Annotated in this window: 61 protein-coding genes (2 of these 61 cut by a window edge); 35 read left to right on the top strand and 26 right to left on the bottom strand. The window is 45.2% G+C overall.

Translation table 11 applies throughout. The annotated features are described in order from the left end of the window. The 4 genes in view from KO531_RS05960 to KO531_RS05945 are tightly spaced (at most 52 nt apart) and all read right to left on the bottom strand, a layout consistent with a single transcriptional unit that may run on beyond the window. A protein-coding gene (locus tag KO531_RS05960; RefSeq protein ID WP_219250612.1) for a beta-ribofuranosylaminobenzene 5'-phosphate synthase family protein crosses the window boundary here: on the bottom strand, positions 1 to 218 show its 5' end (the start). It extends 742 nt beyond the left edge of the window; only the first 218 of its 960 coding nucleotides appear in the window; it begins with the start codon at positions 216 to 218; its stop codon lies off the left edge, out of view. Further along, a complete protein-coding gene (locus KO531_RS05955; RefSeq protein WP_219250611.1) occupies positions 215 to 916 on the bottom strand; it encodes a phospholipase D family protein in 702 nt (233 codons plus the stop codon). The genes KO531_RS05960 and KO531_RS05955 overlap by 4 nt, the downstream gene beginning before the upstream one ends. Before the next feature lie 52 nt (positions 917 to 968). Beyond that, positions 969 to 1775, bottom strand: coding sequence for an NYN domain-containing protein (locus KO531_RS05950; RefSeq protein WP_063883613.1), 807 nt, complete (start codon positions 1773 to 1775; stop codon positions 969 to 971). Between the two features lie 20 nt (positions 1776 to 1795). Next, positions 1796 to 2173: a molecular chaperone DnaJ gene (locus tag KO531_RS05945; protein WP_113939999.1), complete on the bottom strand. Its 378-nt coding sequence runs from the start codon at positions 2171 to 2173 to the stop codon at positions 1796 to 1798. A 1133-nt stretch (positions 2174 to 3306) separates the two neighbouring features. Between KO531_RS05945 and KO531_RS05940 the strand changes: the two genes are divergently transcribed. Beyond that, positions 3307 to 3882, top strand: coding sequence for a hypothetical protein (locus KO531_RS05940; protein ID WP_107946513.1), 576 nt, complete (start codon positions 3307 to 3309; stop codon positions 3880 to 3882). Between the two features lie 117 nt (positions 3883 to 3999). After that, the gene (locus KO531_RS05935) at positions 4000 to 4386 is read left to right on the top strand and encodes a carboxymuconolactone decarboxylase family protein (protein ID WP_219250610.1); all 387 of its coding nucleotides are present in this window, start codon (positions 4000 to 4002) and stop codon (positions 4384 to 4386) included. Positions 4387 to 4545: 159 nt separating this feature from the next. On the opposite strand, the gene KO531_RS05930 is transcribed toward KO531_RS05935, so the two are convergent. Further along, a complete protein-coding gene (locus KO531_RS05930) occupies positions 4546 to 4797 on the bottom strand; it encodes a DUF2999 family protein (RefSeq protein ID WP_006083102.1) in 252 nt (83 codons plus the stop codon). A gap of 357 nt (positions 4798 to 5154) precedes the next feature. Between KO531_RS05930 and KO531_RS05925 the strand changes: the two genes are divergently transcribed. The 3 genes from KO531_RS05925 to KO531_RS05915 all read left to right on the top strand — a co-directional run bounded on the left by KO531_RS05925 (position 5155) and on the right by KO531_RS05915 (position 8008). Beyond that, positions 5155 to 6669 carry an ATP-binding cassette domain-containing protein gene (locus KO531_RS05925; protein WP_219250609.1) on the top strand — a complete coding sequence of 505 codons (1515 nt, stop codon included), beginning with the start codon at positions 5155 to 5157 and terminating at the stop codon, positions 6667 to 6669. Positions 6670 to 7199: 530 nt separating this feature from the next. Then, complete coding sequence (locus KO531_RS05920) at positions 7200 to 7496, top strand: DUF134 domain-containing protein (RefSeq protein ID WP_012088215.1); 297 nt, start codon at positions 7200 to 7202, stop codon at positions 7494 to 7496. Then, the gene (locus tag KO531_RS05915) at positions 7493 to 8008 is read left to right on the top strand and encodes a NifB/NifX family molybdenum-iron cluster-binding protein (protein WP_219250608.1); all 516 of its coding nucleotides are present in this window, start codon (positions 7493 to 7495) and stop codon (positions 8006 to 8008) included. Before KO531_RS05920 ends, KO531_RS05915 begins: the two co-directional genes overlap by 4 nt. Before the next feature lie 19 nt (positions 8009 to 8027). Here the strand turns inward: KO531_RS05915 and KO531_RS05910 are convergent, their stop codons facing one another. Together KO531_RS05910 and KO531_RS05905 are read right to left on the bottom strand one after the other, a co-directional pair. Continuing rightward, on the bottom strand, positions 8028 to 8375 hold the full coding sequence (locus tag KO531_RS05910; RefSeq protein WP_219250607.1) for a thioredoxin family protein: 348 nt from the start codon (positions 8373 to 8375) through the stop codon (positions 8028 to 8030). Between the two features lie 295 nt (positions 8376 to 8670). Beyond that, complete coding sequence (locus KO531_RS05905; RefSeq protein WP_219250606.1) at positions 8671 to 9303, bottom strand: excalibur calcium-binding domain-containing protein; 633 nt, start codon at positions 9301 to 9303, stop codon at positions 8671 to 8673. Positions 9304 to 9713: 410 nt separating this feature from the next. Here KO531_RS05905 and KO531_RS05900 point away from each other — a divergent pair, with 410 nt between their 5' ends. Both KO531_RS05900 and KO531_RS05895 read left to right on the top strand, forming a co-directional pair. Beyond that, the gene (locus KO531_RS05900) at positions 9714 to 10100 is read left to right on the top strand and encodes a PadR family transcriptional regulator (protein WP_105251375.1); all 387 of its coding nucleotides are present in this window, start codon (positions 9714 to 9716) and stop codon (positions 10098 to 10100) included. Position 10101: 1 nt separating this feature from the next. Then, entirely contained in the window at positions 10102 to 11052 is a 951-nt protein-coding gene (locus tag KO531_RS05895; protein WP_219250605.1) for a hypothetical protein, read from the top strand. A gap of 147 nt (positions 11053 to 11199) precedes the next feature. On the opposite strand, the gene KO531_RS05890 is transcribed toward KO531_RS05895, so the two are convergent. Further along, positions 11200 to 12015, bottom strand: coding sequence for a hypothetical protein (locus tag KO531_RS05890; protein WP_219250604.1), 816 nt, complete (start codon positions 12013 to 12015; stop codon positions 11200 to 11202). A gap of 299 nt (positions 12016 to 12314) precedes the next feature. Here KO531_RS05890 and KO531_RS05885 point away from each other — a divergent pair, with 299 nt between their 5' ends. The 4 genes from KO531_RS05885 to KO531_RS05870 all read left to right on the top strand — a co-directional run bounded on the left by KO531_RS05885 (position 12315) and on the right by KO531_RS05870 (position 17293). Continuing rightward, on the top strand, positions 12315 to 14399 hold the full coding sequence (locus KO531_RS05885; protein WP_219250603.1) for a TonB-dependent receptor: 2085 nt from the start codon (positions 12315 to 12317) through the stop codon (positions 14397 to 14399). A 274-nt stretch (positions 14400 to 14673) separates the two neighbouring features. Further along, positions 14674 to 15516 (top strand): AraC family transcriptional regulator, encoded by an 843-nt coding sequence (locus KO531_RS05880; RefSeq protein ID WP_113939990.1) that lies wholly within the window; start codon positions 14674 to 14676, stop codon positions 15514 to 15516. A gap of 135 nt (positions 15517 to 15651) precedes the next feature. Then, entirely contained in the window at positions 15652 to 16365 is a 714-nt protein-coding gene (locus KO531_RS05875; RefSeq protein WP_219250602.1) for a LysE family transporter, read from the top strand. 97 nt (positions 16366 to 16462) lie between these two features. After that, positions 16463 to 17293 carry a hypothetical protein gene (locus KO531_RS05870; protein WP_219250601.1) on the top strand — a complete coding sequence of 277 codons (831 nt, stop codon included), beginning with the start codon at positions 16463 to 16465 and terminating at the stop codon, positions 17291 to 17293. Between the two features lie 470 nt (positions 17294 to 17763). Here the strand turns inward: KO531_RS05870 and KO531_RS05865 are convergent, their stop codons facing one another. Beyond that, entirely contained in the window at positions 17764 to 18780 is a 1017-nt protein-coding gene (locus KO531_RS05865; protein ID WP_219250600.1) for an IS110 family transposase, read from the bottom strand. A gap of 691 nt (positions 18781 to 19471) precedes the next feature. On the opposite strand from KO531_RS05865, the gene KO531_RS05860 reads away from it, so the two are divergent. The 4 genes from KO531_RS05860 (at position 19472) to KO531_RS05845 (ending at position 21841) form a co-directional block, all read left to right on the top strand. Then, the gene (locus KO531_RS05860) at positions 19472 to 20413 is read left to right on the top strand and encodes a leucine-rich repeat domain-containing protein (RefSeq protein WP_168825520.1); all 942 of its coding nucleotides are present in this window, start codon (positions 19472 to 19474) and stop codon (positions 20411 to 20413) included. 52 nt (positions 20414 to 20465) lie between these two features. Further along, positions 20466 to 20849 (top strand): hypothetical protein, encoded by a 384-nt coding sequence (locus KO531_RS05855; RefSeq protein ID WP_219250599.1) that lies wholly within the window; start codon positions 20466 to 20468, stop codon positions 20847 to 20849. 101 nt (positions 20850 to 20950) lie between these two features. Next, positions 20951 to 21364 (top strand): hypothetical protein, encoded by a 414-nt coding sequence (locus KO531_RS05850; protein ID WP_168825515.1) that lies wholly within the window; start codon positions 20951 to 20953, stop codon positions 21362 to 21364. A gap of 81 nt (positions 21365 to 21445) precedes the next feature. After that, positions 21446 to 21841: a hypothetical protein gene (locus KO531_RS05845; RefSeq protein ID WP_219250598.1), complete on the top strand. Its 396-nt coding sequence runs from the start codon at positions 21446 to 21448 to the stop codon at positions 21839 to 21841. A 186-nt stretch (positions 21842 to 22027) separates the two neighbouring features. Here the strand turns inward: KO531_RS05845 and KO531_RS05840 are convergent, their stop codons facing one another. Beyond that, positions 22028 to 23968: a GGDEF domain-containing protein gene (locus KO531_RS05840; RefSeq protein ID WP_168825511.1), complete on the bottom strand. Its 1941-nt coding sequence runs from the start codon at positions 23966 to 23968 to the stop codon at positions 22028 to 22030. 224 nt (positions 23969 to 24192) lie between these two features. Between KO531_RS05840 and KO531_RS05835 the strand changes: the two genes are divergently transcribed. Next, on the top strand, positions 24193 to 24951 hold the full coding sequence (locus tag KO531_RS05835) for a phosphatase PAP2 family protein (protein ID WP_168825790.1): 759 nt from the start codon (positions 24193 to 24195) through the stop codon (positions 24949 to 24951). Between the two features lie 55 nt (positions 24952 to 25006). Here KO531_RS05835 and KO531_RS05830 read toward each other — a convergent pair whose 3' ends face one another. Further along, positions 25007 to 25555: a DUF2799 domain-containing protein gene (locus KO531_RS05830; RefSeq protein WP_131524134.1), complete on the bottom strand. Its 549-nt coding sequence runs from the start codon at positions 25553 to 25555 to the stop codon at positions 25007 to 25009. A 180-nt stretch (positions 25556 to 25735) separates the two neighbouring features. Here KO531_RS05830 and KO531_RS05825 point away from each other — a divergent pair, with 180 nt between their 5' ends. Both KO531_RS05825 and KO531_RS05820 read left to right on the top strand, forming a co-directional pair. Then, a complete protein-coding gene (locus KO531_RS05825; RefSeq protein WP_219250597.1) occupies positions 25736 to 26050 on the top strand; it encodes a hypothetical protein in 315 nt (104 codons plus the stop codon). A 335-nt stretch (positions 26051 to 26385) separates the two neighbouring features. Further along, complete coding sequence (locus KO531_RS05820; RefSeq protein ID WP_028759534.1) at positions 26386 to 27246, top strand: PA4780 family RIO1-like protein kinase; 861 nt, start codon at positions 26386 to 26388, stop codon at positions 27244 to 27246. Between the two features lie 717 nt (positions 27247 to 27963). On the opposite strand, the gene KO531_RS05815 is transcribed toward KO531_RS05820, so the two are convergent. After that, positions 27964 to 28197: a transposase gene (locus KO531_RS05815; RefSeq protein ID WP_219250596.1), complete on the bottom strand. Its 234-nt coding sequence runs from the start codon at positions 28195 to 28197 to the stop codon at positions 27964 to 27966. A gap of 672 nt (positions 28198 to 28869) precedes the next feature. Here KO531_RS05815 and KO531_RS05810 point away from each other — a divergent pair. Both KO531_RS05810 and KO531_RS05805 read left to right on the top strand, forming a co-directional pair. Continuing rightward, on the top strand, positions 28870 to 29559 hold the full coding sequence (locus KO531_RS05810; protein WP_212600161.1) for an OmpA family protein: 690 nt from the start codon (positions 28870 to 28872) through the stop codon (positions 29557 to 29559). A gap of 265 nt (positions 29560 to 29824) precedes the next feature. After that, positions 29825 to 30661 (top strand): molybdate ABC transporter substrate-binding protein, encoded by an 837-nt coding sequence (locus KO531_RS05805; protein WP_219250595.1) that lies wholly within the window; start codon positions 29825 to 29827, stop codon positions 30659 to 30661. Positions 30662 to 30739: 78 nt separating this feature from the next. Here KO531_RS05805 and mgtE read toward each other — a convergent pair whose 3' ends face one another. The 11 genes from mgtE to KO531_RS05750 form a co-directional block, all read right to left on the bottom strand. After that, the gene (mgtE, locus tag KO531_RS05800; protein ID WP_219250594.1) at positions 30740 to 32104 is read right to left on the bottom strand and encodes a magnesium transporter; all 1365 of its coding nucleotides are present in this window, start codon (positions 32102 to 32104) and stop codon (positions 30740 to 30742) included. A 244-nt stretch (positions 32105 to 32348) separates the two neighbouring features. Then, positions 32349 to 32624, bottom strand: a complete 276-nt coding sequence (locus KO531_RS05795; protein WP_006083073.1) for an HPr family phosphocarrier protein — start codon at positions 32622 to 32624, stop codon at positions 32349 to 32351. After that, on the bottom strand, positions 32611 to 33465 hold the full coding sequence (rapZ, locus tag KO531_RS05790; protein ID WP_105251390.1) for an RNase adapter RapZ: 855 nt from the start codon (positions 33463 to 33465) through the stop codon (positions 32611 to 32613). Before rapZ ends, KO531_RS05795 begins: the two co-directional genes overlap by 14 nt. Continuing rightward, positions 33462 to 33905: a PTS IIA-like nitrogen regulatory protein PtsN gene (gene ptsN / locus KO531_RS05785; protein WP_006083071.1), complete on the bottom strand. Its 444-nt coding sequence runs from the start codon at positions 33903 to 33905 to the stop codon at positions 33462 to 33464. The genes rapZ and ptsN overlap by 4 nt, the downstream gene beginning before the upstream one ends. Before the next feature lie 2 nt (positions 33906 to 33907). Further along, a complete protein-coding gene (hpf, locus tag KO531_RS05780) occupies positions 33908 to 34195 on the bottom strand; it encodes a ribosome hibernation promoting factor (RefSeq protein WP_028759468.1) in 288 nt (95 codons plus the stop codon). Between the two features lie 28 nt (positions 34196 to 34223). After that, positions 34224 to 35702, bottom strand: a complete 1479-nt coding sequence (locus tag KO531_RS05775; protein WP_105251391.1) for an RNA polymerase factor sigma-54 — start codon at positions 35700 to 35702, stop codon at positions 34224 to 34226. Positions 35703 to 35809: 107 nt separating this feature from the next. Then, positions 35810 to 36541: an LPS export ABC transporter ATP-binding protein gene (gene lptB / locus KO531_RS05770; RefSeq protein ID WP_105251392.1), complete on the bottom strand. Its 732-nt coding sequence runs from the start codon at positions 36539 to 36541 to the stop codon at positions 35810 to 35812. Beyond that, positions 36538 to 37092 carry a lipopolysaccharide transport periplasmic protein LptA gene (gene lptA / locus KO531_RS05765; protein ID WP_105251393.1) on the bottom strand — a complete coding sequence of 185 codons (555 nt, stop codon included), beginning with the start codon at positions 37090 to 37092 and terminating at the stop codon, positions 36538 to 36540. The genes lptB and lptA overlap by 4 nt, the downstream gene beginning before the upstream one ends. After that, on the bottom strand, positions 37079 to 37639 hold the full coding sequence (lptC, locus tag KO531_RS05760) for an LPS export ABC transporter periplasmic protein LptC (protein ID WP_105251394.1): 561 nt from the start codon (positions 37637 to 37639) through the stop codon (positions 37079 to 37081). Before lptC ends, lptA begins: the two co-directional genes overlap by 14 nt. Continuing rightward, complete coding sequence (kdsC, locus tag KO531_RS05755; RefSeq protein WP_028759542.1) at positions 37636 to 38187, bottom strand: 3-deoxy-manno-octulosonate-8-phosphatase KdsC; 552 nt, start codon at positions 38185 to 38187, stop codon at positions 37636 to 37638. Before kdsC ends, lptC begins: the two co-directional genes overlap by 4 nt. After that, positions 38187 to 39164 carry a KpsF/GutQ family sugar-phosphate isomerase gene (locus tag KO531_RS05750; RefSeq protein WP_219250593.1) on the bottom strand — a complete coding sequence of 326 codons (978 nt, stop codon included), beginning with the start codon at positions 39162 to 39164 and terminating at the stop codon, positions 38187 to 38189. The genes kdsC and KO531_RS05750 overlap by 1 nt, the downstream gene beginning before the upstream one ends. 643 nt (positions 39165 to 39807) lie before the next feature. Between KO531_RS05750 and mlaF the strand changes: the two genes are divergently transcribed. From mlaF to murA, 7 genes are read left to right on the top strand one after another with little or no spacing between them, the layout of a single operon-like run. Then, positions 39808 to 40626, top strand: a complete 819-nt coding sequence (gene mlaF, locus KO531_RS05745; protein WP_063882287.1) for a phospholipid ABC transporter ATP-binding protein MlaF — start codon at positions 39808 to 39810, stop codon at positions 40624 to 40626. Continuing rightward, positions 40623 to 41408, top strand: a complete 786-nt coding sequence (mlaE, locus tag KO531_RS05740; protein WP_105251396.1) for a lipid asymmetry maintenance ABC transporter permease subunit MlaE — start codon at positions 40623 to 40625, stop codon at positions 41406 to 41408. Before mlaF ends, mlaE begins: the two co-directional genes overlap by 4 nt. Before the next feature lie 56 nt (positions 41409 to 41464). Continuing rightward, positions 41465 to 41938, top strand: a complete 474-nt coding sequence (gene mlaD, locus KO531_RS05735) for an outer membrane lipid asymmetry maintenance protein MlaD (protein WP_028759401.1) — start codon at positions 41465 to 41467, stop codon at positions 41936 to 41938. A gap of 11 nt (positions 41939 to 41949) precedes the next feature. Continuing rightward, complete coding sequence (locus tag KO531_RS05730) at positions 41950 to 42612, top strand: ABC transporter substrate-binding protein (RefSeq protein WP_105251397.1); 663 nt, start codon at positions 41950 to 41952, stop codon at positions 42610 to 42612. After that, positions 42609 to 42893, top strand: a complete 285-nt coding sequence (locus tag KO531_RS05725; protein WP_105251398.1) for an STAS domain-containing protein — start codon at positions 42609 to 42611, stop codon at positions 42891 to 42893. The genes KO531_RS05730 and KO531_RS05725 overlap by 4 nt, the downstream gene beginning before the upstream one ends. Positions 42894 to 42912: 19 nt before the next feature. After that, positions 42913 to 43170, top strand: coding sequence for a BolA family protein (locus KO531_RS05720; protein ID WP_006086065.1), 258 nt, complete (start codon positions 42913 to 42915; stop codon positions 43168 to 43170). Positions 43171 to 43179: 9 nt separating this feature from the next. Beyond that, positions 43180 to 44439, top strand: a complete 1260-nt coding sequence (gene murA, locus KO531_RS05715) for a UDP-N-acetylglucosamine 1-carboxyvinyltransferase (RefSeq protein WP_105251399.1) — start codon at positions 43180 to 43182, stop codon at positions 44437 to 44439. A gap of 98 nt (positions 44440 to 44537) precedes the next feature. Here murA and degS read toward each other — a convergent pair whose 3' ends face one another. Together degS and degQ are read right to left on the bottom strand one after the other, a co-directional pair. After that, positions 44538 to 45620 (bottom strand): outer membrane-stress sensor serine endopeptidase DegS, encoded by a 1083-nt coding sequence (degS, locus tag KO531_RS05710; RefSeq protein ID WP_105251400.1) that lies wholly within the window; start codon positions 45618 to 45620, stop codon positions 44538 to 44540. A gap of 115 nt (positions 45621 to 45735) precedes the next feature. Further along, positions 45736 to 47088 carry a Do family serine endopeptidase DegQ gene (degQ, locus tag KO531_RS05705; protein ID WP_105251401.1) on the bottom strand — a complete coding sequence of 451 codons (1353 nt, stop codon included), beginning with the start codon at positions 47086 to 47088 and terminating at the stop codon, positions 45736 to 45738. A 412-nt stretch (positions 47089 to 47500) separates the two neighbouring features. On the opposite strand from degQ, the gene zapE reads away from it, so the two are divergent. The 8 genes from zapE (at position 47501) to rlmB (ending at position 55407) form a co-directional block, all read left to right on the top strand. Continuing rightward, a complete protein-coding gene (gene zapE, locus KO531_RS05700) occupies positions 47501 to 48613 on the top strand; it encodes a cell division protein ZapE (protein ID WP_105251402.1) in 1113 nt (370 codons plus the stop codon). Positions 48614 to 48903: 290 nt separating this feature from the next. Continuing rightward, the gene (gene rplM / locus KO531_RS05695) at positions 48904 to 49332 is read left to right on the top strand and encodes a 50S ribosomal protein L13 (protein WP_105251403.1); all 429 of its coding nucleotides are present in this window, start codon (positions 48904 to 48906) and stop codon (positions 49330 to 49332) included. Between the two features lie 14 nt (positions 49333 to 49346). Beyond that, positions 49347 to 49739, top strand: coding sequence for a 30S ribosomal protein S9 (rpsI, locus tag KO531_RS05690; RefSeq protein ID WP_006083052.1), 393 nt, complete (start codon positions 49347 to 49349; stop codon positions 49737 to 49739). A gap of 138 nt (positions 49740 to 49877) precedes the next feature. After that, the gene (locus tag KO531_RS05685; protein WP_105251404.1) at positions 49878 to 50066 is read left to right on the top strand and encodes a DUF2065 domain-containing protein; all 189 of its coding nucleotides are present in this window, start codon (positions 49878 to 49880) and stop codon (positions 50064 to 50066) included. Between the two features lie 72 nt (positions 50067 to 50138). Then, a complete protein-coding gene (locus KO531_RS05680; protein ID WP_028759421.1) occupies positions 50139 to 51434 on the top strand; it encodes an adenylosuccinate synthase in 1296 nt (431 codons plus the stop codon). A 112-nt stretch (positions 51435 to 51546) separates the two neighbouring features. Next, positions 51547 to 52203: a flagellar protein MotX gene (motX, locus tag KO531_RS05675; protein ID WP_113939975.1), complete on the top strand. Its 657-nt coding sequence runs from the start codon at positions 51547 to 51549 to the stop codon at positions 52201 to 52203. Positions 52204 to 52242: 39 nt separating this feature from the next. Further along, the gene (gene rnr, locus KO531_RS05670; RefSeq protein ID WP_219250592.1) at positions 52243 to 54666 is read left to right on the top strand and encodes a ribonuclease R; all 2424 of its coding nucleotides are present in this window, start codon (positions 52243 to 52245) and stop codon (positions 54664 to 54666) included. Further along, positions 54667 to 55407, top strand: a complete 741-nt coding sequence (gene rlmB, locus KO531_RS05665; protein ID WP_105251407.1) for a 23S rRNA (guanosine(2251)-2'-O)-methyltransferase RlmB — start codon at positions 54667 to 54669, stop codon at positions 55405 to 55407. 126 nt (positions 55408 to 55533) lie between these two features. Here the strand turns inward: rlmB and KO531_RS05660 are convergent, their stop codons facing one another. After that, positions 55534 to 56462, bottom strand: the 3' portion of a protein-coding gene (locus tag KO531_RS05660) for an MFS transporter (protein ID WP_198573779.1). It continues 514 nt past the right edge of the window; only the last 929 of its 1443 coding nucleotides appear in the window; the start codon falls outside the window, past its right edge; it ends in the stop codon at positions 55534 to 55536.

The following is a 56462-nucleotide window of genomic DNA, read 5'->3' as shown; positions in this document are numbered from 1 at the left end:
TCTTTAATGTCATTAAGGATATTTTCTATTTTATGTATTCTTAAGCTATTGTTACACTCTCCTTTAATTATTATTTTATTGTCTACATCTCCTTCTGCTACGAGATAATTGCCATTGTTTAGGATTGAAAAACCTAATCCACCATACTTTCTGTATTTACATGAGTGCATGGCTAATAAGTTTAAATGTAGTCTAAATGGTATTGTGATTTTTATCATGTACATTCTTCCCATTCAGTCTCGAAGAAATTTATAAAATCAGTTACGTATGGTGAATTTGACTTGAAATGAATTGAATTGCTGTATTTGCTTTTCTTTTTATGGAAATAAGGTCCAATTATTGCTGAACTTTCATTCATGAAAATGTTGTGAGTTTGAATGTGTTTGTAGTATCTATAGTCAAAGTTATCTTTGTATTTACTCTTTATTTTTTTGAAGTTGTTCTCTGCGATTCTAAAATTGTCTTTTTCATCATCTGGTAAAAGTGATTCGTCTATTAATAATAACCTTATTTTAACTCCTCTTTTTAGAGCTTCTATAATTGCATTGTCACCATCGAAATCTTGACAGAAGTCTTCAGAAAAACGTTTTCCTGTATAAAATAATAGATTTAGTTTCTCTTTTGTTGTTTTAATTATCTTTTCATAATAATCTTTGTCATCTCTTCTTTCTAAAAAGTTAACAACGCCACTCTTGGTTAGTTTTTCATTGTTTTTAAAATCTTGATACTGCATAATAAATTGAATAAAAACAGCAATTAAACTAACAAGACCACCTCCTATTAGCGGTTCGATTTTAGGTGATTTTATTATGTCAAGGAAATATAGTATGGAAAAAATAATAATTGCTATTATATAAAGTGCTAACATAATTGAGCTAAGAGTAAGCTCAAGTTTAGTTTTGAATAATTTCATCATTTTTTCTCTTTGGTTAATATGTTAGTTTTTATTGTGTTGTAAATTAATATAGTTACTTCCCATTCTTCTTTGCTCTTTTTATATATCTTACCCATAGCACTGAGCCGTGGGTTTTACGCATTTCGAAGAGATCTATTGCGGCAAATAGGTCGCTGAGTTTTTTAAATCCGTAGTTTCGCTGATCGAAAGAGCTGTGATTTGAGATATGTGATCCTATTGGGCCAAGTTGAGCCCAGCCATCTTCCTCTTCGGTTGCTTCTATGGCTTGACGCAACATATTGAGCAGTTTGGAGTCACTTTTTAAATTACATTTCTGCGGTGTGGCGGTTTTAGGCTGAACTTGCTTGGTTTTACTAATTGAGTCAGGTGTCGTTGGTGGAAGCTGGGTTAATTCTGATATCACCTCTATTTCTTCTGCGACAACAACAGGTTCTGCGTCGAGGTAGAGGAAGCGAGAGCAACTATTCACAAAAGCGGCTGGTGCTTTACGTTCTCCGAAACCAAAAACGGTTTTGCCATCAGCTAAGGCTCTCGTCACTAAGGGAGTAAAGTCGCAATCCGAAGATATTAAACAAATAATGTCTATATCTTTAGTGTAAAGAATGTCCATAGCATCAATAACTAAAGCAATATCGCTGGCATTTTTACCTTTGGTAAGATCGAATTGTTGGATGGGCTGAATGGCATATTCATGCAGGATATCTTCCCATGGCTTTAGGTTCGGGCTTTTCCAGTTACCGTAAGCTTTTCGAATACTGATGAGACCGTGTTTTGCAAGCTCAGCAAGTACAACATCAAACTTCTTGGCTGGCGCGTTATCTGCATCAATGAACACCGCAATTTTTTCTTTATTCTGCATTTTAACTCCAACGAATGTGGTTATGCTTTACCCGTTTTTAAGGATGAGAAGTAGTACCCGCAGATGGAGCCAATTATTGCACTTGAAAAAGCAAGAAGTTCGGTGAAGTACTTGTTTTCAAAAAGGGCGGCTAGGCTGATGATTGTGAGTAAGACCATCACTAGCATGATTGCTAAGATGGGCGCAGTCCTCTTATTAATTCGTTCAGTTAGAGGTTCGGCTTTTCCAATTCCACCGCAAGAACCACATATTAGTCCAAATTGATTTCTTCTTCGCCAAATAGGTAATTCGTTTAGTTTTGCGCAGCGTTCACATGAACTGTTATTAAGTCCATTGGAACAAGTTCCTGTTCCTGAACAATGTTTACAATCATAAAGATTGACCATGACATCTTGCATTTATGTTCCTTCATAAATTTGGGGATATTAGGGACAGGTCTGTGATGGTGGCTTTATCTTAGGATTGAAGCACGCTACCGCCCATGGCTCTTGCTACCAGACCGCAAATACAGACAATAAATTTTAATAAAAACAATAATAAAGCTATCAGTCTGTGGTTTGTAAAACCTTAAACTGAATCACAATTAGTTCAGAGGGGGAGTATCTTTAAGGAGAGGTATAGAAAGCTTTTCCTTGCCTTGTTCGCTTTTCTAGAGCGGATCTTCCCTGACTCATTTGTATATCGCCATATTTTATTAGCGAGATTTTCGCTAACACCAAACTAGCGATGATTGATTAAGTAATTGCTTAAGTGTTGTTTATCAATCAAAAATTTAAACTAGCGTACAGCATATGGTGAATAGCGACAATAGTGAGTTGTTGCCCAGTAAACCAAAGACGGAATATGCATCTTTTTATCAAATAGCACGCAACACCAAAGCGATAGACGTTAATTTAACGAGCCACCTATTGTTAAATTTGCAGAGTGTATGTTTGTAAAAAGGCATACCGATAACTGGATAGTTGGTTGGATTAAGCATTGGCATGTAAGTGACCGTTGACGGCATGGCCGCTCTTTCACATCTGACCCATAGGGATATGGGAAATGTCACTATGATGTCTGGAACATCATTGACCATGTGATCGCGGCATTTGCACTTCCGTATGCAGCAGATGCCGTCGTCGAGCCCTCATGGATACTTCTTGTGAAATAAAAGGGGTGGCGTGTCACTGGAATGACAGTGCTTAATCATCAGCTTCCGCTGTTAAGCCGCAAATGAGCTGCAAAATAGTCTGCACACCTTTGATAAGATCGAAAGCGAGGACTGACACATTTCTTTCTGAGTTATTTACAAGAAAAATATAGGTGTCTTTGAGTATTCCAAGCTTCTATCACTTGGCCGTAGGGTTATATAAAAATGGCAGTCTTACGTGTGATAGATTGGAGACTATCTCGATGATAAATTGGTTGAATACTCACATATTGGCAGACATTTAAGCTGAACAAAAATAGTGGGTTAAGCTCTTATTCTCAATTACAATGCACTATTTTCATTCGCTAAATGCGGCATTAAACGAGCAGGAAACCCAGTATGAATATCCCAATGATTACCGCGCTTCAGAGTGCTATTACCGAAGCGCTCGCGAGTATACCAACCGCTGAGGCGGAGCAGATCTATGCATTGTCTTTCTATATCAACAACGAATATGACGATCCCCGTCTACCTACGCTGACAGTCGGCTATAACACAGTCGATGAGTGGCATGCCTCGATTCCAAAGGCTTCTAGCTCTGACGAAGCAAAATGGAACTATGCCTTCTGGCTTCAAAACGAACTCCTCGTCTTTGGGGATTCTGACTCTCAGACTGCGGATATCTTAGCTCGCTGGGTGGCCGATCTCGGTCTCGGGTACAGTGATGCGGAGGAAGATGTCGATTTTGATCGCTGCCTTGAGCTCGGTCAGGAGATAACCGAGCAATTTGTTGCCGCAGTATGCGTTGTCGCTTCTACACTCCATTCCAACTTAACCGTTAGTCGCGTTTTCGGTCGTTCGGTACCCATCATAGTTCACGAGCTCGAGTACTATAACGAGATCGCAGATCAGACTGAGGCCTGTAACCCTCCTAGACTCGCCGAAGAGTTCGTTTCTTGGGTGCGCTCAATCTAACGTTAGTTATCAGTTATAGGTGGTAAGGATATAGGGCAGATTGGTTGGCGGCGGTTCAATAATTCTAATCACAGAGCTTACTCACATAGCTAATCACATAACAAAAAGGATGCATCGATGAACGATGGGCAATACAAAAAGGGGCTTGAGGTGCGTCGTGCTGTGATGGGCGATAGCTATGTGGATAAGGCGCTCAATAGTGCGACAGATTTTACCCAGCCTCTGCAAGATTTAGTTACGGCCAATTGCTGGGGTGAGGTTTGGGTGCGTGATGCCATCTCAAGGCAAACGCGCAGTTTGATTACTATTGCGACGCTGGCGGCATTAAAGGCGCCGACTGAGTTAAAGGGCCATGTGCGGGGCGCGCTAAACAATGGCTGCTCGGTTGAAGAGATCCAAGAAGTCTTACTGCATTGCACCGTTTACTGCGGTATGCCTGCGGGGATTGAGGCTTTTCGAGCGGCGAAAGAGGCGATTGAGGAGTGGCAGGCGCAAAACAGTTAGCTCACTTGGTATTAATCATTTTGAGCGTCAATGGCTGTGAGGTTTAGTTGCTGTGAGATTTAGTTACTTTGCGGTTTAGTGGTTTTAACATTCGCTAGGGGAGCTGAGTTACGCGGATTCCCCTAGCGCATGATGGCTACAAACTTGAACAGTCTGCGCTTATTTTTGCAGTTGGGCTTTTGCGGCTTCTACTTTTGAGAAATCCAAACCGAGTTCGAGCACGGCTTCTTTGATCAAAGCCGGTTTCTGCATCACTAGCCCCAGCAGTTGTTGTAGTTTTTCGGCTGGGATGCCTAATTGACCGAGCGTACCCATCGCCATTAATGGATTTTCGGTTAATGTTTGAAACAGTTCTTGGATTTTAGCGTCACTGACGTTGTGTTCTTTTAAGATGGCAATAATGGGATTCATTGCATTACCTTGTTGATATGAAAGTTAAACAGGTGCCGATTTTATCACAGTTCTGCCAGAGTGGTTGCCTCACACATGCGTACCCATTGGATGTTGCCACGCTTTGCCTATGCCATTAAGCGCATTAGATTTTATTCCCAATAAGCTTTACTCTGGTGACGTATTCCCCAAAATCTGCCGATAAAACCTGAGCGACTGTCGGGCATCGTGAGCCGTTGCATTGGATATTATGGCTCTAGATATCATGACTCTAGGATATTGTGGATCTAGATATGATTGCCTTAGATATCATGGAGCAATGCGATTGGGTAATCGCTGGCTTTTATCATCCCTTAAAAATAGAAAGGAACTGTGGTTATGCTTGATGTTGTCGCGAACCAAGACAAAAGTATTGTGGTTAAACAGTTGCGATACGGGCGTGATAATGAGGTGTTAGTCGTCGATGAGTGGCAACTGAATCCTGCTGAACACTGGGCGATCTTCGCGACCGACAGTTATTGTGGTTCCTTGCTCGGGCGAATATTAAAGGGTGATATTCTGCCCGATGAAGGGACGATTGCTGGCTTGCCGCAACGTATCGGCTGGGTGTCACTTGGACTGCAGCAAGCGTTGCTGGAGCGCGAATTAGAAAAAGACGAGTTGGATTACGGTTCGAGTGTCGAATCCTTAGTATTGGAATGCTGCCAAGATGCCAAGCAACTCCCAGCATTATTACAAAAGGTTGGGCTTGAGCCGCTGCGTCGGCGCGGTTTTCGGCAATTATCCACGGGCGAAACGCGCAGAGTCATGCTGGCACGTGCACTGGCAATGTTACCGCAATTGCTGATTTTAGATGACCCTTACGCTGGGCTCGATGCTGAACATCAGGCGAGTTTATCTGAGCTGCTGAGTGAAGTGGCCGAGCATAGCCAGTTGCTGATCATTACCTCACGCCAAGAAGAATTGCCGCCGTGCATCAGCCATGTAGCGCTGTTTAATGGCGAGATGCTCAAATCGGGGCAGAGTGTGCACAAACTCAGCCCGTCGATGTCGATTGAGCAATGGCACAATCATCCTGTGATGGCGCAGCTGAATGCGTTATCGGCGCAACGTAGCGATGAACTCTTGGCCTTGATGGAGCGGCAAAGGCACAACGCCGAGGCGTTTGATCCTCTGGTCGAGATTAAAAATGGCAGAGTGGAATATGTCAGTGGGCTGATTTTCAGCGGCGTGAATTGGCGCATCGAGGCGGGGCAACATTGGCAAGTTCGCGGCCCAAATGGCTGCGGTAAAAGCACTTTGCTGGGGCTGATTTTAGGCGACCATCCCCAATGCTATAGCAATGACATCACGCTCTTTGGCCGACCTCGCGGAAGCGGCGAGAGTATTTGGCAGATTAAACAACGGATTGGCATAGTGTCGTCGGCGCTGCACTTGCAATATCGCGTCAGTTGCTCGGCATTAGATGTGCTGCTTTCGGGCTTTTTTGACTCTATTGGCCTGTACCATAAACCCACTAAACCTCAGCTAGATTTGGCGAAGGAATGGTTGGCGATTCTGCACATGACAGGGTTGGCGAGCACCAGCTTTAAGAAGCTCGATTATGGTCAGCAGCGGTTACTGCTGATAGGTCGCGCCTTGATTAAACAGCCACTGTTGCTGATTTTAGATGAGCCGTATCAGGGCTTAGATTTTATCAATCGCACCTTAGTGATGCGGGCGCTGGAGATGATAGCCGAGCATCATCTGAGCCAATTGCTGTATGTGTCGCACCATAGGGAAGATGCCTTACCTGCGATTAAAAACTTTGTCGATTTTATCAAGCAAGATGACGGCTATTCGGTACAGGTGAACTACTGTGAGTCTGAGGATTTCACCCGTTTAAATCAGTAAATGCCACCTATCACAGCAGCTTAACGGCTGCTTACTTGTTTGCAGAGTTTGTCATTATCCCTCGGCACCCTAATGCAGGTTAAGATTGACCTTACTGGGCGCTAGCCATTGTGTGTGTTAGTCACGCTTAATGGCAATATACCTGTGGCGCGAAAGATTTTCGTATTTCAGTGAAAACTGAGATGCACCGCATATCGATAATGAGGGTATCGCCCTAGTGTTTAATCCCCCATTCGCCAGACAGCAGTTCTGTTAATTAGTCATGCTTGATATAGGTAACTGTGAGCCGTCTTACAGTTTTGAATGTCGTTGGCGCGAATAATAGTTTCTGGCCTAGGCCAGAAACTCGTGACAGTTTCATGGTTCATCCACTGAACTTATTCATCAAGTCAGTTATCACGCTTGAGAATCCAGAGTTATGGACTCCCCTAGCTAGATGAGCCCGAGTGTCACTCGTAGTACCGAACATGTGCACTAAGACCTAAAACACGATTTCAAGACATATAAGACGACTTAAAGATAAAACATTTATGCCAAGACCCAAAAAATGCCGTCAATTATCGAGCTGTGTGCCCTGTAGCCTATTTAAGCCTAATGGGATCCCTGCGGTTAAATTAACTCATATTCAATTAGAGGCCGATGAGTTTGAGGCCCTCGAACTGGGTGACGTTAAAAGATTAAGCCAGATCGAAGCCGCGGCCTTGATGGGGATCTCTCGGCAAACCTTTGGATACCTTCTCGCCAATGCCCGTAAAAAGGTGGCGACGGCTATCACTCAAGGTCAAGCCTTGAGGCTGCCAACCCAAACAGACAAGGATTTATCATGATTATTGCCATGCCGATGAGCCGCGAACGCCTCGCCAGTCACTTTACGAAAGCCCTACAAATTGGCTTTTATAATGAACAGTTTCAGCTGATTAAGCTGGTCGATAACCCGGCAATTGAGGGTGACTGTAGTGCCAAAAAAGCCTTATTAGAGCTGATTATCCAACAAGGTACCGACATTGTACTTGTGCAGAATATCGGTGAGCGCATGTTAGGAAAGTTGCTCGATGCGGGGATTAGTGTGAGCAAAGGGAGTGCGAGTCAAACAGTGGCGACTTTGCTGGCACAAACAGCGGATCTTAATCTTAGGTTGACGGATGCATCCCAAGGTCGCGCTTCACTCAAACATGCAGCCAAGGGCGGATGTTGTCATTCAACAGGTGACGGCTGCGGTTGCAGTGGTAAAGCTAAAGCAGCTCCTTGTTCAACACGTCTTATAAGCACGCCAGCAGTACAGGTTAAGCTCGATAAGTCAATGCATTACGCTGGGTTTAGACCCTTGGTAAATAAATAATCTCACTGTCTAATTTGGATTATTCCGCCACAGTTAAAGCGTAGGGGCGGGAAAGCGCCCCTCGAATATCCGCTAATGAAAACACCTTGGAAAACCGTCCAAAGGTTTTGCCATAAAACACACATTCGACCACCGGCAAGGCAAATACATTGCGGCTCGCCGCTATCTCACCTTGGGCTTGGCAATCAATATAGGCCATCCGCATCAGCGGGAACTCTTGCGCCAACATCTCAGCAATTCTCGGTTTGAGCGTTTGACACACACCGCAGTTTGGCGCGCCAAATAACAACAGCACCGCCGCATGCTCAGTTAACATGGACTCAAGCATCTCAGGTGAATCAATGTGCGTGATGATATCGGTGTGCATGCGTTGCCATTTGGAAGTTGTGATGGGTATCAATTCATGGGTTAGTTTGCGTGTTTTTAGGGTTAAAGCCAGCCCATTGTTACCACGCGACTACCGATAAATTGACCAAGGTTGAATAAGCCAAATATGAGCAGCCCGATACTGGCAGCAATCACTCCGATTTGCTGTATGCCTGTTAGACGATTTAGCCATTGTTTTAGATTATTTATCATTTCGCTACTAGTGACCTGCTACCTGCTACCTGCTACCTGCTCAGGCTTAAGGTTATACGCGTGACTTTACATATGTCGCATTGCTAACTGCACCACTGGCGCTCGCAGGGAATGCCATCACCGTCACCATCCATTTGAGTATTGGGGCAATGTTGGATGTAGAAAGTCGCCTCAGCACAGGAACTCATGTGGCTGCAATGGGTTTTACCCGCTTCACATTGGAATCTTGGTGTTGCAGTTTCATATATGGGCATTCTCTCAATGTCTTCATTCGTGAGGACTGGTACTTTATCGATTGCAGGAGCTTCGTTGAATTCTTGGTATTGTTTAAAGCCAAAGATAACTATGGCCAAGATTATTAGCAGCGGGATTATCGTATTAAAGGACGATTTTCGTGAGTTATGGTGATGCGGTTTGTCTTTGTTATTGAAGTTGAAGTTTTCATTGCGTGATTGGATATGAGAATGGGAGCGTGTTGTTGCACTCGCTGCAACGACTGCGACGCCTTCAATTGAGGCGATAACCGCTTTTCTCTTGCCATCATTTTGCACTTCCGTTTGATACAGAATGCTGTCGCCAACTATGGGTTTTCTCGCCATCTTTTTTAGCACTGAAATGTGAATAAACACATCTTGGGCTGCGTTTTTTTCAGGATGAATAAAGCCAAATCCCTTTTCATCGTTCCAGCGTACCAGTACGCCTCTATCCATGAGCATTTTCTATGTCCTTAATTTAACCGCTTAATATTTTTAGTTATTGAATATCAATACTTACTTGAGTCGTTCCGATTTATCTCTTTTAAGGAGCAAACCGTACTTAGGTTGACGAATCGGCTATTCAATGTTGGTAGCTAAGTTACTCAAGCAAAGGAAGTTTTGCAATTTTTTATCTTGAATTTGCTTATGTGTGACTCATTCGCTTTGAGTGTATGACGGTGGGGAAATGTGAGCACTTAGCAGAAACGATTGGTATTTTGTAAATTCAATACAAACAATAGATTGCATTAATAATAAACAAACTGATCAAAAAATGTGCATTAAAACTTGCAATCTTACTGTGTGCTACATAGTATTTGCTGTGTGGCACACAGTGTGTGTGACACAGTGTTAAGGACAGGAATTCGACAATGACAAGTTCACAGCTAGTCAAAATGCGACTCGAGTTGCGCCGTGGGGTATTAGTGTTGGCGGTACTGGGATTATTAAAACAAGCCCACTACGGTTATTCGCTCCGCAAACAGTTGCAGGAAGGCGGTATCGATATTGACGAAGGGACTTTGTATCCCTTAGTGCGCCGCCTAGCCGATCAAGGATTGTTGGATAGTGAGTGGCGACAGGCCGAAGGGCGTGAGCGTCGTTATTACCAATTGTCGTCATTGGGCGCTGAGTTGCTCAGTCAACTTACCGATGAATGGCAGCAACTTAATGGCGCCTTGGCTTTTTTACTGGAGCAAAGCGCTGACACTAATGGCTCTGATATGAAAAGCTCAGACGAGAGTGCAGAGGAGATTTGATATGGAATTAGTCGATCGCTATATCGCCGCGGTGCAGCGAGAATTGCCCGAGAACAAACGTCAGGAAATTGGCCGTGAATTAAAAGCCAATATCTGCGACCAATTGGATGCCCTATCTGAACAAGGTGAATTGAATGAAGCGCAAATTGTCGCGGTATTAAAGCAAATGGGTCATCCCTGTAAGGTCGCGCAGCAATTTGTTCCGGCAGTGCCTATTATTGCCTCTGAGGATATTCCGCTTTTTAAACATACACTTTTCACTGTGCTTGGGGTCTTGTTTGTGCTGCAGGTTGTGGGCGGCACGACTCAATGGTTGGGCTCTGCAGAGGGGGATCTATTAGGATTTATCCACCATATTGCCAAAGGTTTTATTGGTGATGCCTGTCTTGCCTTTACCGCTATCCTGTTGGCCTTTTGGAGTTTCTCGGCTCAGGGCAAACCTATGTCCGGCAGCAATTGCCAAAAATGGCAGCCGCAGAATTTGCCTAAGGTTGGGCCCGGTTGGCAGCATATTAGTTTAAGCGATGTGTTTACCGATCTGGCGACATATCTTTTTCTCTTACTTGTGATCTGGTGTTCTGTGTGGATGAGTAGCGAGCAATTAGCCGCGCGGACTGTGATTTTCAGCGCCAATGCTCAGCAATTGTTGCAATGGTTTAGCCCTATTATTTTGCTGTCTATGGGCAATAGTCTCTGGCAACTACGCCGCCGAGTGTGGACTACTGAATTGTTACTGGCGAATATGGGGATCAATCTTGCTTATGCCTCGTTCTTAGTCTTTCTGGCCTTTAGTTCGCCACTATTACAAAGCCAAGGAGCTGAATTAAATGGGGAATTTACGTTATTACAGTTAGAATATTGGCTAAGTTATAGCTTAGTGATTGCCGCTATGTTCCCAGGCTATGAGGTGATCCGCGATGGGTTGCGTTGGCGTAAACTCGCAAGCAAGTAAGTAAGGTTTAGCCTAGGTTTTGTAGGTGAGTTTTATTCACTTTTTCATCGAATACATGGCCTGTTCAGTATGATTGAACAGGCTTTTTACATTAGTGCCATCTTCTGTGGAGAAAAGTAAGCCACGACTTTTACCGTCGATGCAGATTTATTCTGGGGTATCGCCATGATTCATTTTATTATTAAGCGATTTTTGGGCCTGTTGTTTGTAGGTGTCAAATATGCCTTCTTGCTTCATCTGTTTTAGCTCACGAGCAAGATTAACGGCGAGTGCCGCGTGACGTTTATTTAAGTAACCATAGCTGGTGAGTTCTTCTAGGGTGGCAATCGCGATTATTTTGCTGCCTTGAAACTCAGGCGTTTGTAATAGATCCAATGAGCTTGCCTCCGTATCAATATAGATATCGATTCGGTCGCGGAGCATTTTACGAAAGGAGCTCGCGGGGGATGAAGATTCAGTCAGACGCTCCTTAGGAATGAGTCCCTTTAGCTTTTGTTCTGCGAGGAACACGCCTCGATAGTATTCGATCTTGTATCGACTCTTTTGCAGTGCTTGCCAGTTAGGTATTTTGATTTCGGGATTGTGCGCGAAGGCAATTAAATGGGTATCGATAACCGGTTCTTCAATTCGAATGAGGTTGGTAAACTTTTCGCCATAATGAGATACACGCCCCGGCTCGCCATCCACTTTACCTGAGTCCGCCATCATACTGGCGCGGGCTGCGGGAACCACTTGATAGGAGAAGTCATATCCTAAGCGTTCAAAGGCTTGGGCGTAAATCAGTTCAGCCCATTTAAAGTAGAAGTTATGTTTGGGGTCCTCATAAAACGCCATCGTAATGATAGGTTTATCAGCAATCATCGCTGTGGTTTCTGCAGTTGATTTGCTGGTGGCATGAACCGAGACACAAAAGAAAAGGCCTACCCACACACTCCAAATGTGCATATTGCTCCATCGTTGCATAGCGTGTCTCTAAAAGTGTTGAGTTATTTAGAGTATAGCTAGCCTGATAAATGGTTCATTTTTATTCAAGCAAGATTATTTTATTTCCATGATTTCGCACTAACACACGGTTGAAATGTGATCTGCTGGCGGACATTTTGTCCTTTTGGGTTTAAAAATGTGCGATACGGCACATAGAAATGATATTTGCCTGTATTTTGCTGGTTTTTTATTCATCAGAGTTTGAGCTTGCTCGGTTTTTTGCTTGTAAATAAGGCGTTAAATCCTTGCCGTCTATCACCTGCAGTAGGAAAGAAAGGATGAAATCGGGACTGGGATTATCAGGAATGCGGTTATCAAAGCTTTGGTTATCAATGACGTGGTTATTACCTCTTTGTTGTTTATCGAGTGCCGTAGTGGCAGAGGCGGCAACGGACAATATCGAACGCCTTGAGGTGCGCGGTAGGCAAATTAATACCTTAGGCCATAGTACTTCGGCATCTGAGGGAATAGTCGGCGCGGCAGAAATCGAGAGTCGACCCCTATTACGAACCGGCGAAATCCTCGAATTTGTTCCTGGGATGATAGTCACTCAGCACAGTGGTTCGGGTAAGGCGAATCAGTATTTCTTACGCGGCTTTAATTTGGATCATGGCACAGACTTTAATACTCGAGTCGATGGTATGCCTGTGAATATGCGAACCCATGGGCATGGCCAGGGTTATACGGATCTTAACTTTTTGATCCCTGAACTTATAGGCGAGATCCGTTATGCCAAAGGCGCTTATTATCCTGAGGTGGCCGATTTTTCTGGCGCGGGTGCTGCCCAATTACTGCTGGCTGATCAACTCCCCCATAACCAAGTTGGGGTGACGTTGGGTGAATATGGTTACCAGCGACTCGTGGCGACTCAGGAGCTAAACACTGACATAGGTCGTTTTATTTGGGGTGGTGAGGCGCAAACCTATGATGGCCCGTGGACGGATATTGATGAGGATGTGAGTAAGATCAGTGTCGTCGGGCGTTATTTAACTCGGCTCGGCGAGGGTGACTTGAGCGTCACTATGATGGCCTACGACAACAGTTGGAATTCGGCGGATCAGATCCCCGCCCGTGCGGTAGATTCTGGATTAATTGATTTTTATGGATCTTTAGATAAAGACGTCGGCGGTGAATCTAACCGTTATAGCGTTTCAGCTAATTACGATGCGGGTGATTGGCAGGGAAATGTCTACGCCATTCGCTCGACTATGAATTTATTCTCTAATTTTACCTATTTCTTAAACGATCCCATCAATGGTGATGAGTTTGAACAAGTCGATGAACGCACGATTTGGGGCGGCGATCTTAAGCGTGATTGGCAAACTTCACTTGGTGGCTCTCAACTGAATTACAGTGTGGGCGGCGATGTGCGTTATGACGATATTGGCGCAGTGGGTTTGTATAACACTCAGGCGCGACAACGGCTGAATACGGTAAGGCTTGATGAAGTGCAAGAGTTGTCGAGTGGCATCTTTGGCAAAGTTGAGTGGCTGCCAGCTGATCAATGGCGTTTTAATCTTGGGCTGCGTTACGATTATTTTGATGTGCAGGTCGACAGTGATAATCCGCTTAACAGTGGCGATGCGTCCGATGGTATGTTCAGCCTCAAAGCCGGTGCTTCTTATTTGTGGAGCGATAATCTTGAGCTATATGTTAATGCAGGCCAAGGGCTGCATTCGAACGATGCCCGCGGTGCAACGATCAAGGTTGACCCTGTGAGTGGCGATGAGGTCGAAAAAGTCGATCTCCTCGTACGTTCAAATGGCGGCGAATTTGGGGTGAAATACTATGACAGAGACTTTATTAATTTCTCTGCTGCGGTCTGGTATCTGCAACTAGATTCAGAATTAGTATTTGTGGGCGATGCGGGTAACACTGAGCCGAGTCGTGCATCTGAACGTTATGGTGCTGAATTAACGGCTTATTATTGGCTGAATGAGGCAATCAGTATCGATATGGAATTAGCGTGGACTAACGCCAGATTTACTGAAAATGAATTTGAAGAGGGCAAGTATATCGATGGCGCAGTTCCCTTTGTTGCCAGTGCAGGCATCACCTATCGACCCGACGGCGATGGCCTGTATTCGAGTGTACGCGTGCGGCACCTTGGCGAGCGGGTGCTCGACAGCTTTAATGACCACAAGGCTGATGCGACCACATTAGTTAACCTCGCATTAGGATACGAGTTCCGCCGCTTCGATACTAAGCTTGAGCTGCTCAATGTGTTTGATAGTAAAGATCACGACATAGATTATTTTTATGCTTCTCGTTTGCCCGGCGAAGCAGCCGAAGGGGTTGAAGATCAGCATTATCATCCTGTTGAGCCACGAATGGTGAGAGTCAGCGTGAGTTATCATTTTTAGTGATATTCATCTGTTAAGGCGATATCGAAGATTATTACGTATGTCGCCGAGCAAAAAATGTATCTCAATTAAGCGTCCAGATAGTTGGGCGCTTTTTTCTGCTGCACTCATTTAAGCGCTAATTTAAGCACTAATCTAAGCCCAAATCGCTTCAAACTATGTGGCTGCAATAATTTACTATTCCCGTGCTGACAATCGAGGCTAGAATGAGGACGAGTCGATCTGAGTTTCCCCCCTGTTTTACAGCTGATGCTATAGGTAATCGCCGCGAGTTATGAGTACTGCAACACCCATTGAAAACATTAATTATTGGCGTCATCCTAGCTTATCAGGCATAGAACTGAGTCAGGCGGAATTTACGCATTTCAGTTTTGATAAACATGTGCATCTGGATTACCACTTAGGCGTAGTCACTCAAGGTGCGCAGCAGTTTGTGAATAAGGGCAGCAGTTATCAGCTTGGTCAGCATAGTTTATCGACCTTAAATCCCGACGAAACCCACGATGGTCAGAGCCGCGATGCCGACGGTTATCGGGTGAAAGTGATGTCGATCCCCGTGGAATATATGAATGAAGTCAGTCAAGAACTGGGTTTGAAGGAGCACTTTTTCAGCGCGCCTATGGTGGATGACCCGACGCTTTATCAATATTTTATTCAACTACACGAGCTATTAATTCAAGGCCAATGCAGTGCGCTTGCGGGAGAGTCCCACTTATTGAATTTTATTCATCTGCTGCTGGAGCGTTACCCCAGCGGTATTTCATCTTGCCTATCTAAACCGAATCAACCGCAGGGGTTATCTAAGTTGCAGGTGAGCTTAGTGAAGCAGCGAATTCACGATGAGCCTTGGCATAATACTCAACTTGAAACCTTAGCCAATGAAGTGAATTTAAGTAAGTTTCAGTTTTTACGGCAATTTAAACAGGCAACAGGGATGACTCCCCATGCTTATCTCAAGCGGGTGCGTTTAGAGTTGGCGAAAAAGTCCTTAAGTCATGGTGCTTTAGTGGCGGATGTGGCGCAGCAGTTCGGATTTTTCGATCAAAGTCATTTAAACAAAGCTTTTAAGCAGGCATTCCTATTATCGCCAGTGCAATTTCAGCGGCGTATGCTCTAATTTCCCCGTCTTTCGACGCCGCTGGTTTTTAAAAAACACTGAATAGTGCAATTTATTACAATTCAGCGCTGCGACAAATTGCCATACTGGCTGCCTCAGTTATCGTTATTAACTTTTTTGCGGAGCCGCATATCTATGGATTTATCTTTATTACTCACCTTGGCTGTAATCCATGCCGTTGCTTTAATCAGTCCCGGACCCGATTTTGCCATTATGGTGAAGATTGCGACTCAGCAGTCCAGAAGCACTGCGGTTGCCGCCGCTGTGGGGATTTCAATAGCCATTTTAGCTCATACGATTTTGAGTCTGACCGGTGTGAGTCTACTCATTAAGAGTTCGCACACTCTGTATCTCTTAGTGCAAATTGTGGGCGCTTCTTACCTCGCTTGGATGGGGTTTGGTGCCCTGCGTGCCGGTCTTGCGATACTCGCTAAACGTAAAATGAGTGCCAGAGTCCATGCAGGGACAAATGATGATGCTGTTATTAGCGCTGGTGACGTTGAAGGCGTGGCGTCTGTTGCTGGTGGCTTAGGTGGCGCTATGTCGCGCAGGCAAGGTTTTTTGACTGGGTTTTATACCAATCTATTGAATCCAAAAGCATTAGTGTTTTTCTTAACCCTGTTTTCGGCCTTGATTACCCCAAGTGTTACAACGAGCACTAAAATCGCTTCCGCTATTTTGTTGTTGTCTTTGTCATTGGCATGGTTTGGCTTTTTAGCGGTAATGTTGTCAAAGGCGCAGGTGCAACTTAAATTGCAGCGACTAACACCGGTTATCGATGCGGTTATTGGTGTCATCTTTATGTCGGTATCCTTGGCGATTTACTCAAACCTATTATTAACCGCTTAGTCAGGCGCAGTGTAAATCACCTTAGGTTTTAGTCTGAGGCACTTATGGTATTCTTGGCCTTTAGTCTCAGCAGAGACATTTGAAGTAAGGGATAAAGATGCCATTCGCCTCACGACTCAAGGGAAGCAAATTAGCTGTTTTCAGCCAAGTTACACTGATGAATATCGCGTTTTATGCGGCGTTAATATTCAGCGTTATGGGTTTAAGCATCAATGCAAACGCCGCGGATGAAGCCATGCCACAGGAATATATTCCTCTGGTGCAGGGACTTATCGACGCCGCCAAGGCCAATGATCTTGAGGCGATTGCTAAGCGTGTGGCTTACCCGCTTAAACGTGAATATCCTATCCCCGCGATTCAAAATACCCAGGAAATGATCGCACGTTTCGATCAGGTTTTTGATCCTAACCTGCTTGAGCAGATCGCCCATTCTAAGATTGAAGCTGATTGGCAGACGATGGGCTGGCGCGGCATTATGCTCGGTAGCGGTGTTGTGTGGCTGGATTTTGATGGCAAGATCATCGCCATTAACTATCAAACACTGGTAGAGGTAAAACTGAAAGCAGAGCTTATTGCTAAGCAACAAACGGCATTACATCCGAGTGTGAGTGAATTTGTCAGCCCAGCGTTATCTTGGGAGACCGCCAAGTTTACCATTCGTGTCGATGATATGGGGAACAGCCAATACCGCTATGCCGCATGGGCAAAGGGTAAGTCATTGAGCGAAAAGCCAGATTTAGTGCTGAATAAAGGCAAACTTGTATTTGATGGCAGCGGGGGGAATCATTCATACCAATTTCGCAGCGGCCCATACCAGTATTATTGTTATGTCACCGTCTTAGGCGGCAGCGATAGTCCTCTAGGCGAGCTAGTGGTGTTTAAGAATGACCAAGAAATACTGACACAAGCTGTCATTAAAGCAGACTAGTCTCGTTTCCCTATCCCTATGAGTGAGATGTAAAGCCGCGACCCTATGTTGATGGTCGCTGCTTTAATAATCCTAATGACTTCCTTTAGCTAGAAGCTATTGCCCCAAAGTGTGTTTCGTAGTTTGAATGCTTTAATCAAAATCAAAGTCGTGGGGCTTCACCCCACACCCGACCAAGGAGGACTGCTCGTCCTATCAAAAACATATATGGACCCATCCGGTTTGCAAGACATTCGATATCAATTTTGAGAAGAGTTCATTGCACCCATATATTCGGCCTGTTATTGAGGGATTCCTCTGGCCCTGATGGATATTTGCTTCTACTGTCCTTATCATCCCTGCGGCTTCATCAGAGCCTATGTTTTCGTAAGGTTTTTAGTAGATCAGTCTGACTGTCTCATCATCAAATCAAGTGTCTTAGCAACTTGCTGGTTGGTTAATCGTTAACATAATAAGTACATTTGATGTTGTTACATAGCGAGCCGAAACTCTTCTTCACGTGCCGCGATAACCCATGACATTCTGGCGAACTTATTCGCGACGGCCACACACGCACGATTGAAACCTCGGCGCTCCGCTAGCTGGATAGCCCAACAACTCAACTTATCCGACTTACTCCCACTGTGTCGCAACACCGCTCTGGCGCCGTGGATGAATAGCGTACGTAAATAGGCGTTTCCCCGCTTACTTATCCCGAGGAGGTTATCTTTCCCGCCACTGCTGTGCTGCTTAGGTACTAAGCCACACCAAGCTGAAAAATGTCGGCCATTGCTAAAGTCTTTACCGTCACCCACTGCAGCATAAATCGCCGTAGCGGTGACAGGCCCAACACCAGGAATAGTTTGTAATCGCTGACAAATCAAATTGTTATGAGTTTCGTTTAGTACTTGGGTGTCACAACTCTTAAGCCGTTTTTCAATGTCGATAACCTCATCATATAACTGATAAAAGATGGCTTTACCCTTGATGGTCAGCATATTGGCTTCATCGACCAAAATATCTGGTAACTGGGCTTTAAAAGCCGATTTACTTTTGGTAATGACAATACCGTATTCTGCTAACATGCCTCGCACTTGGTTGATTAAGGCTGTTGATTGTTTAGTTAATCGTTCGCGCATACGGTGGAGCAGTTGCACATCTTGCTGCTCGACGCTTTTGGGTTTTACAAACCGCATGTTGGGCCGCTGCGCAGCCTCCGCAATGGCTAGCGCATCGTTGTAGTCATTTTTATTACCTTGCCTAAAAGGAACCACATACTGCGGGGCAATTAACTTAACTACGTGCCCAAATTGCTCAAATTCTCTGGCCCAATAACTCGCGCCGCCACACGCCTCCATAACGATAAGGCAAGGCTCAATTTTCGCGACAAAGGGCAGCAAGTCTTTGCGTCTAAGCATTTTCTTTTTGATTAACTTGCCTGCTTTATCGACACCAACAGCATGAAAAACAGACTTTGCGATATCTAAACCGATTGTAGTAATCTTCATAGGTGGACCCGTCCTCTTTCTGATGAGTTTTAGCGACTACATCGTGGCCCATTGCGAGGCCGATTAAAAGTGGATGGGTCCATTCCATTATCCATGTTAAATAGCCAGCTCGATATCCATATCTCGCGCTCAAAGCGGCCGTAGGCCTTCGCCCTTGGATGCTCCAAGACGCCCCCAACGGAGTTGAAAGCTCCTTGTGCTCATTGCCAAATTTGCTATCGCTTCCGAAGGATGCGCTTTACATCCATGTAAAGCCCTCCAGTTCGGCAGTCCTAGCCTCTCGCTCATAAGCGCGAAAATCACCGATGTTCATTCGCCCCTGCACCTGCGAAAGCTAGTCGGTCATCCATGACCGAACTCACGCACTCTTTATTAAATCAAGAGCTCTATTCGCCCTGCGGCAACTCCGAGTGGAGGTGTATTCCTTGGAGTTTTGAGTCGTTAGATAGCGATTGATCAGCAAAAAATAAGCGCGAAAAATGAGAAAGCTAAAACGATATCAAGTGATTACCCATCAAACTGTATAAAAAACCGCTACCGCAAAAAAGCAAATTCCTATAGCATCATTTATACCCATTTACATGGATGTGGCAGTGGCCATATTTGAGATTTAGTCAACAAGCGATTTATGCCCTGCAAACAGCGCAGCGCATAAATACTAAGACGTTAACTGCTACCTAGAATTGAGATTATGCGCGTAAAACTAAAAAAGATAGCCGACAATTTGAGCGATGAAGAACATTCATCTATCGCGGATGAAATACGCCAAGGAAAAATCGATGGTATATCTCTATCATACTTAGGTGGTGCTTTTGGTCCTACATGGTCTGCGGGTAACGATTACAGTTTAGATTTCCTGAAACACTATTCGGGCATTAGAGCTTTAGAGATTTTTCTTCCTGCGCTAACAAGTATTGATGCTATTGCTGAGCATGTAAACGATATAGAGTTTTTGAGTCTGGGAGAGCTTAATAAAAAAACTGTATCTTTAAGGCCTCTATCAGATCTGAATAAGTTAAATTCTCTGAGTTTGGTCAAAAATAAGAAAGATATCGATTCTATAGCTACGCTCACTAGCCTTAGAGACCTAACCCTTTCAGGGTATCAAGAAAAACAAATAGAGCATGTTGCCAGTCTGAGTAATTTAGAAAGTTTATATTTGGGTTTCGGCACATTTGAAGACCTAAATGCTATTAAAGGATTATCTAAGTTAACAAGCCTAGAAATACTTTGGGTAAAGAAATTACACGATCTAAGTGCCCTGGAAAACCTGACATCTCTTGAGATATTGCATTTAAGTACTCTAAAGCAAGTTACATCCATTCCAGATGTTTCCAATCTAAAGCACCTTAAGAGCTTGGTCATGGATACCATGAATGGACTTTCCTCTTTGTCAGGTATTAAAGGTAGCTCAATTAACGAATTGGCTGTAATTAATTCGAAGATAGATCCTGTATTGTTTTCTGAGCTAAATAATAGTTTGCCAGTGCTGCAGCGGCTTGTACTTGGTCTCGGAACTAAAGGGAAAACAAATGAAGCATCTAGTTTCTTTGATAGTTCCGTTATATGCGACACATTTAATGATTTAAAATACAGTACAGCCAGAGGCTATAGAATTGAGTTCTGCAGTTAACAAGGCGCTGCAGTCGGACAAATTTTCCGCTGCGCGGCGTTAGGCATACACAATGAGCCGTAGATACCTTAATCTTCAAGAAGCCGAGTCGGCGCTTAAGCGAGGGAAAGCAGTTGAGTGCTTTCTTGGTGGCTGTGAACGGGATGGCCGTGCTGGTATTAAGTGGCTAAGCGTTCGAGGTCCCAAATCCGAAATAGATGTTTCAGTTTACGAAACTGCTGATTTGGGTGATGAATCATTCCTTAATATTTATGAGTTTGGTCCACTAGATCCAGACCTAGAGCTAGAGGATGCCAATGAGGTCAAATCATTCACTTCATTTGGCCAAGCGATAGAGTTTATTGAGCAACGATTCGCAGGATCATCTGAAAGGTTATTGAACGAGTTTATGATTCAAGATGAATATGCCGACTATATTTCGAGGGGCCGGAAGTAGAAATGCCTAACAATCGCAGGCACAGCGACGGCCTTTTCGTTGCAGCTCCGCCTTCACTACAAAGCCGCGCGTGCTGCGGGCGTTAACTTTATGGAAGAACTATGCACCCTCAAGCACCGCTTAAATTTTGCTATCAGGCCCTTACAAAAAAGGCGGCAAGCTATTATCGCTGGTGGGTTATCGGCACTATGTTACTTGTTCTTGCTGCATTCGTTGGTGTTACAGCTTTTGAAATGGCTGAGTGGTTATTATTTTTAACCTTTGTCCTTGCAGGGATGGTAATGACTATCACAACGCTAAGGCTTTTCTTAGTGAAACTATTTGAAGAGAATGCTGATGCGATTAATCTGTTCTCTAGTTATTTTCCGTCTCTGCTAGGCACCCGTAGATTGGAGTTAGCTTGTAAGATAACAAATTCAGTTTATTACGGAGTGTTTTATCTTTGTTGTTATTTCTTGTTGGCAGCTATTTTTTTGTTCCCGCTGTCTTTAGTTGTAGAGTATGCAAAAAGTTAACAAGGCAAGTCAGCATCGCACCTTCGGTGCTGGACTGGCTAACGCTCGCCGCTTGCGGCGTTATGTTCTCAGGGAGAGGTTGTGAATTTGGAGCACTTTTTACGAGCCGTGTTTATTGCTATAGCAATATGTTTTGTTCCAATTATGCTGTTTTACTGGAGTAATGAATCTGACTTAATAACAATGGATTTTAAATACTTCTATGGAACAATACGTTTTGTTTTAGTGTTCTATTTTATATTCTCAATTATTGGATGGATGTTAATTGGCTTTCCTGTGCATTGGGTGGCAGTAAAGTTCTTTAATCAGAATAAATGGTGTTATTTTTTAGGGATTCTAGCTTTCGGTATTCTGATTTCACTACCTTCTATGAAAATTGAATTGTTTTTGTTTTATGCAGGTATTTCGGGATTACAAGCAATCTTATTTTTGTGGTGGTTAGCAAGAGAACATAATAAGTTGCTTAAACGGACGTAAAACAGTTGGCTTGCGTTTGTAAGGTGATAACCCATAGGGATTTTAATCCGAACTCCACGAATTAGAGTAAAAAACTAGCTCACTTTTGTACAAATGTGAGTTATAACATTCTGTGGAAATGACTATTCATGTAACATTATTCAGTCGGTTTTAATTCGCGAAATAAAAAGAGCATTAAGGATGAACTTAATGCTCTTTTTTATGGATAAATGCCTGCTCAAACTGTATTGCGGTAATGGGTTTACCGTAGAGGTAGCCTTGGCCTAAGTCGCATTCCTCGTGGCGAATAAAGGCATCTTGTTCTAGGGTTTCTACGCCTTCGGCGATCACTTCCAAGTCCAGTTTCTTACCAATGGCAATAATTGCCTTTGTTAACTCTCTATTTTGTTCGTTTTCTTCGAGTTTACTAATAAAGCAGCGATCGATTTTTAAGGTGTCGAAAGAGTATTTTTGTAGATAACTTAAGGATGAGTAGCCTGTGCCAAAATCATCTAGGGAGATGCGGATACCGAGTTCTTGTAGTTTTTGGATGGCATTGTGGGCAATATGTTCATCCTGCATCAGCATGCCTTCGGTAATTTCAAGTTCTAAGGCGGTGGGTGGCAATTGATAGAGGGTGAGTAAGTCGGCTATGTGTTCGCTAAAGCGGGGATTGCGCATTTGCAAAGGGGAAATATTGATGGCGATTTTAAACTCTTGGCCTACCTCGCGACACCATTTTGCCGCCTGAGACAGCGCGGTATGCAATACAAAATTGCCAATATCAATAATCTGGCCATTACGTTCAGCTAAGGCGATGAATCTGTCTGGGGCGACATTGCCAAGGATGGGATTATGCCAGCGCAGCAGGGCTTCGGCACCAATCACTTGCTTCGTCTTTAAGTTAATAAAGGGTTGGTAATGCAGGCTTAACTCGTTCTTGTTCAGTGCATCGACCAAGTGGGATTCCAGTTGATAGCGTAGGTTTAAAGCGGCTTGCGTATCTTGATTAAAGAAGCTGTGAGTTGAGCCATCAGCCTTGCTGATCGTCATGGCCGCTCCGGCTTTTTGCAGCAGGATGGCGGCATCGATACCATCCATAGGCGCTTGTGCTATGCCCATGCTCGAGGGAATCGTGATTACAAAATCAGCCACACCAAAGGGCGTGTTACAGCAGTTAAGCACTTTATTGATGAGTTTATTGGTTTCGTTATTCGAAGGTTTGTGGGCTTGAATAATCACAAATTCGGCGCCAGCGATGCGGGCGATAAAGGTGTTTTCATCGGTATAGTGCTGTAAACGTTGGCTGAGAATTGTGAGAATTTTATCGCCAATCAGGTAACCATAACTGTCGTTGATGGATTTGAAATTGCGCAGCCCAAGATAGAGTACTGAAATCTTTTCTTTGCGATTCACTTTTTCGAGCATGATAGACAGACTATTAATCAAATTGATGCGATTGGGTAATCCCGTCAGTGGATCATAGCTTTTATGGTATTCCAGTGAGGTTTCGGTGGAGGTGCGGTTTTCGATTTCTTTGATGAGCTTGCCGCTAAGTTCGGCGAGTTCATGGGTGCGCTGTTGTACTTTTTGCTCTAGCTGCTGATTGTGCAGTTGTAGCTTAGCCTGTTGATAAAGGGTGACTAGGTTAGCTTCGATACCATTTTGAAACCGAGCGAGTAAGCTGCGAAAAGATTGGGGGTAATTATGCTCTTGGCTATCGAGCATGCAGATAGTGCCAAAGGCACTGCTATCTGGCCAACGTAAAGGTAAACCACAGTATGCGATCATGCCGAGTTTAATGTCAGGATTTTTGTCCCAGTTTTTATCCTTTAGGGCGTTAGGAATGTGGAGTTCCTTACCTTCTTTGATCACTGTTTCGCAGTAAAGCCCGTGGCCTAAACTGTCTTTATCATGTTTTTTATAGGGATTACCTTGGGTGCGGCTCGAGGTAAAGACCTCAATATCGGTTTGATGGACACGCATGATCAAAGCGGCGGGGGTGTCGACTAATTCAGAGAGCAAATCTAAGGTTTGTTGCCAGTTATCAACCATTTCTTGGGGAACAACGATTTTGTCTGTGTCGATAGCAATGTCGGCAAATAAACGATCTTTTTGAGACTGGTTAATGGCGAGGTTGTATGGCATGAATGCTCAGTCCTAGAGGCGCGATACTATTCATAAACTATAGTCTTTTTACTCATGATGTGAGTCTTTTCGGTAAATTTAGTTACTGCAAAATCTCGGTTCTATCTTAAATACTGCGCTGTTAGATCTCTTAAGTGTTAGGTAAGAATTCAGCGGTACTCTAACACTAAATGTTCTGATTTTTGGATTTATTAGTGAGTAACTATCTGAAAGATAAAGTTATGATGACATTTATGGATTTTGCTAAGGGGCATTTAATTACGCCGCTTTTAGTGTTTGCAGTGATCATAGTGGGGCTTGAATGGACTCACGCTGATATGAAAGTCGCGACTTTGTTATTTCATTGGCAAGGGGGCATCGACTCTTGGCCATTGAGAGGATATTGGTTGACCGAAGATTTACTGCATGTCACTGGGCGTAACTTTGTCATCTTGCTGGCGGTGAGTGTCGTAGTCGGCATTGCCTTTAGTTTTCGAAGTGACAGGGTAAAACCGTACCGCAAGGGCCTGATTTACCTATTTAGTAGCGTATTGGCGAGTGTGTTGCTGGTCCGAATCGGCAAGAGCGTTACTCACATGACCTGCCCGTGGGATGTGATTGAGTTTGGCGGCCAGATGATACATTCATCCTTGTTTTCTCGTTTACCTAAAAGTGCTGAGTTTGGTCAATGTTTCCCGGGTGGCCATGCCAGCGGCGGGTTTGCTTGGGTTGCCTTGTATTACGTGCTGCGTGAGTATCGCCCGCATTTAGCTAAGTTTGGATTAATCTTTGGTTTGAGTTTAGGCCTAGTATTTGGCATTGGCCAAGAGTTACGCGGTGCCCACTTCTTGAGTCATGATTTATGGAGTTTAGCCATAGCATGGACGTCCGCTAGCCTACTCTACTATGTATTTTTTCTGCGCTCGCCTGCGTTTAGAAAGTCTAAATTGGTCGCTTTGGGTCAAATGTTCAAGGTTGCAAGTAGTGGAATACCGCAAAAATAACGAGCTGTGAAGCTAACGCCCTGAGTCCTTATTGGGTTCAGTATTTTTTTATGGCTTAAAATCTAAATTCGAAGCGCATATCAGGTCTGCGTAGGCGAGATCTTTCATCTAACAGTTGGTTTTTTTCGTTGAGTAGGCTGTTTTTCTGTTTCAATAAGTCAGCCTTGTCGGTGAGATTATTGATCTTGCCATCAAGACTGCTTATTTCCCTCTCTATGGTATTTAAGCGATCGGCAATCTCAGTTAAACGTTTGTTGGTCAGGTATTGTTGATGGCCTTGGTTATAGCGCTCAACAAACTGGTTATTACTGCAAACCCCATAATAACTTTCTCCCGCTAAGCCTACGCGGTAGCCATTTTCTGGCACGCAGTAACTGGCTAACCCTTGCTGGTATCCTTGTTTCCACTGCGCGGTATCGACAGTGAGATTAAATTCACGACAATCTTTTTGATATTGATTTAATTGCCCAGAACTTGTCCCACGGTTGCCATCGGCAAGCCCAAGGGCAAACCAATCACTATTGGCGCATTCTTCAATAGATAAGCTGCTGCATTGAGTCAGGGATAGGACTGAAAGTGCGAGGAAAATGCTGGGATAGTGCATGGATAAGTTCTCTATATGTTGTGGCGTTTAGGATAAAGGCTCTTATGGGGGAGATCTAGCTATATATACCGCCATTTATACGGTCATAGATGCGTTTTGTTGGGCAGAATCCATCACAGTTTAGCGGATGAATGCATGATAACTAGCTGATATTGTGTTAGTTTGTGGTTAACACTTTAAATGTCTGCTTTGGTGCTCACTATGATTTCACTTATTTCATCTGCGTATTCAGCTTCATTACCGGCAGTTAAGTCGGCTCATCAATCCCTTGATACCGCCGAGCCAAGCGGACTTAAATCCTTTACCTATGGTGCATTAGGACTGGCAGCTCCTAAAGCTGAGGTCAGTTTTGATGGCAATGCAAGGAGTAAAATATCTGAGCCTAGTGCGGATGATGTAGATGACGTTAAGAGTTCAAACGACACTTATTACAGTGCAGGCCAAATATTGAAAGCGGCGGCGACTGTGGGCAGTGTGATTGCCTTGTTTGTTTGAGTTAAGTTCCTGCACCAATTTAGCTCTGGGTATTATTTCAACTGGCTTGGATTGGCATATTCGCCGTGGAATATGGCTTGTCGTTTTGAGTCTGGTTTTATTGGGGTGAGCATAAAAGAATATTCTTTTAGTTAAAGTGGTATTTTCAGTCTCTTTCTTTGCCAAAGCGCTGAGTAAATCTGGTATTGTGTTTAACACGCAAGTGCATTAGTTTTTACTTAAAATTCGTTTAACAATCCTAAACTATATTCATCAAACTTCCGCTGGAGACCGCTTTTGTATGAAGATTTGCCCGCAGTATTCCATATCATGCCTAAGTAAGGTATAAGGGCGCTATGAAAACTCCGAAACGAATCCAACCCCTGGTTGATGAAGGACTGGTCGATGAGGTCATTAGCCAGTTAATGAGCGGTAAAGAAGCGACTGTGTACGTTGTACGCAGTGGTGATGATATCCGCTGTGCCAAAGTCTATAAAGAAGCGGACAAGCGCAGTTTTAAGCAAGCTGTGTTATATCAAGAAGGCCGAAAAGTCCGTAACAGTCGTCGCGCGCGCGCGATGGAAAAAGGGTCTAAATTTGGCCGCGATCAGCAGGAAGAAGCTTGGCAAAATGCTGAAGTTGAAGCGCTTTACCGTTTAGCGAATGCGGGTGTGCGTGTGCCAACGCCTTATGGTTGTTTCGATGGCGTGTTGCTGATGGAGTTAGTGACGGATGCCGAGGGCAATGTCGCGCCGAGATTAAACGATGTTAGTATGTCGGCAGAAAAAGCCTTGAAGGATCATGCGTTGGTGATGACCTATGTCAAACGTATGCTCTGTGCGGGGTTAGTGCACGGTGACTTGTCTGAGTTTAACGTGTTAGTTGACAGTGAAGGGCCAGTGATTATCGATTTGCCTCAGGCGGTCGATGCCGCGGCGAATAACCATGCCAAATGGATGTTAGCGCGTGATGTGAATAACATGACTCAATACTATGGTTTGTATGCTCCTGAGCTGCTAAAAACACAATACGCCAAAGAAATTTGGGCCTTGTTTGAAGCCGGTGAATTGAAGCCTGAAACGCCATTAACGGGTGAGTTTACCGAAGTGCTGGTTGAAGCCGATGTTAGTGCGGTCTTGGAAGAAATCCAAGCAGCCTTTGAAGAGGCGCAAGAGCGTAAGCAGCGGATCCAAGAGGCAAACGAAGAAGACTATTAATCGTCAGTCGTTGTTTTTCACCCATAAAAAAGACGCTCAAAGTAGCGTCTTTTTTATGCTAAAAATTAAGTGAAATTATTATTTTTGTTATTGATTTTATTATTGTTATTTAATTTTTGGCGTTAGCCAATCCTTGGCTTAATCCCCGATGGAAGCTGGGGCCATCCTTGTTGCTACAAACAAGCTAGCAATCATCGAACAGTGTGATAAAAGGACAAGAGTTGAGAGAGAAATATGTTCATGACTTGGGGGAGCACAATTCACATATTTAATCTTTGGGGAAGACAACTCCCTCAATCCTTGCCGAAACCTTGGTCACTCTTCAGTCAATCTATGTAATACCAATCACGGCCTTCCTTGGCGCACCACACTCATTGCAGTGCTGGATCATCATTGACCCTGTGAATAAAATGACAAGGCCAGAGAGAGAAATATGTTCATGACTTGGGGGAGCACAATTCACATATTTGATCTTGGGGGAGATAACTCCCTCCCTAGTCTTGCCGAAACTTTTGCATTGTCCCTATCCGTTTGTTGCTGTTAATACTATTTCCCAATCTTCGCTGGGTTCATCAATTTGGACGACAAGGCCGGACTAAAAAGGGCGCTGTTATTATTGTTGTTAGCACATCTTTTACATCGTTAGCGTTATCAGCAGGGCGATATGCAATCTCGTCCGGCCTTGTCTATTCGGGCACGTTTAGCTTGTTGTACAGGCTAACCTATCGTGCGTAGCTCTTGATTGAGCTGTTTAATTTTTTTCTGTAGCTGGGCAATCTCACTCATTAATGCGCATTCTCTTTGCTGGGGTTGCAGATCGCTTTCTCGCACCCATTGGTAGACTGCCTTAGCAGGTAAACCGTATTGACGTGCAACATCCGACAGTAAGCGACCTTGTACTTTAACCTCGGTGATAACATGTAGCTTGAGACTATTTTCTGCGATTCCCATGAGCGTTCCCTCTTTTACTGCCTTCGAACCAAAATATGACCGTTTGCGTTGCCTTTTATTGATGATAGTGACGCTGTTCTAAATCCCACTGGCTCAGACCTAGATGGCGCAGACAAATCCATTCGTGGCGACATAGTGCGATAAAGTTCATGACCTTTTTCATACTTCCTCCTTCATGACCCTAAATACTCGAGCCCATTTTCTGTCTCGATAGGTCCATTTAATTTGGATTAATCCTGTTGAAGTCGACTCTAGTTTTCGGCGATGTTTACCGCGTCTGACTGTCTACTCACTTAGTAGTATGTAAAATTCGTGCCAATATTCTAATTTTTATTTTAACCTTTTAAATCATTGAATTGTGCCTTCGATTAAAACGGCGTTATTTTTTAGTGCTGCCAATAAAGGTGCAAGGTGCACTATTTCGGTGCCATAGACTTGATATTAAATTGGCTGGTACAAGCCATGATTGAAGCCCGAAATCTGTATCTTTGCTGACTAAAATCTGGATTAGCATAATTGAAGATGGATAAAGGATTGTCTCCAGCGCAATTGCTTATATACTGCCTGCTTTGTGGCAATCCCTAGGTCATTCGTATTACCTAATGGACGTGATATTTCTTGCCCTTTTGAGCGGTATTCACAGTCATCAATCATATAAAGAGGTTATAAATGATGAAGTGTTTTCAGGCAGTGCAATCTAAACCATCCCTGTTAGCCATAGTGGTATTGACGACCGCGCTAGTTGCATCGGGTTGTACAACAATCAATCCCTATTCAAACGAAGAACAAACCGCTAAAGCGACCAGTGGCGCATTGATTGGTGCCGTCGCGGGTGCCGCAATTGGGGTGGTATCTTCGAGCAAGAGCGACCGCGGTAAAGGTGCCTTAATTGGTGCTGCATCGGGCGCTGCCGTCGGTGGTGGTATTGGTTATTACATGGATGTGCAAGAGACCAAATTACGCCAACAATTAGCCTCAACGGGCGTGAGTGTGACCCGTAACGGCGATAACATCATTTTGAATATGCCTAATGAAGTGACCTTCGGCGTAGATCAAACCGAGTTAAGCGACGGTGCTAAACGCGTGCTGAATTCAGTGGCGGTTGTGGCCAAGGAATACAGCAAAACGCAGCTCAACATATTAGGTTATACCGACAGCAGTGGTTCAGACTCTTACAATTTACGTCTGTCACAGGTCCGTGCTAGCGAAGTGGGTAATTACTTGATGAGTAAAGGCGTTGCCTCTGCCCGTGTAAAATCAAAAGGTATGGGTGAAGCGAGTCCTATTGCATCAAATGCCAATGCAAATGGCCGAGCACAAAACCGCCGCGTTGAGATCGTACTAATACCAACGGGTAAATAGTCTGGTCTAAGCACAAAGTTCTCGCTGAAAAAGTCGCCTGGGGCGACTTTTTTGTTTTCAGTGGTGGGCTAATTGAGTGATTAGCTTGCCGTGCTTCAATTAGACAATTTGTCCTTTATGAAGCGCACCTTGAGTGACCTGCAGCACAAACATATCACTGCTCATTACCTTGGGATGACTTCAGCTTGATCCCTTTATCGATTTCACGTTCTGTATGGGGATAAGTCACAAGAATGACTTTTAGTGCCTAAAGGAGAATATGACTATGATAAGCAAAAATGTGTTAGTAGCCTTGAGTTTAAGTCCTGTCATCATGGTGACAGCTGTACAAGGAGTGCCGATGAAAGCCGAACTGACCACAGAAGTCGCGCCGATAGAACTGCGCGCCGCAGGCAGTTTAAAGGCTGCGATGAGTGATATTATTGCTGCATATCAAGCACAGTCGCAAATGAGTGTTGTAGCGCAATATGCGCCCTCAGGTTTATTGTTAAAACGCATTCAAGAGGGCGAGAAAGTCGATATCTTTGCCTCGGCGAATATGAAACATCCACAGGCATTAGTGGATTCAGGTCAGGGCGAAGCGGTGCAAATGTTTGCCCGTAATCAACTCTGCGCTGTTGCTCAAGACACAGTTCAGGTGACGAGTGCGACGTTACTCGATACCTTGTTAGATCCTAAGATTAAAGTCGGCACCTCAACCCCGAAAGCCGACCCCGCGGGTGATTATGCCTGGGCCGTTTTTGCTAAGGCCGAAGCGGTAAAACCCAATGCGAAAGCCGCGTTAGAGACCAAGGCATTACAACTGACGGGCGGTCCTGAGAGTGTTAAACCGCCTAAAGATCGCAATCCCTATGGCTGGGTGATGGAAAACAAGCAAGCGGATATCTTTTTAACCTATTGCACTAATGCTGTGCTGGCTAAAAAAGAAGTGCCGAGTTTACAAATCATCGACTTACCGCAGGAACTTGCCGTGGGTGCCGACTATGGTTTACTGGTTTTACAAGGCGCTAATACTGCCGCTAAGCCGTTAGCTGAGTTTATTCTATCGACAAAAGGTCAAGCGATTCTGAGCCGTTATGGTTTTCAACCTCCGGCAAAATAGCCTTTTTTAGCTTTCCAGCGGGATAAAAAACGGCACCTTTGGAGTGCCGTTCTGTGGTTAGCTCAAACTGTTAAAGCGTTAGTTCATCAGGTAGAGCGTCGCTAAACCGAGGAAGGCGAACAGGCCAACCACGTCAGTGACTGTGGTGAGCACCATACCGCCAGCGAGGGCAGGATCGATTTTAAGTCGTTTTAAAATCAATGGAATACTCGCACCTGCAAGCCCTGCTACTGTCATGTTGATCAGCATGGCGCTACCAATTAAGCCTGCCAGTGCCATATCATCCTTCCATAGCCACACGGCGACAAAGACTAAAATCGACCACATCAAGCCATTGAGAAAACCAATCGATAGCTCTTTACCGATAAGCCAGCGGGCGTTGCTTTGGCCGATATGGCCTAAAGCAATACCACGGATCACGAGCGCTAAGGTCTGATTACCGGCAACACCGCCCATGCTAGGGACAATCGTCATTAGGATGGCGATAGTGGCAAATTGCTCAATAGTGCCTTCAAACATATTGCTGACCGACGAGGCGAGCAGGGCGGCGAATAAGTTAATCGTGAGCCAGAGCGAGCGACGTAGGGTACTTTTTAGCACAGGACCAAAGGTATCTTCATCTCCGTCCATCCCCGCCATACCCATCATGGAATGTTCAGCATCTTCGCGGATAACATCGACTACGTCATCGATTGTGATACGCCCGAGCAGCTTACCATCACAGTCGACGACAGGTGCCGATACCCAGTCATTGCGTTCGAATTTCTGCGCGACTTCGCTGTCGGACATGCTCACCGGAATACTTTGAATATTGGGATCCATGATATTGCGAATTGTGGTGCTTGGCGCGCAAGTCAGCAGATCTGCCAGCCTAACACCGCCAAGGACTTTGTCCTGTTTGTCGACTACATATAAGGTATCTGTGGTGTCAGGTAGGTTGCCCCTTTGCCGAAGATAGCGCAGCACCACATCGATATTCACATCGGGTCTTAAGGTGACTGTATCTGTATTCATCAAGCTGCCGGCGGTCTCATCTGGATAAGATAGGGCTTGTTCTACCCTCAAGCGATTTTGCTCCGTCATCGACTGCAACACCTGTTTGTAAACGGCGTCGGGCAGACTACGCAGAATATAGGCGAGATCGTCGGTGTCCATGCTTGCTGTCGCTTTCGCGACTCGCTCAGGGCTCATGCTGCGGATCAGTGGGTCTTTGAGTTCTTCACTCAACTCATCGAGTATGTCGCCTATTTGTTCCTGATCGATGAGCTGCCACAGTACTTGTCTGGCACTTGGCGGTGATGATTCTAAGATCAGCGCGATATCTGAGGCGGCCATTTTTTGCAGCATATTGCGCACGTGTACGAACATGCCGCTGCTAAGCGCTTGGTTTAACTGGTCAAGACTATGTCCGGTGTGATCGTTTTCTGCATTATCTACGGGCATTTGTCCTCCATTGTGCGGCAAATTGGTTTGAGATCTTGGTGTTGGGCTATGATTTAGCGGTGACTAAGCGTCAGTCGATGACACAGATTAAGGCGGCTAAGGTAAGGCCAGCGCAATGACCGCTAGTGTAATCGCCAGTAGCTTGTATCGTTGAGCGACAAATGTTTTGCCATGTCTGAATGGCAAGTTTTTTAAACTAGACATGAAGTGAATCTAACTATGAAGTGCTTAGTGTGAAGTGAAACTAACAGGCTTCGTCAAACTTAGCGTCGATTAAGGCACAAATGGCATCGAGAGCCGGCTCTGCATCTGGGCCTTCGGCGATAAGCTTGATGGTCTTACCCATGCCAGTTTCAAGCATTAGTAATCCAAGTACACTGGCGGCCGATGCTTGTTTATCGCCTTGGATTAAGGTGATGGTCGCATCAAACTCGGAAGCCAGTACCACCAACTTAGTGGCGGCACGGGCATGTAAACCGAGCTTATTACAGATGGTTATCTGACGTTCAAGCTTTGGCATTATTGAGCTCTCGATGACGGGCATAAACTTTATGTTTACCGTTACTAAAGCGTTTTGCCAATTGCTCTGCGACGTAAACCGATCTGTGCTGTCCACCTGTGCAGCCAATGGCCACAGTTAAATAACTGCGATTGTTACGCTCGAGGTGTGGCAGCCAAGTCTCCAGTAAATTTTCGATTTGCCAGATGAACTTATTGACCAGTGGTTGGCGATTTAAGAACTCAGCTACGGGTTCATCTAAGCCAGTCAATGGCCGCAGCGCCAGCTCCCAGTGGGGATTGGGCAGGAAGCGCACATCGAACATAAAGTCGGCTTCGGTGGGCATTCCGTGCTTAAAGCCAAAGGACTCGAAGTTGATCACGAGTTCTTTATCGACACTACCAAGGAGAATTTGTCTGACTTGGTCGCTTAAATCATAGATATTCAGATTCGACGTATCTATGTAGTGATCGACCAGTTTTGACATAGGCTCGAGCAGTTTTCCCTCCAGCTTTATCGCTTCTTGCAAAGAGACTCGGCTCTTCGACAAAGGATGCAAACGGCGGGTTTCGCTGTAACGCTTAAGCAGAATTTTATCGCTGGAGTTAAGGAAGAAGCTCGTTAACTCAGTATCTGGAGGTAGGCTAGCGAGTTGTTTTACTAAGACCTTATCCTGCTCAGGCATGTTACGCACGTCGACACTGATGGCGACGAGATCGTTACTGCCTTTGAGTTGCTCAAGCAAACTGCCAATCAATGGCAAGGGAAGGTTATCGACACAATAATAGCCGAGATCTTCGAGTACCCTAAGGGCGACAGATTTGCCTGAGCCTGAGCGGCCCGACACTATGACCAGTTTCATCCAGTGATTACCTGATAGAGTTCCGTTTCATCATGCGTCTTGCGTAATTGCTTTAATATTTGCTTGTCGCTCAGCTTTTCGGCCATGCAAGACAAGGTACTTAAGTGCTGCTGACATTGGTCTGCAGGCACCAGTAGTGCAAATAAAATATCAACAGGTTGCTTATCGATAGCATCAAATGCTATCGGCTCTTCACACTTAATTAGTATGGCAATGGGCTGATCTATATCGGCTAGTCGACCATGTGGAATGGCGATGCCGTTACCTATACCTGTGCTCCCCATCTTTTCGCGCGCCACTAGGCTTTCGAATATCTCTTGAGATGAGAGGGTCGGGTACTGGGCAGCGACTAAGTCGCTGATGAGTTCCAGTACCTTTTTCTTGCTGCCCGGAGTGGCGCAGGTAGTGCACTCCGGCCGCAGTATGGTACAAAGTTCCATTATTAGTGTTTTGTTAACTTCTCTTTGTGTTTAATAACCTGACGGTCAAGCTTGTCAATCAGGGCGTCTATAGCGGCATACATGTCAGCATGCTCTGAAGTCGCAAAAACTTCACCACCTATGAGGTTTATTCTCGCTTCGGCAATCTGCTGCATTTTCTCAACATTGAGCACAACGTGCACATTATTGATCTGTTCGAAATGGCGTTCAAGTTTTGAAAACTTTTCTTCTACATATGCACGTAACGATTCGGTAATTTCGATATGGTGCCCACTTAGGTTTATTTGCATAGAAACGTCCTCCGATATCCACTGTAGGTTATAAACTTTTACGCTGATTAGAAGGTGGAATAAGCATAGCCTCTCGGTACTTCGCAATGGTTCTGCGGGCTACGTTGATCCCTTGTTCTGCCAGAAGTTGAGCCATCTTACTATCGCTTAATGGTTTTTTCTGGTTTTCCGCTGCCACCAGTTTCTTTATAAAGGCTCTGATTGCTGTGGATGAGCACTCACCACCATCGTCAGTACCGACGTGGCTAGAGAAGAAGTATTTTAGTTCAAAAAGTCCCTTAGGGGTATGCATGTATTTTTGAGTTGTGACCCGTGAGATGGTGGACTCATGCATTTCTACCGCTTCGGCAATATCGTTAAGCACCATAGGCTTCATGGCTTCTTCACCGTACTCAAAGAAACCCTGCTGATATTGCACTATGCAATTAGCAACTTTAAGCAAAGTATCGTTACGGCTTTCTAAGCTCTTAATAAACCATTTAGCCTCTTGCAGATGGCCGCGAATAAATTGGCTATCGGCTTGGTTTTTGGTACTGCGTGCCATAGAAGCATAATGTTGATTTACATTGATTTTTGGCATGCAGTCAGGATTAAGCTCAACAACCCAGCGGCCATTTTTCTTCGACACAGACACATCTGGGATAACGTATTCGTCATTATTGGGCGTGATCAACAAACCTGGGCGAGGATTGAGGGTTTGGATAAGTGCTATACCATCCCTTAATTCATCTTCTTTTAATTTAGTTTTACGCATCAATAACCTAAAATCACGGGCGGCGATCAGATCTAAATGATCTTTGATCAGCATACGGGCGTTTTCTAGGTTGGGAGTATCAGCGGCGAAATGCGACAGTTGGATCAACAGGCATTCACTTAAATCGCGGGCGGCAACGCCTATGGGATCAAAATGCTGAATGCGCTTGAGTACGGCTTCGACTTCGTCAAGCTCAACTTCAGGATTGCCCATGGCTTCGAGAATTTCTTCAGTGCTTTGGGTGAGATAGCCCTGATCGTCGATGGCATCAATAATGGCGGTGGCAATGGCTAAATCGGTTTCAGAAAACGGCGTGAGGTTTTTTTGCCATTCTAAGTGTTCGTACAAACCTTCACTGGTCTCGCCTTGGAAGGGCATATCGTCTTCACGACTGCCGCCGGGGCCTGAGTTTGGGGAGGCGGTAAACACTTCATCCCATGTGGTGTCCATGGGGAGCTCATCGGGCATGGATTCTTTGGTTAGCGACTCTGCCGTGTCTATGGTGGAGCTGTCTTTTTCTGGTGGCAGAGTGCTAGATTCACTGAAGTCCGTATCGGATAGCGTTTGGTTTACAGGGGTTTTAGTGGCGTCGAATTGATCCTCTTCCAGCTCGAGAAGGGGATTAGAATCTAATGCTTGCTGGATCTCTTGCTGCAGTTCTAATGACGACAGTTGCAACAGACGTATGGCCTGTTGTAATTGTGGCGTCATGGTTAACTGTTGACCCAGTTTGAGCTGGAGTGACGCTTTCATGTTACCGCTGATCCCTACGTTATTATTGTTGGAGGAGGTCGCTTATTATCATTTTGAGTGAAGCCCAATGGCGGTATAAATTGTCTCCATAGGCTTCGCTCGAGTAACTATAGCCTGAATTGTTCACCTAAGTACACAGCCCTAACTTGCTGATTGTCTAAGATCTCTGCTGGAGTTCCTTCGGCAATCAGGTTTCCGTGACTCACAATATAAGCATGTTCACATACATCTAATGTCTCGCGGACATTATGGTCTGTGATCAGTACGCCAAGGCCGCGACTTTTGAGTTGTTCGATAATCTTCTTGATGTCGATAACCGAAATAGGATCGACGCCGGCAAACGGTTCATCGAGCAAAATGAACTTAGGATTAGCGGCTAAAGCCCGCGCAATTTCGACGCGACGACGTTCGCCACCCGACAATGACATGCCTTGGCTGTCACGGATGTGGGTGATATGAAACTCTTCGAGCAGATGTTCTAGTTCTTCTTCTCGTTCTTCGTTTTTAAGTTCTTTACGAGTTTGCAGTACGGCCATGATGTTGTCATGAACAGTTAGCTTACGAAAGATACTGGCTTCCTGCGGTAAGTAACCTATGCCTTTGCGGGCACGCAGATGCATAGGATCTGCGGTTAAATCATCATCGTCGATAAAGATATGTCCCTTATCGCTCTTCACTAGCCCGACAACCATGTAAAAAGTCGTGGTTTTACCTGCACCGTTTGGACCGAGTAGGCCAACGACTTGACCGGTTTTTACCGTCAGACTGACGTCTTTAACCACTTGGCGACTCTTGTAACTTTTCGCCAGATTTTGTGCTCTTAAGGTGATTTGGGTCATTTAGAGTCCTGCTTTTTTACAGGTTTATCCGCCGGAGCGTCTGATTTAGCATCATCTTGATAGTTTTCAGGCTGAATAATAGTGATCACGCGATCGTCACCACTGCCAGTACTCTCGGCCATCAATTTCTGTTGAATCATGTTATAGCGGATTAAATTGCCTGTAACTTGGCTACCTGCTTGATCTAATGACGCCATACCTTTCAGTGTTAAGGTGCGGCTTGCCATATCGTAACGAATTTCTTTCGCGCTTGCCGATGCTGGGCGACCATCGTCTAATATTTGGCTATACGTAGCAGGGTTGCCTGTGGCGACCAAAGTTTTGCTATTTTCACCTTCAGCGGAAAATGCACGCAGTTCATTTGCTTGGATTTTTATTGAGCCTTGGGTAACTTCAACTGGACCAAAGAAGATGATCTGGTTGTTTTTGATATCCGCAGTTTGGCTCACAGCTTTAATTTTGACTTCTTGCTTTAAGTCGCCCACTTTCGCGAAAGCACTCATGCTCATAATTAGCATTAGGCTGGCAAGTAATACGTTATTTTGCTTCATATGTTCCTACTACCTGACTGGTCAATTGCACTTCTTGCGCGTTGAGGTCGGCATAAAGGCCTTGGCCTTGAATATTAAAATCTTTCCCTGTGACGTAAATGGTACGGTCAGAGGTCATTATCATAGTGTTGAGATCGAGTTCCAGATAACTGGTGGACAAGGTCTGAATCGGTTCTTCTGGGCTAATGGCATCGATAATAACATTATTTTCTAATACAACCTTGCCAGTTTCCTTGTTTAGCTTGCCCTGATCTGCCCTGAGCTGCCATTGTGCTTTACCTTGGTCTGGATAAACAAGATAAACAGGTTGAGTAAAGAAAGTTTGATTCGTTGAATCATAATGTTCCATGTGTTTCGCCGTCACACGGCTATTCACTAGTCCTTGCTCATTGAACTCAACACTGCGCAGATCTTCAACGATGAAATCTGGGGTATTTTGATCTTTTACTCTGTTATCGGAATCACCGCTGTGTTTGTTCTGGACCTGCCAGTAAAGCGCTAGTGCGGTTCCAAAAAAAGCGATAATCGCGAGTGTCACACGACTCATATACTCATTCCATGGGCCGAAGTGAATTTATTTTGACTTAGGAGTAACAGATCTGTGAGTTCACGCAGTGCACCGTGGCCACCATTGAGCGTAGTCACAAAATGGGCGTGTTGGCGTACATAGGGGTGGCCGTCAGCAACACTGACCGCTAAACCGACGACATTCATCACGGGGAGATCGACAATATCATCACCGATATAAGCCACTTCTTCTGGGGTGACACCATAAAGTGCGAGCAATGCTTCATAGGGCTCGAACTTATTGTCTACGCCTTGGTAAATATGGGTAACACCAAGGGCTGTCATACGGTTTTCAACGATTTTGGATTGACGTCCTGTGATCACGGCGAGGTTGAAACCGCTGGTGAGGAGTGATCGCACGCCATAGCCGTCGCGGGTATGGAAGGCTTTGAGCTCTTCGCCGCTATTACTCAAGTAAATACGGCCGTCGGAAAACACCCCATCGACATCACAGATTAACAGTTTAATCTTTTGCGCCCGTTGCCACACATCATCACTGATTGGGCCGTAAAATCCTTGCTGTGGCATTAAATGACTCCTGCTTTTACCATATCGAGCATGTTAAGAGCGCCAATAGGATGGCGATCTTTATCGATAACAATTAATCCGTTGATATTTTTTGAGTCCATCACTTGCAGTGCTTGGGCGGCCAACACATTATCTGTGATCGTGACGCAGTTACGGGTCATCACATCGGCAATGGGCGTCGTGCGTAAATTCACTTCGGCATCGATAACGCGGCGTAAATCACCATCGGTGAAGATACCAACCAGCTTGCGCTGATCATCGATAATCGCCGTCATGCCTAGGCCTTTCTTGGAGATTTCGTACAGGGCTTCTGTGATGCAAATATCGTGGTTGACGAGCGGTAAGTCATCACCACAGTGCATCACATTGCAGACTTTTAACAGCAACTTACGTCCTAAAGCTCCGCCAGGATGGGACATAGCAAAATCATCACGGGTAAAGCCTTTAGCCTGTAGTAGCGCAATGGCGATGGCATCGCCCATCACTAAGGTCGCTGTGGTACTTGAGGTGGGTGCTAGTCCAAGTGGGCAAGCCTCTTCTGGGACTTCAATACATAAATGCACTTTAGATAATCGCGCCATATTCGATTCGGGTTTACCTGTTACCGCGATAACGGGCACGCCCATACGTTGGATGACCGGCATTAAGGTGAGGATTTCGCTCGACTCACCGGAATTTGAAATCGCTAAAATCACATCGTTATCGGCCAATACACCCAGATCGCCGTGGCTGGCTTCACCCGGATGCACAAAAAATGCGGGCGTTCCTGTGCTGGCGAGGGTGGCTGAAATCTTATTGCCGATATGGCCCGATTTGCCCATTCCCATGACAATCACTTTGCCTGTGCAGTTGAGGATCAACTCGCAAGCTTCTGCAAATTCAGCCGAATCAACATATTGATAAAGATTGTCTAGGGCTGACTTTTCAATGTCGATAACTTTACAACCCCATTGGCGCAGTTGTGATTTGTCTACCATGTCTATCTCTCTTTTTGCATTGTCTTTGTCGCCCCATTGATGGGATTGGAATAGCACAATTTGGTACGCGATAAAGATGATATGTAATAGGCTTTCTGCCAAGTATTAGTTTGTTTTCAGACAATTTAGCTTATGTCTTACTGTGGTTTATTACCGAAAACAGCAAAACAATTGCGGCAGGCTAGAGCGATTGATCCGACTCGTCAAGTTCAGCTGCGTTAGCTATTCACGCACAATAACGTGTTTAGCGGCAGAAGGTCTTGAGCAATATCATCGTCTTTGTCGTTTATTTCAATGGATTTATCCCATATCGCAGCGGGTATTACCCTATGGGATGCCTCTATTGCGCAATTGCGTATCGACTCTCCCCGATAAAAGTGGGCGAAGAGTGAGCTAAGTGCGAACGAATTAGCCAATACTGCCAATTCTGCAACCAGGTTGAAAACATTAAGTAACATTTTACCTGTGCAGAGTGAAAACTTAGGGCGCATTTTCGCTGTAAATGAGGCAAATTGAAAGTATCGCAGGGCGATAGTGTCGATTCGGTTGTAGGTTAAAGCGCAATTACGTACAATTTGCGGCTCTTCGATTGGTCAGTCTCGGAAGACTAGGATCACCTCATTTGCAAATGTCGGAATCAAGCATGACTCAAGAACAAACGCCGTTGGTTGAGATCCGTAATTTGGGGTTTAGCCGCGGTCAGCGTGTGATATATGAAGATATTAGCCTGTCCATTCCAAGGGGCAAGGTGACGGCGATCATGGGGCCGAGCGGCATAGGCAAAACGACCCTGTTGAAATTGATTGGCGGCCAATTAACGCCTGACCATGGACAAGTTTTATTCGACGGTCACGATATCCATGGCGTGAGTCGTAATGAATTATTTAGTCTGCGTAAGCGGATGAGCATGCTGTTTCAGAGTGGCGCGCTGTTTACCGACATTAATGTGTTCGATAACGTGGCGTTTGCGCTGCGTGAACATTCTGGACTGCCTGAAGACATTATTCGCACTATCGTGTTGATGAAACTTGAAGCCGTAGGTTTACGTGGTGCCGCTCAGATGATGCCGAGCGAATTGTCCGGTGGTATGCAACGCCGCGCCGCATTAGCTAGAGCCATAGCGCTTGAACCTGAAATGGTGATGTACGATGAGCCTTTTGCAGGGCAAGACCCAATATCGATGGGTGTGTTAGTAAAGCTTATTCGTGAGTTATCCGATGCGCTGAATCTGACTTCAATTGTGGTGTCCCACGATGTGGATGAAGTGCTTGGCATTGCCGATTATGTATATGTGGTGGCTGACAAAAAAGTCATCGCCCACGGTACCCCTGAAGAATTAAAGTACGCTGATAATCCGCAGCTGAAACAGTTTATTCAAGGTGCTCCGGACGGCCCTGTGCCGTTCCATTATCCGGCAAATGATTACCAGCAAGAATTAATGGCAAAAGGAGTTGGCAAGTGAAGTTAATCGACAGTATTGCCGACTTAGGCCGCAGCGCGATTGAGCTAGTGCTCGGTTTTGGCCGTGCAGGCCTTATGCTGTGGGGCGCGATTTTTCGCTGGCCACGCGTGCGTAAAGGTTTTCCATTATTAGTGCGCCAGATTTATGTGGTCGGTGTGCAATCCATGGTGATTATTTTAGTCTCAGGACTCTTTATCGGCATGGTGCTCGCACTGCAAGGCTACAACATCTTAGTTGGTTTTGGCACTGAAGAAAGCTTAGGTCCTATGGTGGCGCTCAGTTTACTGCGTGAGTTAGGGCCAGTTGTTACCGCGTTATTGTTTGCGGGACGGGCGGGTTCAGCATTAACCGCTGAAATTGGTTTAATGAAAAGTACTGAGCAGCTTTCCAGTTTAGAAATGATGGCGATTGACCCATTAAGGCAGATTATTGCACCGCGCTTTTGGGCTGGAGTGATCAGTATGCCATTGCTGGCGTTGATGTTTACCGCTGTAGGTATTTATGGCGGGCACCTTGTTGGCGTGGAATGGAAAGGGATCGACAGTGGTGCGTTTTGGTCGATTCTGCAGGCGTCTGTCGAATGGCGTCAGGACATAGTTAACTGCTTGATCAAAAGTGGTGTGTTTGCCGTAGTGGTCACTTGGATTGCGTTATATCGCGGTTATCAAGTGATCCCAAATCCGGAAGGCATCAGCCGTGCAACGACCCAGACTGTCGTTCAGTCGAGCCTCGCTGTATTGGCATTGGATTTTTTACTGACAGCCCTGATGTTTGGCCGCTAACGGAACACTGCGGATTTCGACACAGGTTAGATGGATTAACAGAGTGGTAGCTGAACATGTTGACACGAAAAATTGAATTATTAGTGGGTGTGTTTCTTTTAACAGGATTGGCCGCTTTTTTGGTTTTAGTCTTTAACGTCGCCAATATTGAAGTGAAAAGCAGCGATAGCACTTATACCATACAAGCCAATTTTACCAACATTGGTGGTTTGAAGGTGCGTTCGCCAGTCAAGGTTGGCGGTGTTGTCGTTGGCCGAGTGAGCAGCATAGATTTAGACCCAGTTAAGTTAGTGGCTGTGGTCACATTAGTGATGGACAAGCGTTACGATAAATTCCCTGAAACCAGTAGTTTAGCCATTTTGACTTCGGGTTTGTTGGGCGAACAATTCTTAGGGTTAACACCGGGTTTTGTCGACGATGATGTCAGTATGCTGAAAGACGGCGATAAGATTGACGACACTCGCTCGGCATTAGTGTTGGAGGAGCTGATTGGTCAGTTCTTATATAGTATGGGTTCGAAGGATAAATAGGGGTTACCGCTATGTTTAAAAACTTATCTCGTTTTTTATTGCCGTTAGTGATGGTTTTAGGGGCAACGAGCGCAGTCGCCGCTGATGTGGTTGTCGATACGACAGATCCGTATGCCATGGTGAAAGCCGTTGCCAATAAAACCTTCGATCGTTTTCACAAAGATAAAGCATTAATCGATGCAAATTCAGACCATTTAAAGGTGATTGTTCGTGAAGAACTCATGCCTTATGTCGATTATAAATATGCTTCTTATAAGGTATTAGGCCAATATCTTAAGGATTCAACCGAAGAGCAACGCAATCGTTTCGTCAATGCTTTTGAAGGTTATTTAATCTCTACTTATGCCCAAGCCTTTACTGAATATACTAATCAAAAAGTGGAATTCTCACCTGGGATTGATTTCAGCAAAGAGAAAATGGTCGATGTAAACGTGCAGATCATCGAAGCCGGTCGCCCACCGATTAAACTATTGTTTAAGGCGCGCCGTTTAAAGGATGACTCATGGAAGGCATTTGATTTAGTTGCCGAAGGTGTGAGCTTACTGTCTTCTAAGCAGTCGGAAATCTCTAATCTAATTCGCCAACAGGGTATCGATCCCGTGATTAAGATGCTCGAAGATCGCACTAAAGAGAAAGTGGTCATGAAGGCTAAGTCTGGGAAGTCACAGTCGTGATTGAATTTGTGCAACAGGGGACAGTTTGTCATCTCAAAGGGCGCATAACCCAAGCCGATGTCATTACACTTTGGCCACAGCGACAACAACTGCTAAATGAGTCAACCCAGATATTGTCTCTGTCTGGGCTCGAATATAGTGATAGCGCTGGCATGGCATTTTTGCTGGCGTTAGTGCGTGAACATCGCAGCCAACTTGTATTGAGTTCTGCTTCACCACAACTTAAAAAACTAATTGATTTATATGATTTAGATGCCTTCTTTACCGAAGAAGCGCATTGAGAATAGGGTAATAGATTTCATGGAATGCAGCTTAATCGAACAGATTTTACGTGATGCGTTAGGGCTTGAAGAAGTTCACGCTAGCTCGGATGGTAGCCATTATAAAGTGATCGCCGTAGGTGAATGCTTCGATGGTATGAGCCGAGTCAAACAGCAACAAGCCATTTATGCACCGTTGACGGCACACATTGCCAGCGGTGAATTACATGCATTAACGATCAAAACTTTCACGCCGACTCAATGGAAACGCGAAAAAGTTTTCAACATGCCTAGCTAGTGAGGAAAAGTGGATAAACTAACAATTCAGGCAAGCCCCCCGCTTGCCGGTGATGTGATTATTTCGGGTGCTAAAAATGCAGCTTTGCCTATTCTGATGGCGGGTGTATTGGCTGAAACCGATTTTGTGGTTTCTAACGTGCCCAATCTGCGTGATGTGAGTACGAGCTGTAAATTATTACGCTGTCTCGGCGCTGAAGTGACTGAACTCGGGGACGGACAGATCCGCATTTCTACCACTAATCTGAATGAGTTTTGCGCTCCCTACGATCTCGTGAAAACCATGCGAGCTTCTATCTTGATCTTAGGGCCGTTATTGGCTCGCTATGGTACTGCTGACGTGTCATTGCCTGGCGGTTGTGCCATTGGCGCAAGACCGGTGAACTTGCACTTACATGGCCTCGAAATGATGGGCGCCAAGATTGAAGTGAAAGAAGGTTATATCAAGGCCCGTGTTGATGGTCGTCTTAAAGGCGCACATATCTTTATGGACATGGTGAGTGTTGGTGCCACCGAAAACTTACTGATGGCCGCAGCATTGGCCGATGGCGAAACCGTGATTGAAAACGCGGCACGCGAACCTGAAGTGATCGATCTCGCTAATTGCTTAATTGCTATGGGTGCAAAAATCACTGGTGTAGGCAGTGCGACACTGCGTATTCAAGGGGTTGAGCGTTTACAGGGCTGCAATTACCGAGTTATGCCAGATCGTATCGAAACCGGTTCTTTCCTCGTTGCTGCCGCGGTGACCCGTGGTCGTATTCGTTGTTTAAAAGCCGATCCTGCTTCACTGGAGTCGGTGATCGCAAAACTTGAAGATGCAGGCGCGACGATTACTACCGGCGAAGATTGGATTGAGCTCGATATGCAGGGTAAACGTCCGAAGGCTGTGAATATCAAGACTGCACCTTATCCTGGTTTCCCAACCGATATGCAGGCGCAGTTTTGTGTACTCAATGCCTTAGCGCAAGGCACGGCAACCATAACTGAGACTATCTTCGAAAATCGTTTTATGCATGTGCCCGAACTTATCCGTATGGGCGCTACCATGGAGCTTGAAGGTAATACCTGCATCATTCAAGGGATTGAATCTTTAAGTGGTGCTCAGGTAATGGCGACGGATTTACGTGCGTCAGCGAGTCTAGTGATTGCGGGCTTAGTGGCCGATGGTAAGACGATTGTCGATCGTATCTATCACTTAGATCGTGGCTATGAGCATATTGAGAATAAGTTTCAAGGTTTAGGCGCACAGGTTGTGCGTATCCAGTGATCTGTTACTGATTTAAGCTAATTTTGAATCATTAAAAAAACCAGCTAAAAGCTGGTTTTTTGTTTTCTGCATTTGAGCTCGTAATACTAAGTGACGTTCTAGTTATCGATCACAACCTTCTCATCGATAATCACAGGTAACTCTTGTTGTTTACCTTGGCGTATCACAGTCATCATCACTTTTTTACCCGGTGTGGTTTCAGCGATGCGGTCCATTAGCATTTCAACGCCTGGCACATCTTCACCATCGTATTTAATAATCACATCCCTTGGCATTAGCAGGGCTCGGGCCGCAGGGCCATTAGGATCGACACCCGTAACGAGCACACCTTTTAGATCGGGTAGATTAAGGATTTGTGCTACCACAGGATTAATCGGCTCGCCAGAAATTCCTAAAGCGCCACGGATCACGCGACCATTTTTAATCAATTTACCCATAATGCTGTGGGCTAATTTAATCGGGATAGCGAAGTTAATCCCGTGGCCGCCGCCTTCTTCACCCACTTGGAATGCTGCGGTATTAATACCTATGAGGCTGCCGTTAGTGTCAATGAGTGCGCCACCCGAGTTACCCGCATTAATCGCTGCATCGGTTTGTAGGAAGTCTAAGTAACCTGAACTTAAGCCGTTACGCCCCGTGGCACTGATGATGCCTTGGGTAATGGTCTGGCCTAAATTGTAGGGATTACCAATAGCGAGTACGACATCACCGACTTGAGGCGGACTGTCGAGATTAACGGGGACAATTGGTAAGTTATCGCCTTCAATTTTAAGTACCGATAAATCGGTTTCAGGATCGAAACCAACCACTTCAGAGGTAAATTTGCGTCCATCTTGCAGGGCGACAACAATCTCATCGGCCTTCTTAATGACATGATAGTTAGTGAGAATATAACCTTCTTTACTCATTATCACCCCAGAACCTAGACCTTGAAGTGAGCCTGAATTAAGTGGCCGATTCTGATCTATGCTGAGGCTATAAATATTCACAACCGCAGGAGCTGCACGGCGTACCGCCTTGGCAAAGGATAGCTCGACTGTGTTGTTGGCACGGGTTTGTAGCAGACTACTACCGAGGGATTGGTTATCGAAATAACGTGTCACCAATAAAAACATGGCCGCCATGATAAGGCCGAAAAGGGTGGCTTTACCGAGATATAACAGAGTGTCTTTTATAGTCATGGCAGGATGGATCTAGAAAAAGGTGAGTTAGATTAACATGTTTAATCGATGTAAGCATAGGGAACCTAAGCTCCCTATGCTTATCTATGGCAGAAAAAATGGCCTATTTTGTCGATTAACGTAGGACTAAATACAACATGCTCTTATCACGCATTATCTTCAGTGCAACGGCACCTTCTTGATCTTTAAGTTGTGCTTTAAGTGTCTTAAGATCTTTAATCGCAGTACGGTTAATACCGACAATCACATCTCCTTTTTGTAAGCCACTCATGGCCGCGGGTGAGCCTTGTGCTACATCAGTAATTTCAATGCCCTTAGATGAGTTTTCTAAGGACGCACCTTGCAGCATAGGATGCACGGCACCAGCCGCTGTTTCACTGGTTTGGCTCGCTTCACCTAAGGTCACTTTAACTGTTTTCTTATCACCGTCACGGATGAGTCCTAACTCAACGTTAGCACCTGCACCCATAGTGGCGACTTTAGCCCGCAGTTCTTGGAATGACTTAATACCACGGCCATCAACGCTGATGATAATATCACCTGCTTTTATACCAGCCTTCTCTGCGGCACTGCCCTTGGCTACTTCATTCACGAAGCCGCCGTGTTGAGTGTCTAAACCGAAACCTTGTGCGAGTTGGCTATCGAGATCACGTCCCGAAATACCTAATACACCGCGGCGTACTTCTCCGTGTTCGGCAATTTGTGCCACGAGGTTTTTCACCATATTAGCAGGGATGGCAAAGCCAATACCGACGTTACCGCCGCCTGGTGCTACGATTGCGGTGTTAATCCCAATTAACTCGCCGTTAAGATTGACGAGTGCGCCACCCGAGTTACCACTGTTAATCGCGGCATCGGTTTGAATAAAGTTTTCCAGCATTTCAATGCCTAAGCCGCTACGGCCTAATGCACTAACAATGCCCGAGGTGACGGTTTGACCTAAACCGAAGGGGTTACCAATGGCAACGGCAAAGTCACCTACGCGTAAATCATCGGAATCAGAGGCTTTGATTGCGATGAGATTTTTCGCTTCAATTTGCAATAATGCGATATCTGACTCTGAGTCAGTACCAATCAGTTTTGCTTTTACTTCACGGCCGTCATGAAGACCAACTTGAATATCATCAGCACCGTCAATCACATGGTTGTTCGTGACGATATAGCCTTTTTCTGCGTCAATAATGACGCCTGAGCCTAAGCCTCTAAAAGGACGTTCTTGCACTTGCTCTTGTGGCGCATTAGGTCCGAAAAAGTAACGGAAAACATCAGGTACTCTTTGCTTAGAAACATGAGTCCCCGTTACCGCTACTGATACGACTGCGGGCGTCGTACGCTCAAGCATAGGCGCAAGACTTGGAATGGATTGTCCCTCAACCGTCTGTGGAATGGCGGCCTGTGAGACGACAGGCATTATAGTCAGGGTCGCGGCTAACATTGCGGCTGAAAGTACAGATAATTTTGTTTTCATCTATTCATAACTCCAAATAAGGGTTGAAAGATCTGGATGTAATGCATCAGCAATCGTGCGAGTGCCAGATCAAATCTGTATCGGTACCGGCTATTTGCCTAGGTAATCACTCTGACTCGCACCTTATTGAAAAAGTTCATTATATTAATAAATGTTAATTTTTTTAGCCTATTTTGTCGGCTGTTTCATACTTGTTTCTGAACAGAAATCTGTGGGCGAGATTAGGATTTTTCAAGCCCCAATATCAGCGGATTTTGCCGATTAAAATGACCTACAGCATAGATGCTTATTAGACGTTTGTATGCAGTTTAGCGTTAAGGTAAAAGTCGTATTCTGCATTAATATATCCTGCGTCATATTGGCCGTGCTAATATCGTCACAGTTTTAATAAAGGACATAAGAGAATTTAAACGTGCCTCAGTTAAGCCCTTGGCAGCATTATCAAAAAGATCTTACTCGTGATGGTTTTTCCCATGATCCGGCTCAAGAAATTGCCGTTAAGGCGTTACAACGCGTCTATGAAGACTTAACTACGGCAGAAGAACCGAGTTCTATTGTGGGGAAATTGTTTAGCGCATTAGGCTTAAAATCGGCACCAGCATCACCTAAAGGCCTGTATCTTTGGGGCGGAGTTGGGCGCGGTAAAACTTACCTGATGGATACTTTTTTTGATGCCTTGCCTGGTGAACAAAAATTGCGGGCTCACTTCCATCGCTTTATGCATCAATTGCATTTAGATTTGGATGAGTTAAAAGGCGTTCGCGATCCTTTGTTGGTGATTGCGAAAAAGATGGCTGCGAAATATCGCGTTATCTGTTTCGATGAATTCTTTGTCTCTGATATTACCGATGCCATGCTATTAGGTACGCTGTTTCAAGCGTTATTTAAAGAAGGCGTTGTGCTGGTTGCAACTTCGAATATTATCCCCGATGACTTATATAAAAATGGCTTACAGCGCGCACGTTTCTTACCTGCGATAGCCTTAATTAATCAACATTGTGAAGTACTCAATGTGGATTCTGGCATTGACTATCGATTGCGTACCCTTGAGCAAGCAGAGATTTATCATCATCCGTTAGATGCACAAGCTGATGCCAATCTGATACGTTATTTTAGTCAGTTAGCGCCTGAGTCTGAGGTGCTTACTGCTGACATCGAAATAGAAGGCCGCAGTATTAGTATTCGACAGCAGGCGCAGGGCGTATTGTTGGCTGATTTTAGAGCGCTCTGTGATGGTCCACGAAGCCAGCGTGATTACATGGAACTTGCGCGGATTTATCACACTGTCCTCGTGAGTGGCATAGAACAAATGGGCGCCTTTTTGACTGGCGATGACATCGCTAGACGTTTTTTAGCTATGGTCGACGAATTTTACGAGCGCAATGTAAAGCTGATTGTATCGGCTCAAGTGCCACTCGAAGATATTTATGCCGATGGTTTGCTTAACTTCGAATTTAGGCGTTGCCGTTCACGCTTAATTGAGATGCAATCCCACGATTATTTAAAAACCGAACACCTGCCGTAACCCAGTAGTGTAAGAGTTTTGCATTAGCTGCGGCCTTAAATCACCAGAGGCTTGTTAATCCTTAGGATGACAAGTGCGATTGGTCGATATTTTATAATTTTTATCAAAATATCAGGTGATTTTTAACTCAGCTTTGTCTATACTCCGCCACCTGCCCACGTTACTCCGCCAATTGGGCGGAAGTTGTAAGCCGAAGTCGGTGCTCGAAGGGGTACTAAAAGGCAATTTTGTGTTGTTTGCAAATGCAGACAGCATGTGAGACAGAAAATTAACTTTGGGTTTTTGTAATAATGAAGACTTTTACTGCTACACCAGAAACTGTAACTCGTGACTGGTTCGTCGTCGACGCAGACGGCAAAACTTTAGGTCGTATCGCTACTGAAATCGCTGTCCGTTTACGCGGTAAGCATAAGCCAGAATACACTCCACACGTTGATACCGGTGATTACATCATCGTTGTTAATGCTGAAAAAGTGACTGTTACTGGTAACAAAGCGAAAGGCAAAACGTACTACTCGCATTCAGGCTTCCCTGGTGGCATTAAGCAAATCAGCTTTGAAAAGCTGCAAGCGCAAAAGCCAGAAATGATCATCGAGAAAGCAGTTAAGGGTATGTTACCAAAAGGTCCTCTGGGCCGTGCCATGTTCCGTAAACTGAAAGTTTACGCTGGCGCAGAACATAACCACACTGCACAACAACCTCAAGTTCTTGATATCTAAACGGGATTAAGCAAATGGCTGCAACTCAGTACTACGGCACTGGCCGTCGCAAAACCTCTACAGCTCGCGTTTTCGCTAAAGCAGGTAGTGGCAACATCGTTGTAAATCAACGTCCTTTGGATCAGTATTTTGGTCGTGAAACTGCTCGTATGGTTGTTCGTCAACCTTTAGAGTTAGTTGAAATGACTGACAAGCTGGACATCTATGTAACTGTTAAAGGCGGTGGTATCACTGGCCAAGCAGGCGCAATCCGTCACGGTATTACCCGTGCTCTGATGCAATTAGATGAAGCACTGCGTCCATCACTTCGTTCTGCTGGTTTCGTTACCCGTGACGCTCGTAAAGTTGAGCGTAAGAAAGTGGGTCTACGTAAAGCACGTCGTAAGCCACAATTCTCTAAGCGTTAATTCGTTTTTGGAATATCAAAAAACCCAGCCTATGCTGGGTTTTTTATTGGCTAAAAATTGACGGTATAAGAAAACTCTTTGGTTGGAGTATGCTGATATACAATAAATTTATATTAAGCGAGTGAGTTTGAGGTAAGCATGACTTTTCAAATTTTTATGCTAGCAGTGGCACTTGTGTTGGTTTTGGAAGGCCTTGGGCCATTATTATTCCCAAATAAATGGCGTCGTTATTTAAATGAACTCTCCCATCAAAATCAGCAAGTTATCCAGCGACTTGGTGGGGCATTAGTCACTGCTGGAGTCGTGATTTGGGTTATTTTTGCGTAAAAAATAGCCTGCTTGCCCTTATTAACTAAGATCTGTTAAAATTCTTTTTTAACCGCAACCTTGCAGCAAATAATGGGCAAAAACGTAGTTGTTCTCGGCACCCAATGGGGTGACGAAGGAAAAGGTAAGATTGTCGACCTTCTAACAGAACAGGCAAAATATGTAGTGCGCTATCAAGGCGGCCACAATGCTGGTCATACCTTGGTTATCGACGGTGAAAAAACTGTTCTTCATCTGATCCCATCGGGTATCCTGCGCGATAATGTGAAATGCATTATTGGCAACGGTGTGGTGCTTGCACCTGACGCCCTGATGAAAGAGATCAACATGCTGAAAGATCGTGGAGTTCCTGTTGAGGAACGTCTGTTGATCTCTGAAGCGTGTCCGCTGATCCTTCCCTTCCATTGTGCCCTTGATATTGCCCGTGAAAAAGCGCGCGGTAATAAAGCTATTGGTACAACTGGCCGTGGTATTGGACCTGCGTATGAAGACAAGATCTCTCGTCGCGGTCTGCGAGTAGGCGACCTGTTCAATGCTGAACTGTTTGCTGAAAAGCTGAAAGAAGTTATGAAATATCATAACTTTATGCTGACAGAGTACTATCAAGTCGAAGCGGTTGATTACGAGCAAACACTAGCAGATGCGTTGGCTATGGCCGATTATCTGAAGAGCATGTGTGTTGATGTGACTGAACTATTGGATACTGCGCGTAAAGCCGGTGAGCCAATTCTGTTCGAAGGCGCTCAAGGTACATTACTCGATATCGACCACGGAACATACCCATTTGTAACCTCTTCAAATACCACTGCCGGTGGTGTTGCGACGGGTTCAGGTTTTGGTCCGCGTCACTTAGACTATGTCTTAGGTATCATGAAGGCTTACACCACTCGCGTAGGTGCAGGTCCATTCCCAACTGAACTATTATGTGAAGTCGGTGATCATTTAGGTACTAAAGGTCATGAGTTTGGTGCAACAACGGGTCGTAAGCGTCGTCCAGGTTGGTTGGATGCTGTGGCAATGCGCCGCGCAGTTCAAATCAACAGTGTTAGCGGCTTCTGCTTGACTAAGTTAGATGTACTTGATGGTCTGAAAGAAGTGAAGATTTGTGTCGGTTATCAGAATCCTGATGGCACTATCTCTAAAGTCACTCCGCTGGCCGCTGAAGGTTATGAACTGGTTACGCCGGTTTATGAAACTATGCCGGGTTGGAGCGAGTCGACTTTTGGCGCGACATCAATTGAGCAACTGCCTCAAGCAGCGATCAATTATATCAAGCGTCTTGAAGAGTTATTAGAAACACCAATCGACATTATCTCTACGGGTCCTGATCGTAACGAAACCATGATTTTGGTTAATCCGTTCAATTAAGATCTGTTAAGGCCGTGTTTCACGGCCTTTTTCTCTGCTTCTTTATGCCTTTCTCTGTTTCATTCTGCGGTTAGAAATTCAGCTCAAGCTCAAGAAATAGGTTATACTGCCGATGCAAGTATTCATCCTACTGTCATTGAGAGTCGTTATGCTACGTACAGCACTCGTTGCGCTACTGCCTTTAGTATCTTCAATGTGCTTTGCTGAAACGCAGGCGGTGGATATTTATAGTCAAGATCAATTGCTTGATTTGATCCGCAGCAATCAATACTTAGCGAAAGTGAAACGTGATGATTGCCAGTTAGTCCAAGACATTGAGGCGCGAGCCCAAGTCTTAAAACAGCCTTTATATCAATTCCTTTGGGGTGAAATGCTCAATCATGGAACGTGTGTGAAGGCTAACCCTGTGAAGGGTATTGCTTTGTTACGTGACTCGGCCGAACAAGGTAGCTCAGAAGCGATGTTAAAGCTTGCCGAGTATTATCAGAGTGGGAAATTTGTCATCCGCAATAAAGACAGAGCAGTGCATTATTTACTGCCTGCGGCTGCAAGTGGCAGTTTATCCGCTCGTATGATGTTAGTTCGTTTATTCGGTGAAGGTTATGGTAGTCCTAGGGATTACGAGATGGCCTATCACTGGTTATATAACGATGTATTTGCGGACGAGGCGACTAAGAATAAAGCCTTGTCTTTACTGCAGGTGTTAGCAGCTAAAATGCCCCCCAGTGCAGTGGCGCGGGCCCAGCAAGAACAGTTGCGAACCCGTTAAGTGGTCTCTTAATCTAGAGACACATTATTTGGATATTGAATGATCAAAGACCCTCATTTTGAGCGTGAACAGGATAAGTACGAAAACCCTATCCCAAGCCGTGAGTATATTCTCGATTACTTACGTTCTCAAAAATCACCTATCACTCGTGACAGCATTGCCGCGGCGTTAAACATCCAAGAGGAAGAACAACTTGAGGCCTTGCGCCGTCGCCTGCGTGCGATGGAACGCGATGGCGAACTGGTGTTCACTCGTGGGCAGAGCTATGGCTTACCCGAGAAAATGGATCTGATCCCCGGCACTGTGCTCGGACACAGAGAAGGCTTCGGCTTTTTCAAACCCGATGAAGGCGGTGATGACTTATTTATTTCGAACCGCGACATGCTGATGTATTTCCACGGTGATAAAGTGCTGGCGCAAAAAGCGGGCACAGATCGTCGTGGCCGTCGCGAAGCGCGTTTGGTTCGTCTGATCCAGCCGCGAAGTGCCGCGATTGTTGGCCGTTATCATGTCGATAGCGGTATGGCATTTGTCATTGCCGATGATAAGCGTATTACCCAAGAAATTTTAGTCGCGAATGAAGATCGCAATGGCGCCCGTCAAGGTGATGTGGTTGTGGTTGAATTAACGCGTCGCCCTGGCCGTTTTGTTAAGGCTGCGGGTAAAGTGACTGAAGTGCTCGGTAAGCAAATGGCGCCGGGGATGGAAATCGAAATTGCCCTGCGTAATTATGATTTACCCCATACTTGGTCACCTGTGATTGAGAAGAAACTGCGCCGTATTCCCGATGAAGTAACCGACGCCGATAAGGTCGGTCGTGTGGATTTACGTCATCTGCCATTAGTGACTATCGACGGTGAAGACGCTCGCGATTTTGACGATGCCGTGTATGCGGAGAAAAAAGCCGGTGGCGGCTGGCGTTTATGGGTTGCGATTGCCGACGTCAGTTATTATGTGCGTACCGATTCTGCCTTAGATACCGAAGCGCGTGCCCGTGGTAACTCAGTGTATTTCCCATCACAAGTGATCCCTATGCTGCCGGAGAAAATCTCCAACGGCCTGTGTTCGCTTAATCCCCACGTCGACCGTTTATGTATGGTCGCCGAGATGACCGTATCGGCTAAAGGTAAGTTATCAGGTTATAAGTTTTATCCGGCTGTGATGTATTCCCATGCCCGTTTCACTTATACCCAAGTGGCAGCAATGTTAGAAGGCGGCCCCATTGCGCCTGAGCACGAGGCTTTGTTCCCGCATTTGCAGTGTTTACAGTCATTGTATTTAGCGCTCGATGAGCAAAGGGCCGAGCGTGGTGCGATTGCGTTTGAAACCATGGAAACGCAGTTCATTTTCAATGAGCAGCGCAAGATTGATAAAATCGTGCCGCGTGGCCGTAATCAAGCCCATAAAATCATTGAAGAATGCATGATTTTAGCCAACGTATCTGCGGCTAAATTTGTGAAGAAACACAAAGGCGACGTGCTGTACCGAGTGCATGAAGCGCCATCTGAGCAAAAGTTGGCGAACTTTAAAGAGTTCCTTGCTGAGCGTGGTTTGACTATGCCTGGCGGACTTGAGCCAACGCCGTCAGATTACCAGAACGTAATGCTGCAAATTGCCGACCGCCCTGATGCTGAACTTATCCAAGTGATGTTGCTGCGCTCTATGCGTCAGGCTATTTACACTCCGGATAATGAAGGTCACTTCGGTCTAGCCTTAGAAGAATATGCGCATTTTACCTCACCCATTCGCCGCTATCCGGATTTAGTGTTACATAGAGTTATCCGTTATTTACTGGCGAAGGAAAGAGGCGAAGCCACTGAGAAGTGGACGCAGGATGGTGGCTATCACTATCAGCTCGATGAGCTCGACCAATTAGGCGAAGAGTGTTCGACCACAGAACGTCGTGCCGATGAAGCGACTCGCGATGTTAGCGATTGGCTCAAGTGCGAGTTTATGCAAGATCACGTCGGCGATACCTTTGAAGCTGTGATTGCCTCAGTGACCAGTTTTGGTTTGTTTGTGCGCTTAAATGAACTGTTTATCGATGGCTTAGTGCATATCTCAAGTCTTGGTAGCGATTACTACCAATTCGATCCTATGCGTCAACGTCTTATCGGTGAGCACACAGGTCAAGTTTATCAAGTCGGCGATCCTGTGACGGTTAAGGTCGCTGCAGTCAACTTAGATGACAGACAGATTGATTTGGTTATGCTGGGTGATGACGGCAAAGGTGGTAAACGTAAAGCATCTGCCAGCCGTGATAAGCCGATGACAGCCCGTGAGCGCGTTAATCGTGAAGGCGCTAAGCAAGGTAAAGCAGGCAAAACCGCGGCATCTAGCGCCAAAGCTGAAACAGGCAAAACCAAACCTAAGGCCAAAGCTGGCACTAAAGCTAAAAAAGCAGCAGTAAAAGATCCGGCTAAAAAGCCAAAAGCCGCTAAGCGGAGCACGAGAAAGAAATAAATGAAAAAACAAGATATTATTTTTGGGATCCACGCAGTTGAAGCCCTGTTAAAACACAGCCCTGAGCGCATTATTGAGTTGTGGCTGTTACAAGGTCGTGACGATGAGCGCTTAACTGTACTGGCCGATCAGGCCAAAGCCTTTGGCACGACGATTCAAGTCGCTTCTCGTAAAGCCTTGGATGACAAAGCGGAAAGCAGTCAACATCAAGGCATCGTCGCGCGCGTTAAAGCGGCGAAAGTGTTGAATGAGCAAGATTTAGATGTGCTGCTTGCTAACACTGAGCAAGCATTCTTGCTGATTTTGGATGGCGTGACGGATCCCCATAACTTAGGCGCTTGTCTACGTAATGCTGATGCGGCGGGCGTGCAAGGTATTATCGTGCCTAAAGATAATTCAGTTGGCTTAACGGCCACTGTAAGTAAAGTGGCATGTGGCGCTGCGGAAACAGTGCCTTTATTCCAAGTGACTAATCTTGCACGTACTATGCGTCACCTGCAGGAAAAGGGTGTGTGGATAGTAGGCACCGCGGGCGAAGCAGATTGCGAGCTTTATCAAGCCGATCTTAAAGGGCCATTAGCGATTGCCATGGGAGCTGAAGACAAAGGCTTACGCCGTTTAAGCCGTGAGTCTTGTGATTCACTGATCTCTATCCCTATGGCCGGTAGTGTGTCTAGCTTGAACGTATCGGTTGCAACGGGTATTTGCTTATTTGAAGCAGTGCGTCAGCGTCGTAGCTAATATGCTCACGTTTGCCTGATCTCACATATGCAGTATCAGGCTTGAAGTAACAACCTGCAGTAACAACTGGTCGTAATAAAAAGGCGGATTAACGATATAAAGTTAATCCGTTTTTTATTGGCCTTTTTATGTCAGCGCTTTGTCTAGGTTGATCTGATGGCTATCGGCGTCATCCGTTTGAACGGCTTCAGGCTCTGCTTGCTCGATATCGAAACTGAAGGCGAGTTGCTCCTCATCACTGTCATTTGCGTCGATAATATCGTCATCGACACCATCGGCCCCTAAATCATATTCCGCTTCATCTAGGTTAGCACTGGGTGTCATATGTTCTTGAATCGATTCGACATCAACTCGTGGATCCAGCGCTGCCGCCAGTGGTGACGAGACTAAGTCGCCCGTCGCCATTATGTAGTCTTGGGTGACATTGGTTTCGACTTTTTGCTGTGAATGTACATAACGTAAACGCACAAAGAGTATTAAAGTACAGGCTGACATAAAGCCATATAACATGTTATTGCCAAACCATTGCATTAATGTCGATGCGATAAGCGGACCGATACTGGCGCCTAAGCCGAAGGTTAATAGTATTGTTGCTGATAAGCCGACCCGCTCATTTTGCTCTACTCGAGAGTTGGCAAGCGCTGTGGCGAGCGGATAGAAAGTGAAACCTAAAATACCAAATAGGAAAGTCATCACCAGTGAAATCACCGGATGATAGGGGGTTAAGGCGATAGCTAAGGCTAAGATACCGAGCAATATACAGTTGATACGGATAAGGCGACTGCGGGACATAATGTCGGACAATTTTCCCATTGGCCACTGTGCCAGTAATCCCGCTAAAATCGTTGCCGTCATATACGTGGCGACTTTTTCAGGTGGTAAACCTAAGTTACTGGCGTAGGCGGGAGCGAGACCATAAAACGAACCCACTATCATGCTACCAATCGCGATTGTCGTGAGTGCTTGTGGCGCTTTTTTCCAGTAATAGGCAATTTTGAGTGGGGCAGGAACTAAGGGCGCAGGGTGAAGACGACGCGTGAGTGAAATCGGTACGA

Origin of the sequence: Shewanella sp. NKUCC06_TVS, assembly GCF_019345515.1 — a bacterium.
Lineage (GTDB): Bacteria > Pseudomonadota > Gammaproteobacteria > Enterobacterales > Shewanellaceae > Shewanella > Shewanella oncorhynchi.
The sequence above is the reverse complement of the archived record's forward strand: the minus strand, read 5'-3'. Positions and strand labels throughout refer to the sequence as shown.

Excerpts from the sequence above, each read along its gene's own strand:
- KO531_RS05955 (WP_219250611.1), bottom strand. The coding sequence starts at position 916 with ATGATGAAATTATTCAAAACTAAACTTGAGCTTACTCTTAGCTCAATT.
- KO531_RS05950 (WP_063883613.1), bottom strand. The coding sequence starts at position 1,775 with ATGCAGAATAAAGAAAAAATTGCGGTGTTCATTGATGCAGATAACGCG.
- KO531_RS05945 (WP_113939999.1), bottom strand. The coding sequence starts at position 2,173 with ATGCAAGATGTCATGGTCAATCTTTATGATTGTAAACATTGTTCAGGA.
- KO531_RS05940 (WP_107946513.1), top strand. The coding sequence starts at position 3,307 with ATGAATATCCCAATGATTACCGCGCTTCAGAGTGCTATTACCGAAGCG.
- KO531_RS05935 (WP_219250610.1), top strand. The coding sequence starts at position 4,000 with ATGAACGATGGGCAATACAAAAAGGGGCTTGAGGTGCGTCGTGCTGTG.
- KO531_RS05930 (WP_006083102.1), bottom strand. The coding sequence starts at position 4,797 with ATGAATCCCATTATTGCCATCTTAAAAGAACACAACGTCAGTGACGCT.
- KO531_RS05925 (WP_219250609.1), top strand. The coding sequence starts at position 5,155 with ATGCTTGATGTTGTCGCGAACCAAGACAAAAGTATTGTGGTTAAACAG.
- KO531_RS05920 (WP_012088215.1), top strand. The coding sequence starts at position 7,200 with ATGCCAAGACCCAAAAAATGCCGTCAATTATCGAGCTGTGTGCCCTGT.
- KO531_RS05915 (WP_219250608.1), top strand. The coding sequence starts at position 7,493 with ATGATTATTGCCATGCCGATGAGCCGCGAACGCCTCGCCAGTCACTTT.
- KO531_RS05910 (WP_219250607.1), bottom strand. The coding sequence starts at position 8,375 with ATGCACACCGATATCATCACGCACATTGATTCACCTGAGATGCTTGAG.
- KO531_RS05905 (WP_219250606.1), bottom strand. The coding sequence starts at position 9,303 with ATGCTCATGGATAGAGGCGTACTGGTACGCTGGAACGATGAAAAGGGA.
- KO531_RS05900 (WP_105251375.1), top strand. The coding sequence starts at position 9,714 with ATGACAAGTTCACAGCTAGTCAAAATGCGACTCGAGTTGCGCCGTGGG.
- KO531_RS05895 (WP_219250605.1), top strand. The coding sequence starts at position 10,102 with ATGGAATTAGTCGATCGCTATATCGCCGCGGTGCAGCGAGAATTGCCC.
- KO531_RS05890 (WP_219250604.1), bottom strand. The coding sequence starts at position 12,015 with ATGCAACGATGGAGCAATATGCACATTTGGAGTGTGTGGGTAGGCCTT.
- KO531_RS05885 (WP_219250603.1), top strand. The coding sequence starts at position 12,315 with ATGAAATCGGGACTGGGATTATCAGGAATGCGGTTATCAAAGCTTTGG.
- KO531_RS05880 (WP_113939990.1), top strand. The coding sequence starts at position 14,674 with ATGAGTACTGCAACACCCATTGAAAACATTAATTATTGGCGTCATCCT.
- KO531_RS05875 (WP_219250602.1), top strand. The coding sequence starts at position 15,652 with ATGGATTTATCTTTATTACTCACCTTGGCTGTAATCCATGCCGTTGCT.
- KO531_RS05870 (WP_219250601.1), top strand. The coding sequence starts at position 16,463 with ATGCCATTCGCCTCACGACTCAAGGGAAGCAAATTAGCTGTTTTCAGC.
- KO531_RS05865 (WP_219250600.1), bottom strand. The coding sequence starts at position 18,780 with ATGAAGATTACTACAATCGGTTTAGATATCGCAAAGTCTGTTTTTCAT.
- KO531_RS05860 (WP_168825520.1), top strand. The coding sequence starts at position 19,472 with ATGCGCGTAAAACTAAAAAAGATAGCCGACAATTTGAGCGATGAAGAA.
- KO531_RS05855 (WP_219250599.1), top strand. The coding sequence starts at position 20,466 with ATGAGCCGTAGATACCTTAATCTTCAAGAAGCCGAGTCGGCGCTTAAG.
- KO531_RS05850 (WP_168825515.1), top strand. The coding sequence starts at position 20,951 with ATGCACCCTCAAGCACCGCTTAAATTTTGCTATCAGGCCCTTACAAAA.
- KO531_RS05840 (WP_168825511.1), bottom strand. The coding sequence starts at position 23,968 with ATGCCATACAACCTCGCCATTAACCAGTCTCAAAAAGATCGTTTATTT.
- KO531_RS05835 (WP_168825790.1), top strand. The coding sequence starts at position 24,193 with ATGACATTTATGGATTTTGCTAAGGGGCATTTAATTACGCCGCTTTTA.
- KO531_RS05830 (WP_131524134.1), bottom strand. The coding sequence starts at position 25,555 with ATGCACTATCCCAGCATTTTCCTCGCACTTTCAGTCCTATCCCTGACT.
- KO531_RS05825 (WP_219250597.1), top strand. The coding sequence starts at position 25,736 with ATGTCTGCTTTGGTGCTCACTATGATTTCACTTATTTCATCTGCGTAT.
- KO531_RS05820 (WP_028759534.1), top strand. The coding sequence starts at position 26,386 with ATGAAAACTCCGAAACGAATCCAACCCCTGGTTGATGAAGGACTGGTC.
- KO531_RS05815 (WP_219250596.1), bottom strand. The coding sequence starts at position 28,197 with ATGGGAATCGCAGAAAATAGTCTCAAGCTACATGTTATCACCGAGGTT.
- KO531_RS05810 (WP_212600161.1), top strand. The coding sequence starts at position 28,870 with ATGAAGTGTTTTCAGGCAGTGCAATCTAAACCATCCCTGTTAGCCATA.
- KO531_RS05805 (WP_219250595.1), top strand. The coding sequence starts at position 29,825 with ATGATAAGCAAAAATGTGTTAGTAGCCTTGAGTTTAAGTCCTGTCATC.
- mgtE (WP_219250594.1), bottom strand. The coding sequence starts at position 32,104 with ATGCCCGTAGATAATGCAGAAAACGATCACACCGGACATAGTCTTGAC.
- KO531_RS05795 (WP_006083073.1), bottom strand. The coding sequence starts at position 32,624 with ATGCCAAAGCTTGAACGTCAGATAACCATCTGTAATAAGCTCGGTTTA.
- rapZ (WP_105251390.1), bottom strand. The coding sequence starts at position 33,465 with ATGAAACTGGTCATAGTGTCGGGCCGCTCAGGCTCAGGCAAATCTGTC.
- ptsN (WP_006083071.1), bottom strand. The coding sequence starts at position 33,905 with ATGGAACTTTGTACCATACTGCGGCCGGAGTGCACTACCTGCGCCACT.
- hpf (WP_028759468.1), bottom strand. The coding sequence starts at position 34,195 with ATGCAAATAAACCTAAGTGGGCACCATATCGAAATTACCGAATCGTTA.
- KO531_RS05775 (WP_105251391.1), bottom strand. The coding sequence starts at position 35,702 with ATGAAAGCGTCACTCCAGCTCAAACTGGGTCAACAGTTAACCATGACG.
- lptB (WP_105251392.1), bottom strand. The coding sequence starts at position 36,541 with ATGACCCAAATCACCTTAAGAGCACAAAATCTGGCGAAAAGTTACAAG.
- lptA (WP_105251393.1), bottom strand. The coding sequence starts at position 37,092 with ATGAAGCAAAATAACGTATTACTTGCCAGCCTAATGCTAATTATGAGC.
- lptC (WP_105251394.1), bottom strand. The coding sequence starts at position 37,639 with ATGAGTCGTGTGACACTCGCGATTATCGCTTTTTTTGGAACCGCACTA.
- kdsC (WP_028759542.1), bottom strand. The coding sequence starts at position 38,187 with ATGCCACAGCAAGGATTTTACGGCCCAATCAGTGATGATGTGTGGCAA.
- KO531_RS05750 (WP_219250593.1), bottom strand. The coding sequence starts at position 39,164 with ATGGTAGACAAATCACAACTGCGCCAATGGGGTTGTAAAGTTATCGAC.
- mlaF (WP_063882287.1), top strand. The coding sequence starts at position 39,808 with ATGACTCAAGAACAAACGCCGTTGGTTGAGATCCGTAATTTGGGGTTT.
- mlaD (WP_028759401.1), top strand. The coding sequence starts at position 41,465 with ATGTTGACACGAAAAATTGAATTATTAGTGGGTGTGTTTCTTTTAACA.
- KO531_RS05730 (WP_105251397.1), top strand. The coding sequence starts at position 41,950 with ATGTTTAAAAACTTATCTCGTTTTTTATTGCCGTTAGTGATGGTTTTA.
- KO531_RS05720 (WP_006086065.1), top strand. The coding sequence starts at position 42,913 with ATGGAATGCAGCTTAATCGAACAGATTTTACGTGATGCGTTAGGGCTT.
- degS (WP_105251400.1), bottom strand. The coding sequence starts at position 45,620 with ATGACTATAAAAGACACTCTGTTATATCTCGGTAAAGCCACCCTTTTC.
- degQ (WP_105251401.1), bottom strand. The coding sequence starts at position 47,088 with ATGAAAACAAAATTATCTGTACTTTCAGCCGCAATGTTAGCCGCGACC.
- rplM (WP_105251403.1), top strand. The coding sequence starts at position 48,904 with ATGAAGACTTTTACTGCTACACCAGAAACTGTAACTCGTGACTGGTTC.
- rpsI (WP_006083052.1), top strand. The coding sequence starts at position 49,347 with ATGGCTGCAACTCAGTACTACGGCACTGGCCGTCGCAAAACCTCTACA.
- KO531_RS05685 (WP_105251404.1), top strand. The coding sequence starts at position 49,878 with ATGACTTTTCAAATTTTTATGCTAGCAGTGGCACTTGTGTTGGTTTTG.
- KO531_RS05680 (WP_028759421.1), top strand. The coding sequence starts at position 50,139 with ATGGGCAAAAACGTAGTTGTTCTCGGCACCCAATGGGGTGACGAAGGA.
- motX (WP_113939975.1), top strand. The coding sequence starts at position 51,547 with ATGCAAGTATTCATCCTACTGTCATTGAGAGTCGTTATGCTACGTACA.
- rnr (WP_219250592.1), top strand. The coding sequence starts at position 52,243 with ATGATCAAAGACCCTCATTTTGAGCGTGAACAGGATAAGTACGAAAAC.
- rlmB (WP_105251407.1), top strand. The coding sequence starts at position 54,667 with ATGAAAAAACAAGATATTATTTTTGGGATCCACGCAGTTGAAGCCCTG.